Here is a 56,251-nt window from a genome sequence, read left to right as displayed (position 1 = left end):
CAACCGCATCGTCCTCACCCGTCATGCCAGACTGGTACCAGCAGGGGCTCCCGCATATCTGGCTGCCTTACAGCCAGATGAAAACCGCTCCGGCCCCTCTGGCCGCCCGCAGCACCCACAATGCCCGCATTCAGCTTACGGATGGCCGGGAACTGGTGGATGGCGTGGCCGCATGGTGGACAGCCTGCCACGGTTATAATCACCCCCACGTCCGCGCCGCCGTTACGGCACAGCTGGGCACCATGCCGCATGTGATGTTCGGCGGGATGGTGCATGAACCAGCCCTACGGCTGGCAAGCCGCCTGTGCGCCCTGCTGCCGGGGGATCTGGACCGGGTCTTTTTTACAGATTCCGGTTCTGTCGCGGTGGAAGTTGCGATGAAAATGGCCATTCAGTACCGCCTGAACACCGGGGAGCCGAAACGCACCAAAATGCTGGCCTTCAAAGGCGGATATCATGGTGACACACTTGCCACCATGTCCGTCTGTGACCCGGAAGAAGGCATGCACCACCTGTATGGCGATGTGCTGGCTCATCATATCATCGCCCCACTGCCACAGGACGAGGCCAGCACCGCTGCTTTTTTCCAGCTTCTGGACGAGCACGCGCATGAGCTGACTGCCATCATCACCGAGCCACTGGTGCAGGGTGCGGGCGGCATGCTGTTCCATTCCCCCACTGTGCTGCGCACGCTGCGCGAGGCCGCAGACCGTTACGGCCTCCTGCTCATTCTGGATGAAATTTTTACCGGCTTTGGCCGCACCGGCACGATGTTTGCCTGTGAACAGGCCGACATTGTGCCGGATATCATCACCCTTTCTAAAGCCCTGACAGGCGGCACCATGGCGCTGGCTGCCACCGTCGCCCGCCCGCATGTGTTTGAGGCCTTTCTGTCCGACAGCCCGGACCACGCTCTGATGCACGGCCCGACCTTTATGGCCAATGCCCTGGCCTGCGCCTGCGCCAATGCCTCGCTGGACTTATTTGAAACCGAACCCCGGCTGGCACAGGTAGCCACCATTCAGGCGCATCTGACAAAAGCGCTTGAACGGTGCCGCACGCTGCCGGGCGTTAAGGATGTCCGTGTTCTGGGGGCGATTGGCGTTGTGGAACTGGAAAAAATTGCCAATCCGGACGCTCTGCGGCAACGCTTTATTGCGGAAAATGTGTGGATCCGCCCGTTCCGCTCAATCGTCTACCTTACCCCGGCCTTCACCATCCCACCGGAAGATCTGCGCACGCTGACCGATGCCATCTATCGCGTTCTGTCTACGGAAAACTGAAAACCGCAACACCGGAGCAACAGCAGATTGTCTGGCTGTGGCTGTGGCTGTGGCTGTGGCTGTGGCTGTGGCTGTGGCTGTGGCTGTGGCCTGACAGAACTTTCAGATTCACAACCAAAAAAAAACAACAGATTTCATTAAAAAACAAATCTTTATGAGACGTTATTCATCCCACAACGCAGATGCTTGATCGTCCGCTTCCCGCGCATCCACCCAGACACAGCGCCCATCATGATAGCGCTCACACTTCCAGAATGGTGCTCCGGTTTTAAGGCGATCAATAAGGAAATTGGTGCCCGCCAGCGCTTCCGCCCGATGCGCGGAAGACGTCCCGACAAACACAATGGGAGCACCCACAGGCAGCGTGCCAACACGATGGATCAGTGTACAGCCCGTCAGGCTGAAACGTCGCACCGCTTCATCCGCCAGCGCCGTCAGCACTTTTTCCGTCATGCCGGGATAATGTTCCAGTGTCAGGCTTTCCAGCCCATCCGGCCCGTCCCGCACCTGCCCCATAAAAACGCTGATACCGCCAATAGAACGGGACCCGGCTGAAAGGCGGTCCATTTCCGCCCCCATATCAAAAAGCTCAGGCTGAACAAGAACGCGCAGCACGCCCTTAGCCCCCGGTCATGGGAGGGAAAAATGCCAGTTCATCACCGGGCTTTACAGTATCCTGAAACGTCGCAAGCGTCTGGTTAATAGCAACACGGATACGCGGTGCGGCAGCAAAAACCGTATCCAGCGTGGTATCCTTCTGGCGCAGTTCGGTAAGAAATGCCTCTACCGTGACAGACGGCTCTGGCAGACGGACAGTCTCCCTCTCCCGCCCCATCTGCTCACGCAAGGCAGCGAAATAGAAAATTGTGACGTCCTGCGCCATAGCGATGTCCTTGCTTTTTCTCGTATCAGGCAGCCTGTGCCGCGCCCCGGCGCCGTCAGGAGCGCGGGGTGGCTGGAGCCTGCGTCTTTTTTGCCTGCGTGGTCGTCACAGACCCGTCCGGGTGGATCAGCGTCACAGTGCCGTCACCATTCGGAATTTCAATGGTGGAGGCAGATCCGCGCTGCACACCGTATTTAGAGGCCGCATCCGGCTCGGCATCCGGCAGTTTTCCTGTCACGGACTGAGACGTATCAGGCTGACCATCCGGCTCTCCCACGCTCATTTCTCCACCATCAGGCAACTGGGAGCCACCACCATTGGACGCACCGCCTAGAATGGTGCCAATACGGTCCTTCTCAACGTCTTCCAGAGTAGGCAGTGGTGCCGGCGGCCCGGGCCAGATATTCCCGCCTGCGGGCAGGAGTGGTGTTTCCGCGGTGGAATATCCACGCACCCGACGCATGTTGAGGTTTTCACCGCCCGGCGCATTCGGGTTCGCGCCTGGCAGGGTTGCGGTATCGGTCACAAATTTCCCGAACCCGGAACAGCCGCTCAAAACCAGACATATTCCAACAAGAGCGGATTTCCGCATCACCTGACTCCGCTAACCATGACACCATGCAGGCAAAACAGAGATACCTGCTGCGGCAAAACTATGCCGCCTAAAGCTTAAATACCGGTTTGCGGAAGGGATACAAGCCGAGGAACGCCATTTGAGACTTATGAGACACACCGTGCGAGGGTTTCAAACGCCTCTTCACGAGAGATTAACGTGCCGCAGCCCGGTTGTCAGATAATCCCAGCCTGTGATCAGCGTAAGAGCCGCAGCAATCCACAGCAGAACCGCGCCAATCAGAGCCACGGGCAGCCAGGGCATCCCCAGCAGAACACCCGTGCCGTCCCCTGCCAGCAGAAACCCGATTGCTGTCATCTGGAAGCCGGTTTTCCATTTTGCGAGGCGCGTCACCGGCAGGCTGGCCCGGCGTTCCGCCAGATATTCCCGCATGCCGGACACCAGAATTTCCCGGCACAGAATAATGATGGCAGGCCACAGGCTGAAATAGGCCATGCGGCCCAGCCCGGCCAGCACCATCAGGCAGGCCCCCACCAGCAATTTATCCGCAATGGAATCAAACATCCGGCCGAAGTCAGACAACTGATGGCGAGAACGGGCCAGCTTGCCGTCAAAATAATCCGTCACCCCGGCAAGAATGAACAGGAAGCAGGCCAGCGCATCCGTTTGCGGAGCCCCCCATGCGGCAAAAAGCACCACAATCGGGATCGCCACGATACGCGAGATGGTCAGAACATTCGGCAGATCTGTCAGCATTGGCGGGATGCTAGCCTATTTCCCGCGGAGCTGAAATGGTTTCTGGCGTCTGCTTTTCACCACTCACCCAGAAGTTTAGTGCAGGGCTGAAAACCGGGGTCAACCCGGCGTCCAGTCCGGGTGAAAATGCCCGTAAACCGCCCTGGCAGTCTCGCGGTTAATCCCCGGTGCCGATTCGAGTTCCGGCAACCCGGCCTGCTTTACCCCACGGGCCGAACCAAATGTATTGAGCAGCATCTTTTTCCGCGCAGGCCCAACACCCGGAATATCATCCAGCTCGGACGTCACCAGCGTTTTGGAACGCCCGGCCCGGTGCGTGGTAATGGCAAAACGATGCGCCTCATCGCGCAGGCGTTGCAGGTAGTAGAGAACCGGGTCCCGTGGCTCGAGCTGGAACGGCGGTGCGTCGCCTGTGTGGAACCACTCCCGGCCCGCATCCCGGTCCGGACCCTTGGCAATGCCCACCAGTTTGACACCCGTTACACCAAGATCATCCAGCACGCCGCGCACGGCGGAATATTGCCCTGCCCCGCCGTCAATCAGCAAAACATCGGGCCAGTTGGACAGATCGCCTTCCGCAGCTTCCTTCAACGCCCGCCCGAAGCGACGCTCCAGCACTTCCCGCATCATGCCAAAGTCATCTCCGGGTGTGACGGGGCCTTTGATCAGGAACTTACGGTACGCCCTGCGGTCAAACCCCTCTGGCCCGCCGACAATCATCACGCCATAGGCATGGGACCCCATGATGTGGCTGTTATCATAGACTTCAATCCGCTCAGGTGGGACATCCAGCCCCAGCACGCGCGCCACGCCCTCCAGAAGTTTCGCCTGCCCGGCACTTTCCGCCAGTTTGCGGTGCAGCGCATCCCGCGCATTGGCGACGGCATGGTCCAGCACCTGCTTTTTCTCACCCCGCATAGGGTGCAGAATTTCTACCTTCCGCTCACGCCGCAGCGTCAGGGCTTCAGCCAGCAGGGCTTCTTCCGGCAATTCATGATTAACCAGAACCTGTGCCGGGCATGGCTTATCGTCATAAAACTGCGCGATGAAGGCGGCGAGAATATCACCCGGTTCCTGATCCTGCGTATGCGCTGGGAAGAAGGACCTGTTGCCGTTATTGCGGCCGCCCCGGATAAAAAACACCTGAATGCAGGCCTGCCCGGCCTCCTGCCAGATACCAAACACGTCCGCATTTTGCAGAGAGGCCGGGTTGATCACGCTCGAATCCTGCATCTGCGCCAGCGCGCGGATCCGGTCCCGCATGGTGGCCGCGCGCTCAAAATCCAGCGCCTCGGCCGCCCGGTGCATCTCGGCACTCATCTCTTCCCGCAGCACGTGATCCTTGCCGGACAGAAAGTCCCGCGCCTGCTCAACCAGCTTTGCGTAATCGGCCTGATCAATCCGGTCCACACACGGGCCGGAGCAGCGTTTGATTTGATACAGCAGGCAGGGGCGAGAGCGGCTGTTAAACACGGAATCGGCGCAGGAGCGCAGCAGAAAAACCCGCTGGAGCAGGTTAAGCGTCTGGTTCACCGCCCATGCGGACGCAAACGGCCCCCACAGGCTGGCCCCTTTCACCGGCTTGCCGCGGTGTTTGGCAATCTGCGGAAATGCGTGCGCATCCGTGAGCGTCAGCCAGGGGTAACTTTTATCATCCCGCAGAAGGATGTTGTAGCGGGGCTTCATGCGCTTGATGTAGTTGGCCTCAAGCAGCAGCGCCTCGGCCTCGGTATGCGTCGTGACAATCTCCATGGAGGCAGTCTCGGACACCATGCGCCGCAGGCGTTCAGGCAGGCGGTTGACCTGCGTGTAGGACGTCACCCGTTTTTTAAGCGCCAGCGCCTTGCCGACGTAGAGAACATCCTCCTTCTCGCCCAGCATGCGATACACACCGGGGGACAGCGGCATGGTTTTGAGCGCCTCCCGGATAACCTCCACCCCCTTGAGCGGGGTGGCAGGCCTGTTTTCTCCGGCGTCCGGCGTAGTCGCGTTTGGGGAATTTTCAGATGTCATCAGGCGCTCTTTCGAGAAAATAATTTCATCCACTGATTTTGTGGATAAGTCTGTGGATCAGCCGGGCTTGACACCCCGAAATCCGCAGATTTCCCGTGGTCCTGACGTATTGCATATTTTTTAGCCAAACAAAGCAACCTATTGATTTAAAACAACTTTATATCGCATGTTGCGTGACCACTCCGCCACACCCGCAGACTTTATGGAAAATAAAGTCTGTCAAGGGTGGAAGTGGACAAATGCCCTAAAAATCCGGCTGTGGTTTTCAGCCAATTGTCCCGGTTTGTTCTGCCACAGCCTCGGCCTGCCCCAGCAGACGCATGAAGTTTCCGCCCCAGAACGCGGCAATCTCACTTCTGTCATATCCACGGCGCAGGAGTTCCGCCGTCAGGTTCACCCCCTGCGTGGCGTTCTGCCAGTCGGCCAGCGCACCGCCGCCATCAAAGTCTGATGAAATCCCGACATGCTCCACGCCAATGCGGCGCACCACATAGTCAATGTGGTCCACAAAATCGGCCACACCGGCAGAACGGGGTGCCTCGCCGTCGCGCGGTTTCAGGAACGCAGGCATGGCGGTAATCTGGATTACGCCGCCACTGGCCTTTAACGCATCCAGTTGTTCATCATCCAGATTGCGCGGGTGGTCACACAAAGTCCGCACACAGGAATGGCTGGCCACAACCGGCACAGCGGAGGCCGCGACGGCCTGCAACATGGTCTTTTTAGACGCGTGCGAGACATCAATCAGCAGGCCAAGGCGGTTCATGTGCCGCACAGCCTCACGCCCCAGAGCAGACAGTCCGCCGTGGTTTTCCGGCTTATCGCCCAGACTGGGGCGATGCACCGCCGCATCCGCCAGCGCATTATGTCCGTTATGGGTCAGCGTGACATACCGAGCACCTCTGGCCCGGAACTGCGCCAGAACAGCCGGGTCATCCCCCATGGCGTAACCATTTTCCACGGCCGGAATAACGGCCAGAACGCCTGCTTTATACGCGGCCTCAATTTCCGTCACTGTGGAGCACACGCGTGCCGTAACGCCGTTCTGGCTGCCCTGCATCCCGTTGATCACATCCAGCATGGCCAGACACTGCGCCTGTGCCTGCGCATGCCCTTCGGCATCTACCTTTGCCTGCGCGATATAGGCCACAAAGCACCCGGCGGACATGCCACCCTTCTGCATTTTGGGCAGATCAACCCGGCGGGCCTCCGTATCCTCAAACGCGTCTCCCCGGTCCGGCCAGGGGATATCAATATGGCTATCCAGCGTGAACAGCGCGCGATGCAGCGCCTCAGCTTCGGCGGAAGGAGCAGGAGTCTGGCCCGTATGAGCCTGTGAGGAAGACGTCATGAGAGAAAAATGGTCCTGTCAGTCAAGATTACAAGGCGCACGCCCCGCCGCGCCTTTGCTTTATATGTGGCTGTTTTTTCTTGCTCCGCAAACCCGGATGCGCAATGGCTCATGCCCATGCGACTTGTGACATGGAACATCAATTCCCTCCGCCTGCGCCTGCCCCGGCTTGCTGATCTGGTGGCCGCACTGGCCCCCGATCTCATCTGCCTGCAGGAAACCAAGGTACCAGACCCGCTCTTTCCGGAAGAGGCCGTACGGGCTCTGGGCTTTGAGCATCTGCATTATAAGGGGATGAAGAGCTACAACGGCGTGGCCATTCTCTCCCGCCATCCCATCACCCCGGTGGAGAATCTGCCGGGCTGGTATGGCAAGGAAGATTGCCGCCATGTGGGGGCTGTCATCAGCACACCATCAGGCCCGGTGGAACTGCATGATTTTTATGTGCCTGCGGGCGGTGACATTCCGGACCCGGACACCAACCCAAAATTTGCGCACAAACTGGCCTTTGTTGAGGAAGTGACTGAGTGGTTTGCTGGCCGCAAGCCCGAACGCGCCATTCTGGTAGGGGATCTGAACATCGCCCCGCTGGAACATGACGTCTGGAGCCACAAGCAACTGCTCAAAATCGTCAGCCATACGCCCCCGGAGACCGAGCGGTTAAACCGCTGGCTGGAAACCGGCTTTGTGGACGCCATGCGGCATTTTGTTCCGCCGCAGGAAAAACTTTATACATGGTGGTCCTACCGCAACCGGGACTGGCAGAAATCCAACAGGGGCCGCCGACTGGACCATGTGTGGGTCACCCCCGATCTGGTGCCGAACCTCAGCGGCATGACCGTCGTGCGGGAAGCGCGTGACTGGGTCAGCCCTTCCGACCATGTGCCCGTGGTGGTCGATTTCCAGTTTTAAGGCTGCTTTGTTACTCTTGAAGAGAGCCGTTCCCAGCCTCTCTTCAAGGGTCCCTCTACCGCGTCCACACACCCGCCTCAGTAACGATACTGCCAGAGCAGGCCGACGCTGCTGCCGGGGTCATTTTCCGGGGTGGTAAAGCCCGTCACGTTGCCGCCCGTGCCGACTGTGGTGTTCAGCTTAAGGTGTTTGGTCAGGTCCACCTGCACCTGCGCCTGTGTGCCCGAGCCAGAGGTTGCCTGCTTGGCCCCCACATACACGCCGCGCATCACATATTTCCCGGCTTCCACCGTGGTACCGCCATTCCCCACGCCAGACCCGCCGCCAACCGCCAGACGGTCCAGATGCAGGGTTTTGCGCAGGGTGCCCATCGGGTCAAACGTCGTCACACCCGTCAGGGTCGCCAGTGCCGTGCCAAGTTCCACCATCTGGGTGGAGGAGAGAGAGTGCGCATCCGTGCCAAACAGCAGCATGGCCAGAACCTGATCCTGCGGCAGAGACGGAATGGATTCAAAGCTGATTTTTGGCGCGCTGGCATAGCCGCCCACCTTCAGCATCGCCGTTTCCCCGTTCACGGCGCGGTCTGCTTCAAAGTCCAGCGTGGGGTCCAGCTTGTGGTCCACGCTGCTGCCGTTAAAGGCCACGCGCCCCTTGGTGAAGTTGAGGGAAATCCCCGCCAGATCAAAATTCCCGCGCTTGAGGTCAAACCCACCGCTGACGAGAGGAGCCGTACTGATGCCTTTTACCTTCAGTCTGCCAGCCATTTCCGCATCCAGACCATGCCCGCGCACAAAGAATTTGCCCGGCGATGTCAGTGTCAGATCCAGCCCGATCACGCTGGCCGTCGCGCTGGTGGTTGCGGCTTTCTCGGCCTCTGTTTTGTCACCCGGACGCACGACATCCAGCCGCGCGACAGACGATGGCAGGGAGTTGGGGATGTTGATTTCCACTTTCCGCAGATCAACATTCCCGACCACATCCATCCGGCCCGCCGCCTGACCTTTAATGGTCATGTCCGAATTCATGATGGCTGTAATCAGATCACTGGAGACCGGCCGCGCATCCCGCGCCACAAAATGAATATCGACCGGCAGACCGGGCGCCAGAACCCCAACTGAGCCCGTCACACCCATCGTGCCGTCGCCCGCTTTGGCGATCAGGTTCTGGATAACAATGCTGTTGCCCTGCCCGACAATACGCCCGTTGATGGCGGACAGATGCACGCCCTGTGCAAAATCCTGAAACTCTGCGTTTTGCAGGTCTACGGCGCCCGCAATCCGGGGAGCCGCCAGCGTGCCCTCCGCCTGCAAGGCCAGTTGTACCTGTCCCAGAGCCTGCCGCGCCTGCGCGCCCAGATAGCCATTGGCAATGGCCAGATCCAGATGCCCGCTGGTCCGCAGACTGATCGGCCCTGTGCTGGTCAGCGGCGCTGTGCCATTTACACCCAGCGCCAGCTTTGCCCCGGCATCCGCCTGCATTCTGACTTTGGCGGATGTCCCGGCCAGATCAGCCGTTGCATCCAGATGCAGCGGTGTCAGAGACGCTGCGGCAGAGGCGCCCTGCATCCGCAAACCATTCCCCGACAGATGCACCTGCCCCTGCGGGCGCTCCATCGTGCCGCTTACCTTGGCCTGCATCGCCAGCGTTCCCTGTGCATGCAGGTCAGGCATAAAGGGGTGCGCCAGTGCGGGTGTCAGATTCCGCACATCCACCGTGGCCGCCAGTGTGGGCTTGATACGGCCTGCAATATCCGCCGTTGCCGGTTCCGCCCCCTGCGTCCCCAGCGTCACCCGCAGACGGTCTACCCCCATTGTCTCCCCAAAGGAGAGAAGGGCCGGAGCCAGAAGCCGCAGATTTTCCTGCTTTGCCGTCGCCGCGAGCTTTTGCAGGCGCACCTGTTTGGCAGGCAGGTTCAGCAGAGCCGCCGTATCGAGAGAAAGCGGGCTGCCAGACCATGTGGCAGGGCCGATCTGGGCCGTCAGCGCCATCGCATTGTCCGGCCCTCTGGCCGTTACCCGCGCCTGCCCGGTCATTCCTGCCGCAGCAAGGCCGCCGAGCTTCAGGGTAAGGTCCGCGTCCGGGTGGGCCGCCGGGTCTTTTACCGTCCCGGCCAGAGAGAGCGTGCCAATTCTGGCCTGCGGCATAGCCACATTGCCATCCAGCTTTAACGCAACCAGCGGCTTCTGATTAACCTGTGTGGTTTTAACGGATGCCGCCAGCGCGCCGGAAATCGGCTGGCCGATGACGTCTTTCAGGTCTGCCAGACGCCCTATTTTCACATCCAGCGTGCCCAGCGGAACAACCTCACCCGCAGCCAGAGACAGTGCGCCCTGCCCCTGCACGCTGTTCCATGAGAGTTTTTTCAGATCAATCTGGCGTGCACCCGTCTCATCCTGCGCCAGCGCAACATTCAGCAGCAGCGGCGCACGATTGACGGACCCATGCGCTTCAACCGTTCCCGCAGGAGCGGACGGCAGATGCGCCACATCCGCATCCAGCACCACCGGGCCACGGGGCATGGTTGCCGTGCCGGGGTCCCCTTCCAGATGGAGCTTCGCAGCAAAATCCTGCATCAGCCCTTTGGCCGAGAGCGCAAGCGTGACCCCGCCCCGCAGGGAGGGCAGCGCCCGGGCCAGATCCGGCAACGCCAGAGTGGATGTCACATCCAGATCCTGCCCGGTATTCACCCGACCCTGCGCCTTGAGGTGCAAGGCCTGCCCGTCGACAGTCAGGGAGGCCAGATCAATCTGCTGCCCGGCAGCCTGCGCGGCAGGTTTATCCGCCTTTTTTGCCCCCTCGGTCTGCTTTACCTCCGCACCGGAACCCGCAACACCTGACGTAGCAGGCTGTGCCGCACCCGGCTGTCTTGGCGTGGCGGCCGGATTGTGCTGAGATGCTGAGGCATCCGGGGCCGGGGCCGGAGCGGGGGCCGAAGAAACTGAAGCGGCAGCCCCCGGTGCCGTATGGGGCCGCAGAGTGGCTGCCAGCGCAAACGTGCCTTTGGGGCCAATGAGCCCCACGGCCTGCGGCTGGCCGCCGGTAATGGCCAGCGTGCCATCAGCTTTCAGGTGCGTATCACCCTCTGCCTGCGCAGGCAGGTCAAACTGCGCGGTCATTCCGGCATTGCCCTGAAGCGGCGTGCCCGCCACCTGCCCGATAGGGCGCAGGTCCGGCAGGCTCAGCGTCAGAGTGCCACGCTGGGGGGATGCTGTCAGAACGGACCCTGTCAGATGCAGAAGCGGATGCGAGATATCCAGTTGCAGTGGTTTGCCCGCCGGTTGCGGGGAGAGTTTTGCATCAAGCTGCACCGGAGCAGAGGCCAGCAGATTTGGCGCACTTCCCGGTATCCGCACGCCATCCGCCGTCATCACCAGATGCAGCAGATCCTCAACACCCGCCTGCCCGCTCTGGCCGGTAAAGTTTGCCTTCAGGGTGCCCACAGCAGCCCCGGCGGCAGCCAGCCTGTCAACCTGAAGCGTCGCGGTGCCATTGGGCGCGGTCATTTTGCCTTTAAGCTGCGCGGCAAGGTGAATGGCATCCCAGCCGATATCCGGCGTCAGAGCCAGTTGTGGCGACTCAAACTGCGCGGACAGGCGCGCCATATCCCCGGCCAGAAGGTTCAGTTCCCCTTCTGCTTTCGCCTTCACCGGCCCGGCAGATGCCGAAAACCCCAGTGCCGCAGCGTTTGTCGGGCCTTTGATATCCAGCGCGAGAGACAGCGGCGTAAGCTGTGGCATTTTCAGTCTGGCGGCTGCAAACCCATCCGTGCCTTCCTGCGCGTCCAGATGCAGACCCAGCTTGCCGCCGCCGGTCTGTGTCGCCAGATCAATCTGCCCGGATGCATCGAGCCGCTTAACATGCAGAGCAATGTCAGACTTCGGCAATGTGGGCAGCGTCAGCCCGTCAATCACCGGGTCAATGGAAGAAAGGCTGCCATGCCCGGCCAGCGAGAAACTGGCAGGCACGCCCGCCAGCGCCGCGCCCACGGTAATGCGCTGCACGGCCAGCGTGCGGATATCAACACTCAGCCCCAGTCTGGATTTCGCGCCAGAAGACGGGGCCGCAGGCTGTGCCGTCGGGTCTGAAACCGGCAGACGCGGAATATTCAGCTCATCCGCTTTCAGGGCGTAAATCCGCGCGGTGCGCCAGACCATGCTGAGCGGAGACCAGTTGAGATCAATATTCCGCAGGGAAAGCCAGACGCCGTCTTTGTCCTTCAGGGCGATGGAGTCCAGATGGAAATTATCCGGGAAACGGCCGGACATCCCGGCAATGTTGACCATGCCGCCCGTCAGCGCTGTCGTCTGCTTCATCAGCAGCCTGCGCCCCGGCCCGGTATTGGCCCCGACCAGAATAACCCCTACCGCCAGAACGGTCACACCCGTCAGCACACCAGCGGAAAGACCCAGCACGCGGCCTGCGCGCCGCAGCGCGGAACGGCGCGGTGCGGGAGCGGTCTCGTTGTATTCAGTCATCAGAATGTTTCCCCAAGACCGATATACAGATCCCACTTGTCACCACGATAAGCGCGGTTCAGCGGCACAGCGACGTCAACACGCACCGGCCCGATGGGGGTGTAGTAGCGCACGCCACCACCCGCACCGACGCGCAGGGTGCCGGTAAACGGCATACTGCTGCTGCCCACCTGACCGGCATCCACAAACCCGGCCATCCCAAAACTTTTGAACAGCCTCTGCCGGTATTCAATGGTCCCGGCATCCAGCGATGTCCCGCCAATTGCGTAGCGCGTGCGGCCATATTGCGGCCCCACGCCCTGCCAGCGATACCCGCGCACCGTGGCGCTGCCACCCGCATACATGCGCTGGTCGGGCGGGATATCGTAAGTCGATGCGCCCTGAATACTGCCGATCATGGCGCGCAGCGCGATGATGCTGCGTCCGGGTTTGCTGATCCCCAGATGTTTGAGGTCAAAATAGGTGGAGGCAGAGGCATTCAGGATCGCGAAGAAGGACGTGCCGCTCCCCTTGTTGCCCAGAGAAACAGACGGCGTGGCGTTAATGCTGGCCCGTACGCCATGCAGGGCTGGCTCAATGGGGTTCCCAACGCCAGTATTATCAAACGTCGCGCCCAGCGGTGCTGAGACAATGGTGTAATCGCGGCTCACGTTAAACTGCTCGATATTTTCCTGCTCAGCCGCCAGCCCGAAATTGACATTCCAGTGTTTATCAATCCGGCGGGTGATCCCGGCATTCACCAGAAACGCCGTCTGGCGATAGGACCAGAACAACTGCCGCAGAGCTTCAATCCGCACGCTCAGATTCTGGTTCCGGCTGTAAAAATCCGGCTTCATGAAATCGGCATACACATCATAGCCCAGCCCCTGCTGGGCAGAGCCACCAAGGCCGGTGATCAGCGCCGTCAGTTTCAGCCGCTCGGCATTGCCGAGAATATTATAGTGGGTCCACGTCGCACCCACGCGTGCCCCGAGGTCTGTTGAATACCCGGCTTCTGCCCCTACGGAGCGGCGTTTGGCTTCCTTGAAGGTAAAGTCCAGCGGCATGGTGCCGTTCACCGGCTTTGTGGAGCCATCCTTTACGCCCACGTTGGAAAACACACCCAGTGAGCTGAGATCCTGCCGGGCCGCCTCAATTTTGGAGGGCTGGTAAAGTTCGCCTTCCTGCACGGTCAGTCTGCGGCGCACAAATTTTTCATGCACCCGCTTCAGCCCGTCCACATCAATCGTGCCGATATTCAGCACCGGCCCGGCGGAGGCCGGATAGACAATGTCCAGCGTATGCGTCTGCGGCTGGAGATATGCCCTCGGCTTATCCACCCGCGCCAGCGCATGCCCTTCTTCCCGCCAGACATCCAGCAGGTTGCCACCACTGCCCAGCACATCCTGCGCCACAGCGTCCTGCCCGGTTTTCAGGCCGAACGCCTGTTGCTGCACCTGCGTGAGAGCCACTGGCATATTGGTTTTGGGGTCAATGACCTTCACGGACCCAAGATGATAAAGTGGGCCCTTCTGCACTTTGATCTCGGCAGTCACTTTCTCCCCTGCCGGGACGCTGTTCAGCCAGTCGGACAGCGCAGGAGACATCCCGTCTACCGTGACGGAGTCTTTCTCTTTGGCGCGATGCAGGGAAATCTGCACCGTGCCATCATAATAGCCGTAACTTTCCAGAGCAGAGCGCAGGCGGTCGTAGTCGTTGCGCACACGTCCGGCCAGAGCAAATGGCCCGACAGCATGGGTGGCCTGAAGGTTCAGCAGCTCAGAAGAAGACTTGAGCGCTGCATCCAGGTCCGCCTGTCCGCTGCCCGCAAGCTGGGTCACGTAAGGCTGCGGGTCCGCGGCCCATGCGCAGCCTGCGGCAGCCCCCCACAGCGTAACACCTGTCATGACACGATTCGCGGTCAGCACGAGGCCATCCAGAACGCCTTTACTGCTCACCTGCACGCACCTCTGCTCTCACGGCCTGTTCTTCTCCCCTGCCCCTGCGGGCGTGCATTCCGCCATTTCACGATCCCGGCGAGCGTCATGCCGTATCACCATGACAAAAATGAGATCATTTTCAGGCTTTATGGATTTCTCCGCCCCATAATCCCTTCTGCCATCTTGAACGCATCTTGCGAAGCACGATTGTCCGCAGGCATCAGTTCGCGTTATGAGGGCCTATGATTTGCCATTCCTGCAGCAAACCCGGTTCCTGCCCGTGCAAGGCAGCCTCAGGATCATGACGCGTAATTCCACCGCTCAGACGCGGTTTTCCGGAACCTCCGCGCCCCCGGAGCGTGATACAGTCTCCCCACTGCCCGCATGGGTGGAAAAGTGCTGCACGCTCAGGGCGCAGGTGCGTGGCGGGTTGCGGCTGGGAGCCATTACCCTGTGGGTCCCGCTCTCTGTCGGGTTTGAAGCCTGCCTGCTGCTGGTGCCCGGCACCCCAAAAATCCGCTGGACGCGGGTCATCTGGGGTGTGCTGTGCAAACTGCTCGGCCTGCGCATCCGCGTGATTGGCAAACGGGCTGGCACCGTGGGCGGGGCACGCGCCCGTGCACGGGGGGAACGCCCTGTTATTTATATTTCCAACCACTCCTCCTGGCTGGATGTGCTGGTTCTGGGCACGTTGCTGCCGTCTGTTTTTGTGGCTAAGGGCGATATCGAGAAATGGCCCGTCATGGGGCTGGTCTCCAAAATTGGCCGGACCATTTTTGTCAGCCGCCAGCGCAGCACCACCGGGCGTGAGCGGGACCAGATGATCAGCCGCATGGTGGACGGTGATAATCTGGTGCTCTTCCCGGAAGGCACATCCTCTGACGGCTCGCGCGTGCTGCCGTTCATGTCCGCCTTTTTCGCCATCGCCAGACTCCCCCGGTTGCGGAATGGCGAGAAAAGTCAGCTCCCCATTGTTTATGCGCCCGGCATGTCCCCCATCATCCAGCCTATTTCCGTGGTGTATGATGAACTGGAGGGCCTGCCTGTTGCCCGGCTGCGCCGCCCGGTTTTTGCGTGGTATGGGGATATGGATCTCGGCCCGCATCTCTGGCAGCTCGTGCAGTGGCATAATTCCCGGGCCACCGTTGTTCTGCATGAACCGCTGGACCCGGAACTCTTCCCCAGCCGCAAGGCTCTGGCGCAGGCGGCATGGAACGCTGTGGCGCAGGGGGCTGCGGACCTGCGGCAGAACCATGCAGCGCAACCGCAGCCCGGCCGGTGTGAGCCTGCGGAAATTCCGAGCAATAAACCACGCGTCACAAAACGTCTGCTTGACAGAGTGGCCCTGCATTTTGCTTCATACAGGAAGACACGGTAAGGACCCCTTCTATGGTGCATTGCCCCTCCGTTTGCGGAAAAGAGTCTTGACCTCTGGCCTGACTGGCCTGATTTCCTCCCCCTGCCGTATGGAATGGGCCTGCGGTGTGCCGGAGCCGCTGCTGTCATGACTGGACTTCCCCCTTCCTCCCCCGCCCCGCGTGGCCTGCATGTCATTACATGGGGCTGCCAGATGAACGTGTATGACAGCGCACGGATGAGCGACGTGCTGCGCCCGCTGGGATACCAGCCGGTGGAAACACCCGCCTCGGCTGACATGATCATCCTCAACACCTGCCACATCCGTGACCGCGCGGCGGAAAAAGTCTTTTCCGAACTGGGCCGCCTGAGAAAAATCAAGGAAGAGCGGGAAACAACCGGCCAGCAGACCATTATTGCCGTGGCAGGCTGTGTGGCGCAGGCGGAAGGGCAGGAAATTCTGGCCCGTGCGCCCTATGTGGATATCGTCCTCGGCCCGCAGACCTACCATCGCCTGCCGGAAATGGTCGCCCGCGCCGCCCGCGCTGGCGGCGCGGTGATTGAGACCGATTTCCCCGCAGAGCAGAAGTTTGACTTCCTGCCGGATGCCGCCGCCCCGCAGACGCCGGGCAACCTCACCGCGTTCCTCACCATTCAGGAAGGGTGTGACAAATTCTGCTCCTTCTGTGTGGTGCCTTACACGCGGGGTGCGGAAGTCAGCCGGTCCGTCACCTCTGTTCTGGCGGAAGCCCGCCGTATGGTGGAAAGCGGCGTGCAGGAAATCAGCCTGCTGGGCCAGAATGTAAACGCCTATCACGGCACCGGGCCGGATGGAGACGTCTGGGGTCTGGCAAAGCTGGCCTATGCTCTGGCCGCCATCCCCGGCCTGAACCGCATCCGCTACGCCACATCCCACCCGCGCGATATGGATGATGCCCTGATTGCCGCCCACCGCGATCTGCCGGAACTCATGCCCTACCTGCACCTGCCGGTGCAGTCCGGGTCCGACAAGATCCTGCGCGCCATGAACCGTGGCCACACAGCGGATGATTACCGGGAGATTGTCCGCAAGCTGCATGCCGTGCGCCCGGACCTTGCTTTGTCTTCAGACTTTATTGTCGGGCATCCGGGGGAAACGGATGAGGACTTTGAGGCCACCATGCAACTGGTGCGGGATGTTACCTTCGCACAGGCCTATTCCTTCAAATATTCTCAGCGCCCCGGCACACCGGCCGCCGGTGCCCCCCTGCAGGTGCCCGAGGATGTGAAGGATGCACGTCTTCAGGCTTTGCAGGCCCTGCTGCGTGAGCAGCAGGATGCCTTCAATCAGTCTCTTGTCGGGCAGACAGTCTCTGTTCTGTTCACATCAGAGGGCCGTAAGCCCGGCCAGATTGCGGGCCGCACGCCATGGCTCCAGCCGGTGCATGTTGCCGGAACACCGGACCTGATTGGCCGTGAAGTGCCTGTCCGGATTACCGAACGTCTGACAAACTCCCTGAACGGCATTCTGGAAGAGGAGACCGTTTACGCTTGAGCACGACTGACCAGCCCCTGACCTCCGCACCGGAAAAACCGGTTACCCTCTTATTTGAAGATAACGCGCTGCTGGCCCGGCTCGTGGGGGACCATGACCGCAATCTGCGCCATATGGAGGAAGGGCTGGACATACAGGTTGCCCATCGCGGCAACCGGATTTCCATCCGCGGCACACCGGCGGATGTCGCCATCGCCCGCACAACGCTGAGCACCCTTTATCAGAAACTGGCCGCCGGGGGCATGGTCGATGTCAGCACGCTTGAAGCTGTCATCCGCATGACCCAACTGCGTGAAAGCACAAGGCACACCGATATGCAGCGTTCAGCCCCCGCTCACCAGACCACGCACGCCACCTCCCACACCGACTCTGCAGGGACGTTCCCGGCCCTGAAAATGCGCCACGGCGTGATTGAACCCCGCTCCCCCGGTCAGGCCGCCTACATGCAGGCCCTGGCCAAAAAGGAGATGGTGTTCGGCATCGGGCCTGCGGGGACCGGCAAAACCTATCTGGCCGTGGCGCAGGCCGTCGCCATGTTGCAGGCTGGCTCCGTGGACCGCATCATCCTCTCCCGCCCTGCGGTGGAAGCCGGGGAACGGCTGGGCTTTCTGCCCGGTGACATGAAGGACAAGATCGACCCGTACCTCCGCCCGCTTTACGACGCCCTGCACGATATGCTGCCGGGGGATCAGGTCATGCGGCGCATGGCCGCAGGGGATATCGAGGTCGCTCCGCTGGCCTTCATGCGCGGGCGGACGCTCTCCCACGCGTTTGTCATTCTGGATGAAGCCCAGAACACCACCATCGCGCAGATGAAGATGTTTCTGACGCGTCTCGGGCCGGGCTCCCGCATGGTCATTACCGGGGACCTTACCCAGATCGATCTGCCCACGGGCACCACATCCGGGCTGAAAGATGCTCTGGAAACGCTGAAAAATGTCAGCGGCATCAGCATCACACAATTTGACGCAGCAGATGTGGTGCGGCACAGACTGGTCGCGCGCATTGTAGAAGCGTATGATGCAAGGACGACGGCTCTCAGGGGATCGCCCCGCAATAACGGCCGTCAGGAGAACAATGGAACCGCCAAGTAGCACAAGCCACGTTCACGCAAGGAACGTGGCTGGCCCGGAAAATCCTGCCTCAGCAGGCTTTTTCCCATCCTGCGCGTTTGAAGAAACGCCCGAAATTCTGATAGAAGACCGGCGCTGGCACTGTTACGTGCCCCGGCCGGAGCAGGTCATACGCCGCGCACTGGCCGCCTGTGAGGGCTATGGCCGCCAGCCCGGCAGCGTTGTGCTCTCAACAGACCGCGTGGTGCGCGTTCTTAACGGGCAGCATCGCGGCAAGCACCGCCCCACCAATGTTCTGACCTTTGACCCACCCCCCGGTATTCCGGGCGGCGATATTATTCTGGCGCTGGAAACCGTGCTGCGGGAAGCCCGGCAGGCAGGCAGGCCGGTCAGTGACCATCTGGCGCATCTGATCGTGCATGGCAGCCTGCATCTGGCTGGCTATGACCATCATCAGGCGGGGGAAGCCCGCGAAATGGAAATGCTGGAGGCGCGCCTGCTCTCCCGTCTGCATGTTCCTAACCCATGGAAACCACGGGCATGAGCGATTACGACTCTTCACGGTCTGAGGGGCAGGATACACCGTCCCGCGGCCTGTTCTCCTTTTTAAGCCGCAAGAAGCAGGCCCCCGGCCTGCGCAGTTCCATCGCCGCCCTCGTGCAGCAGGCCGCCAACGAATCGGAAACACCGGAAGGTGAAAAACCGGAGCTGGACCGGCAGGAGCGCGTGCTGATTGCCAACATCCTGCGGCTGAGAAACATCTCGGCGTATGATGTGATGATCCCGCGCCCCGATATTATCGCCATGCCGGTCTCCATTAGTCTGGATGATGCTCTTGCCATGATGCGGCGGGAAAACCACTCGCGCATGCCGGTCTACCGCAACCAGCTCGATGATATTGTCGGCATGATCCATGTGAAGGATCTGATCGCCTATGTCGGCACCAGTGAAGCGTTTGACATCGAGCTTCTGCTCCGCCAGCCGCTGATGATTGCCCCGCAGATTCCCGTAATGGACCTAATGCTGCAAATGCGCCTGCGGCAGACACATCTGGCGCTGGTGATTGATGAATATGGCGGTGTGGACGGTCTGGTCACCATTGAGGATCTGATTGAAACCATCGTCGGTGATATTGCCGACGAGCATGATGAACCCGCCGCCACCATGATCACGGAGCGGCCGGACGGCACCTATGACGTGGATGCCCGCTGCCCGGTGCAGGAATTTGAGCACCAGATTGGCGCGATTCTCACCGCCTCCGAAAAGGAAGCGGAAATCGAGACTATTGGTGGCCTCGTGTTCCGCATGGCTGGCCACGTGCCAACCCGTGGAGAAGTACTGACGCACGAAAACGGGTATGTCTTCCGGGTGCTTGATGCGGATGCCCGGCACATCCGCCGGGTGCGGGTGCGTAAACTGCCAAACGCGGCAGACCCCACCGGCAACACGGGCGAGAGTAACGCCGAGACAACGCGTACGGGTTGACGGACAGGCTATTCTGCCGTCATCCCTAAGTCTGTACTCTGTTCAACCAGTCATGAAACCGGGATTGCCCATGTCCTTTTCACGCCGCTCTCTTCTTGTCACCGCTGGTACAGCTCTGGCCGCCACGGCAACGCATGGCCTGGCCTTCGCCGATACGGCAACCGGGGCAGACCCGCGTATGACAACGCGCCAGCTTGGTGACCCGAACGCAAAGGTGGTGGTGGAAGAATGGTTCTCCCTCACCTGCATTCATTGCGCCCACTTCTCTGAAAATACCTTCCCGCTGGTCAAGAAAAACCTGATCGACACCGGGAAAATCCGTTACGTCTTCCATGATTTCCCGACAGATCAGCTTGCAACCGTTGCAGCCATGGTCGCCCGGACCCTGCCGCCGGAACGCTATGAGCCCTTTACGGCGTCTCTGCTCGCCAGTCTGGACCGCTGGGCCTACATCAAGGATAGCAGCCCGCTGGACGCCCTGAAGAAAATGGCGGCCTTCGCCGGGATGCCGGGCGATGTGTTTGATAAAACTGTCGCGGACCAGCAACTGATGCAGTTCATCCTGTCTCAGCAGACGGAAGCGCAGGACAAATATCATTTCGATTCCACGCCGACCTTCCGCTTCAACAACAAAATTCAGCTCTCGAATGACATGACATACGAGGCCTTCACCAAGAATCTGGCTGACGCCAGCTGACGCGCCTCTTCTCCGTCACCCGGCCTTAAGTCCCGCCCTGCATGACCGTCCGTTTCGTCCGTTTGCGGATTGTCGGGTTCAAAAGCTTTGCTGAACCCGTCACTGTAGAAATTCTCCCTGGCCTGACAGGCATTGTCGGGCCTAACGGCTGCGGCAAATCCAACGTGGTGGAAGCGCTGCGCTGGGTCATGGGGGAATCCTCCGCCCGCTCGCTGCGCGGCGGAGAAATGGATGATCTGATTTTTGCCGGCACAGCCGGGCGGCCCGCCCGGTCTCTGGCGGAAGTGACAGTCACGCTGGAAGGCACGCAGGGTCACGGTCCTGCCGCCTTTGCGGATCAGGATGAACTCCAGATTACCCGCCGGGCCGAACGCGGCTCCGGCAGCGAATACCGCATTAACGGCAAACCCGCCCGCGCGCGGGATGTGCAGACCCTGTTTGCCGACCTGGCCTCCGGGGCGCGCTCCTCCGCCATGGTCAGTCAGGGGCGCGTGGCCATGCTGGTGGGAGCCCGGCCGGAAGAACGCCGCTCCATTCTGGAAGAAGCCGCAGGCATTACCGGCCTGCATGCCCGCAGGCATGAGGCGGAACTCAAGCTCCGGGCAACCGAGAACAATCTGACCCGCGCGGAAGATCTGCGCCAGCAACTGGAAACCCGGCTGGGCGGCCTTGCCGAACAGTCCCGCGAGGCCAGCCGCTACCGCGAACTTTCCTCCGCCCTGCGCGATGCTGAAACCGAATTGCTGGCCGTACTGCATGCCCGCGCCCGGCAGGCGGTTGAACGCGCCATTGAGACCGCAGCCCGCGCCCGCCATGCCCTGACAGAGCATGAGGAAGCCGCAGAAGGCGCCGTCATAACGGAATTTGAGGCCAACCAGAAACTCCCTGTCCTTCGTGCCCGCGCGGATGAGGCCCGGACCGTTCTGGAGCGCTGCCGCGTGACAGCGGAAGGTGTCACGCGGGAAGAAGAACGCGCCGCCGCACAGGCCAGAAGTGCGACAGAACGCCTCCGGCAGCATGAGGCCGATACGGCCGCCGCCCAGACCCGCGTGGAGGATGCCACCAGCACGCTGGAACGCCTGAACACGGAAAAAGCCGAAGCAGATGCCGCCGAAACCTCGCTCCCGCAAAGAACCGCCGAGGCAGAAACGCGCCAAACAGATCTGACGCAGGCTCTGGCCGGAAGTGAACAGACCCTCGCCCGGCAAACCGAAACACTGGCCGCCGCCCGCGCCCGCAAACATCGCGCCACGGAAGAACTGGAAACCGCCACCGCCCAGCTTACCCGTGCTTCCGACGCGGTTTCTGCTCTCCAGACCGAACTCTCCGCCCTGCAGGACCGCCTGCCGTCAGATGACAGCATGGCGGTCGCAGCAACAGCCGTGCAGGCGGCCCGCGCTGCCCAGACCGCTGCCCGCACAGCGTTTGAGGACGCTGATCGCGCCCGCTCCGAAGCCAGTGTGGCGCTGTCCATCGCCCGTAACGATGCAGAAAATGCCCGCCAGACGCAGGCTGAAACCCGCAAGGCGCTGGAACGCAGCCGCGCAAAACTCACCACCTTGCGGTCGGATCTGGCCCAGCTTGAAAAACGCCATGCGGAAACACAGGGCGCCCTGCTGGAAGACGCAGCGCTTCAGGCCCTGAAAGACAAGGCAACGCAGGCCGCCACTGCGCATCAGGCCGCCACGGTCACGCTGGATACGGCGGACGCGACCCGGCGCGAAACCTCCGCTGCCCTCACACAGGCCAGCCGCACGTTTCAGGAGCACGAAAGTCACCGCAAAACGGTGGACGCCACCTGCGCCGCTGCGCGGACGGCTCTGAACCGCGCCCATCAGGAAGAAGAAACCCTAACAAGAGGGCTGCAACAGGCACAGGCCGATGCCCTGCCGGAGGACACCCTCAAAGCGGCCCAGACCGCCCGCGCCACACAGGAAGACAAACTCCGCACCGTAACCGAAGCTCTGACGCAGGCAGACTTCAGTCTGGCAGAGCTGAAAACCGCCCATAACGATGCGCTCACCCGCCAGAACGCGCTGCATACGGAACTCACGCGCCTTCAGGCGCAGGCCGACGGACTGGCTCAGGCGTTGGGAACGGATGCCGCCACCGCGGAAGAGCCTGTCTCCGCCCGTATGGAGATTCCGGAAGGGTATGAGGCCGCTCTGGCTGCGGCTCTTTCAGAAGGGCTGGATGCTCCGGTTGCGGACACGGCTGCGCGCGGCTGGCATCTCCTGCCCCCTCCGGCTGCTCCGCCACCCCTGCCCGGTAATGCCACGCCCCTCAAAGCACATGTTCAGGCCCCGGATGCGCTGGACCGCGTGCTGTCCTGCATTGGTCTGCTACCGGACGGCGTGGATGGTCTCTCACTTCAGGCCGACCTTAAACCGGGGCAAAGCCTTGTCTCACGTGCCGGGGACCTGTGGCGATGGGATGGGTTTTATACCCGCGCAGGGGAGCCGGACGCCGCAACCCGCCGCCTTGGCCAGCGCCGGATTCTGAAAGAAACCGAACAGCGGATTGAAACGCTCCGGCAGGATGCGCCGGACGTTGAGCAGACTGTCACGAAAACCAGCGCTGCCTTGCAGGAGATGGAGCGGCAGGCCGCTGAGCATCGAGCACAGCGCGCAACGCTGGAACGCGCCTTACAGCAGGCCCGCACGCAGGAAGCCGACCTTGAGCGTCGGCACGCAGCCTCCCGCGCCCGGCTGGATGGCCTGCGTCCGCAGCAGGAACGCGCCGTTGCCGCAAAACAGGATGCCGAAGCCGCACTGACCGCCGCCATAGCGGCACAGGACGCGCTCCCGCAGACGGAAGCCCTGAAAACGGCTCTGGATCAGGCCCGCCAGAAAGATTTGGCCGCCCAGCAGGCTGAGCAGCAGGCCAGAACCGCCCTGAAACTGGCGGAACAGCAGCTTCGCTCAGCACAGGACACCCTGACCCGTGCGGAAAACCAGCAGGCTACGGCCAGTTCCCGGCTGGAGACGCTTCTGCCGGAACGGGAGCGCCTGCGGCAGGATGTGGCGGCGGAAGAAACGACCTTACAGGATCTGGAAACCCGTCTGGCCGCCGGGCAGGCTGACAAGCAGATAGAAGAAGCCCTGCACGCGGCCCAGACGCGGCAAACCGAGGCCGAAGCCGCCTGCCGCACGGCAGAACAGGCCGCCAGCACCGCAGAAACCGCAGTGCAGCAGGCCGCACAGCAGCACCAGACGCTTCAGGAACTCTCGCTTGAACTCCGCTCCCGTCTGGCGGCCCTCACCCCGCGTCTGGAAACACTTCAGACAGAACAGACAGAAGCCGAAGAGCGGAAAGACCGCGCCACCGCAGCACTGGAAGAAGCCGCAGCCGCGCTCCCTGAACGTGGGGAGGAAGCCCTGGACGCCCTGCGCGCACAACGGGCCGCCCTCTCTGCGGAACTGGAACAGGTGCGGGAACTCCGGGCGGCTTTGCAGGCGGAAAAAGCCACGCTTGCCAGCAAGCAGGCGTCTCTGACCGCCGCCATACAGGACTGGACAACCCGCGCGGAGAGCGCGCACACGGACCTCACCCACGCGCAGGCCCGTCTAGAGGCCGCCCGCACAGAGCACGAAACCGTCTCGGAACTGCCCGCCGAGGCTGAGCGGCTGAAAAAAACCACCCTTCAGGCTCTGACCGAAGCCGAGACAACCTATGCCGAGGCCGACAAGGCCCGCGCGGAAGCGGAAGCAGCGCTGACGGATGCCAGTGAACAGCGCCGCAAAACCGAAGCCCAGCTCACGACAGCACGGGAAACCCTTCTGAAAGCAGAAGCGCGAAGCGAGCAGGCTCAGGCCATTCTTGAGCAGCTTCTGGCTGAAACCCCGGAACCGCCCCGGCCGCCCACCGGAGATCTGACAGAAGCGGCGGAGAGTGCCCTGCGCCGCAAGATCTCGCGCCTGACGCGGGAGCGTGAGGAGATGGGCCCGGTCAACCTGCGGGCGGAAATTGAGGCGGAAGAAGCCTCGGGACAGGCCCGCACCCTTGCCGCGGAAATTGCTGACCTTGAAGCCGCCATTGCCCGCCTGCGTGGCTCCATTGGCTCACTCAACAAGGAAGGGCGTGAGCGCCTGATGGCGGTGTTTACGCAGGTGGACCAGCATTTCCAGTCGCTCTTCTCCCGCATGTTTGGTGGCGGACGGGCGCATCTGGGCCTTGTGGGCAGTGATGATCCGCTGGAAGCCGGGCTTGAAATCTATGCCCAGCCACCCGGCAAAAAGCTGGCAACTCTCTCCCTGCTTTCGGGAGGTGAACAGGCTTTAACAGCTCTTTCATTGATTTTTGCAGTCTTTCGCTGTAATCCTGCCCCCGTTTGTGTGCTCGACGAGGTTGACGCACCGCTTGACGATGCCAATGTCGGACGTTTCAGTTCCCTGTTAGGGGACATGGTTACAGAAGCAGGAACCCGTTTTCTGGTTGTTACTCACCATCAGCTGACCATGGCGCATATGGACCACCTCTTTGGTGTGACCATGCAGGAACGCGGCGTAAGCCGTGTGCTGTCAGTTGACCTTGCCCGCGCCGCCGCCATGGCCGGGCAACAGGACTAGGGATTAAAGACAGATGCCGCATCTTGATACGACATCAGACGAACCCCGAAAATCCACCGGGACCCCCCTCAAACGCTGCCTTGGCAAAGGGGCGCTGGCTGTTGGCGTGTGCATGCTGGCCTGTGCCGGGCTGGTGCTGCATCAGTCCAAGGCCTATGGGCTTCTGGCGCGTATTCATCACGGGCTGATCATCTGCACACCCGGCACGGGGCTGAGCATGACAGCAGCCTCTGCTGGCCTGCCGCACCAGAACAACCCCGGCATGCTACGGCTTGAACTGGCGTCTCAGGATGATGGGCGTGTGATTGTTGTTCCGGGCTCAAACCCGCTGAACGAGGTTCTGGCATCTTCCCGCCGCGCGCATACGCTGCTGATGCTGGATCTGAACGATACTAACCCGACCGATGTCGCGCTGCTGGTCCGCAAAGCCAGAATGCGGGATCGTGTGGTGCTGGTTCCCTCCAGCAAGGAAACGACGGAAGTCGCCCTGCAGGCAGACCCGTCCATACTGGTCGCTATCCCCGTACATTCCACGCGGGAGGCCTATGCCGCGCACCGCATGGCGGGGCATCACCCCTATGCAGCGTACCTCTCGCCCAACGCAGCGCCAGACCTGTTCACGCTGGTGCACCGCGATGCGGAAGCTGTGATTACGGAAAACCCGATTGCCACAAACTTCCAGCCAGATGAGTTTCTGGCTGAACGTCCGGTAGATATTGTGGTGACACCGCAGACCAGTCAGGTGCCCCGGACTCTCGCCCGGGACAGCTAAACTCAGGCGTCCGGCTAAACGCCGGCGCCCCCTCTGGCCTCACCGGCCTTTTCAGGCCGGTATCATGCTCCCCGTTTCCACAAACCGCTGGTGCCAGGACAGCGCTTCCTGCAACAGGTGCGGCGTATGTTTGCCGAAGGACTCTTTGCGGGCGCGGTCAAAATAATCCTGCAACATCGGCTGGTAATCCGGATGCGCGCAGTTCGTGATGATTTTCTGCGCACGCTGCACGGGTGAAAGCCCACGCAGGTCGGCCAGACCACGTTCCGTCACAAAAATCTGGGTGTCCTGCATAATGTGGTCCACATGCGCCGCCATCGGCACAATGGCGGAAATCTTTCCACCCTTGGCTGTGGAGGGGGACAGGAAGATGGACAGGTAAGAGCTGCGGGCAAAATCGCCGGAGCCGCCAATCCCGTTCATCATTTTGGAACCCATGACGCGGGTGGAGTTCACGTTACCGTAAATGTCGGCCTCAATCATGCCGTTCATGGCGATACAGCCCAGACGACGGATCACACCGGGGCTGTTGCTCACATCCTGCTGGCGCAGAATGATCTTGGTGCGGAAGAAATCCATACGGTTGTTGATTTCTTCTGCCGCATCCGGGCTGAGCGAGAAGGATGTGGCAGAAGCCACCCTCATCCGGCCGGAATCCAGCATGGCGAGCATGCCGTCCTGAATCACTTCACTATAGCCGACCAGATTTTCAAACGGCCCTTCATTCAGCCCTTCCAGCACGGCGTTCGCCACGTTGCCCACGCCGGACTGCAACGGCAGCAGAGACGGCGGCAGACGATTCTGCTTCACTTCATGGCTGAAGAAATCAAGCAGATGCCCGGCAATGGCCCGTGCGTTTTCATCCGGTGCTGCAAACGGGGCATTCCGGTCCCTGTCATGCGCTTTTACCACCGCGACAATCTTGTCCGGGTTTACGCGCAGGGCTGAGCCGCCAATCCGTTCATCCGCTTTACGGAGCGGGATAATGTCACGCGGGGGAATACCGCTGACATTGCCGTCCCAGATGTCATGAATGCCTTCCAGACCCGGATTCTGCCAGTCATTGACCTCGATAATCACCTTCTCGGCGATATCCAGAAAAGTCTGGGAATTGCCGACTGAGGATGTCGGAACAATGCCGCCATCTTCGGTAATGGCCACAGCTTCAACCAGAGCAATATCAAACTTGCCGTAATTGCCCTGCACCGCACGCCCGGCAACCTGGCCGAGATGGTTATCAAAATATTCCGTCTCGCTGTTATTAATCCGGTCGCGCATGGCGGCATCGGTATTAAAGGGCGAACGGAAAGAAACACCGTTTGCCTTGGCCAGCACGCCATCAAGCTGCGGGCCGGTAGAGGCGCCGGTAATCAGGCTGATGCGGTAGTCTTCACCCCGTGAATGGGCCTGCTCCATAAGCCCGGCCAGCGCTTCCGGCACAGCTTTGGGGTACCCTGCCCCCGTAAAACCACTGGCGCCAACCACGGCACCGGGACGGATCAGTTCGGCTGCGGCTTCTGCCGAACAGACTTTGCTACGCAGGGCGACATTACGAATGCGCTCTTTCATGAGAGGCCTTCCTGTTCTTTATTATTCCAGTTCCGACGCGAAGCGGACCAAACGGGCATGAAGCGCTCTATATCCCATCGTGCCGCTCCTTCCCACCGGCACACCTGCGGGGCCGGATGATGCGCGTAGCGTATGCAGAAAATTGCAGGCGTGGCGCGTCACATGCTTGTGCACAAAACACGCGCCCGTAAAAAATTACCGTTCCTCCCTTCCCTGTGTCCGCCTGTGGCGCCTACATGGGAAGGAGAAAGGTGGATAATAGCAGATGCACACAGGCCTCTTCCCTGACGAAAACGTGAAAGCGGCAATGCGGAAAGGACTCCGCATTGTGGGAGACGTGCATGGAGACCTTCAGGCCTTTCGTCACGCTGTTGCCACCGACCGTTTTATTATCCAGCTTGGAGACCTTGTAGATTACGGCCCGGACAGCGCCGGTGTGCTGCGCCTGATGCACAGCGTGATGCAGGAAGGACGCGGACTGTTTCTGATCGGCAATCATGACCGCAAGCTGGGCCGTGCCCTGCTGGGTAAAAAACTCCGGCCAGACCCACCGCTGGAAGCCACCATGGCCCAACTCCACCGGCCCGAAAACGCGGACGTGCTGGAGTTTGCTCTGGACATGCTGGAAGCCGCCCCCGCATGGCTGGTGCTGGGCCGGATGCTCTTTGTCCATGGGGCGTTTGATGTCCGGATGCTGATGGAACCGCCCCCGCCCGCTCTGGGCCGCGTGACGTTCCTGCTCTCCCGCGCGCTGTTCGGGGAAACGACCAGCCGTGTCCAGAAAGATGGCTTCCCCGAACGCTGCCTGAACTGGGTCAATCATATTCCCACCGGCTATACGGTCTATTGCGGGCATGATCAGCGGTCTACCAACGGCTGCCCGCTCACCATCCCCGGCCGGGCCGGAGGGCAGGCAATCTTTACAGATACCGGTGCGGGCAAAGGCGGCCATCTGGCGTGGCTGGACGTGCTCGCTAACTTTTTGGAAGAATCAGCTCCCGCCATGTAAGAGTGTTTCGTGCAATAGCCTTGCAAGAGACACTTCATTACAGTGCCAGACAGAAACAGAAACAAAGAACCGTGCAAACCGTGACCGACCAGCCCTCCCCGACTGATGCCCTGCTGGACCTCCGTCGCAGCATCGACAATATCGACGCAGCCCTTGTTGCCATGCTGGCGGAACGCTTCCGCTGCACCAAAGCCGTAGGGGCGCTCAAAGCCCGTTACGATATGCCCCCGGCTGACCCGGCCAGAGAGGCCCGCCAGATTGCCCGCCTGCGCACACTGGCGGAAGACGCACATCTGGACCCGGATTTTGCCGAGAAGTTTCTGAACTTCATTATCCATGAAGTCATCCGGCACCATGAAGCGATTGCAAAACAGTCCTCCGAATCGGCTGTAAAGTGACCCGCCGCCTCCTTCTGCTGCGGCACGCTGAAGCCGCCAGCCCTCCGGGGGGTGATTTTAGCGAGGAGGCCGATCTGGCCCGTGCGCTGACAGCAGAAGGACGGCTGGCCGCGAGCCGCTGCGGCGCTTGGCTCCGGGCACGCGCACTGGCTCCTGACCTTGTTTTATGCAGTCCGGCCCGCCGCACGCGGGAGACGCTGGCAGCACTGGCCCCTTTCCAGCCGCCTCCGGCGCTCCCTATCCGGTTTTGCCCTGAAATTTATGAGGCGCCGCCTGCCGCCCTGCTGGCCTGCATCCGGCAAGCCCCCGCAGGCGCCCGCACAGTTCTGCTTGTAGGGCATAATCCCGGCATTTCCGCGCTGGCCCGCTGGCTGGACCCGCAGGCCGAAGCACTGGAACAGGGATTCGCAACAGCCTCCCTCGCAGTCTTCCGGATGTGGGGGTCTGAAAGTGCGGAAGACGCACCGGACTGGGCGGGGTGCGATGCCACAAGCCTGACCCTAGACACATTCGCGCGACCCTGAGGGCAGGAAAGCGCAGTTTTCCAAGCATGACCCGTTTTGATAACGCGCGGTTTATCACCCACCAGCTTCCTGTTTCTTTCTGGATCGGTGAGAAGAGTCACACAGCAGGCCGCACGTCAGTCAGCCAGTCAGGCAGCGGCTCTCTAATGCAGAAGGAAACATCATGAGCGCATCGCAGAATGAAGGTCAGCGGTCTGACGCAACCCTGTCACTCGGTGGGCGGACGGCGAGTTTGCCGGTCCTTTCCGGCACACTCGGGCCAGATGTTGTCGATATTCGCAAACTGCCGGCCGATATGGGCGTGTTCACCTATGACCCCGGCTACGGCGAAACAGCATCCTGCTCCAGCAAAATCACGTTCATTGACGGCGATAAGGGCGTTCTTCTCCATCGCGGCTATCCCATTGCCCAGCTTGCAGAACATGCATCCTATGAAGAAGTGATCTACCTGCTTCTGAACGGTGAACTGCCGAACAAAGCCGACTACGAGAAATTCTCCAACACCCTGACCAATCACACGCTGCTGCATGAGCAGATCCGGAACTTCTTCAATGGTTTCCGGCGTGATGCCCACCCGATGGCCATTCTCTGCGGCACCGTCGGTGCCCTCTCCGCATTCTATCCGGACGCCAGTGACATCGCGATCAAATCCAACCGCGAACTGGCAGCCATGCGGCTGATTGCCAAAATCCCGACCATTGCGGCATGGGCCTACAAATATACGCAGGGCGAAGCCTTTATCTATCCGCGCAATGACCTGAACTACGCGGAAAACCTGCTCTCCATGATGTTTGCAAGGGTGTCCGAACCCTACAAGATCAACCCTGTTCTGGCCCGCGCCATGAACCGGATTCTGATCCTGCATGCCGACCATGAGCAGAACGCCTCCACCTCCACCGTCCGCATGGCGGGTTCCACCGGTGCCAACCCGTTTGCCTGTATTTCCGCAGGGATCGCAGCCCTCTGGGGGCCCGCACATGGCGGCGCGAACGAGGCAGTCCTGAAAATGCTGGCCAGCATTGGCAGCAAGGAAAATATCCCTGACTTCATCGCCAAGGTGAAAGACAAATCCAGCGGCGTGAAGCTTATGGGCTTCGGCCATCGCGTTTATAAAAACTTCGACCCCCGCGCCAAAATCATGCAGCAGACCTGCCATGAAGTGCTGGGCGAACTCGGCATTAAAGATGATCCGCTGCTGGATCTGGCCATTGAGCTTGAGAAAATCGCGATCAACGATGAGTATTTCGTGCAGCGGAAACTCTACCCGAACGTCGATTTCTATTCAGGCATCATCCTGAAAGCCATGGGTATTCCTACCAGCATGTTCACCGTGCTGTTTGCTGTAGCCCGCACCACCGGCTGGGTCAGCCAGTGGAAGGAAATGATTGAGGAACCGGGCCAGCGTATCTGCCGCCCCCGCCAGCTCTATACTGGCTCCCCGCAGAGAGATTTTACAGGGTTTGACAAACGCTGAGGCTCTTCTGAACCTCCTCGTTTCAAAACATCCGACAGATTTTACGCCCGCACTGCAACAGCATGCGGGCGCAAAATATTTCTACGCCGGGCTCTGCGTCACCGTACCGCACGATTTCACCGCATACGACTGAGAGCTGAGAGCTGAGAGCTGAGAGCTGAGAGCTGAGAGCTGAGAGCTGAGAGCTGAGAGCATCATACGTCAGCAGACCTGTACAGAGGCAATGGCCCGACTGACAGATTTTGAAGCGCGGCCTTCTACCTTGCCCCAAATAACAAAAAAGCCAGACCGGGCTTCCCGATCTGACCTCTTTCAGACACCCACATGCAGCCTTTCCGGCCGAGGGATTTAGTCGCAGTCACATCCTTTTGTCGGCGCTTTTGATTCACGCACAACATGATGGTCAATCCATTCTGACACCAGACGGCGCGCTTCATTCAAAGACGCTTCAGGATGATGAATGCGATACAGGGTTGTGCAGGCATGGAACGCAGTCACATCCTCAGTGCCAACGTCCCGTAGCTCCTGATACGCCGTGACGACAGCTCGCTCGCATTTACGCGCGATCCGACTTAGTTCAACAGCCACAGCATTATCCTCAACTAATAATCACTCTCAACAACGAAGATTAAACGCCAATTCTTACTGATATGCAAGGTTGAATCCGTCTTTAGCGCCGTTCTTCTGATCACAAGTTTTTACATACCCGGCCAAGGTGGTTTTTACGTCCCTACAAGGCCCAGCGGCTTTTCAAAATGCCCGCCACACGCCCGGCCTCGTCCAGCACCTCACGCGGCCAGGGCGAAAGTGTGTCGGTCAGAACGCGCACATGCCCGTCCTGTATCAGCCTCCTCGCCAGACGCCCGCGCACGCCCCGCAAATCCTGTTCCCGCTCCATCAGAAAAACCGGCAGATCGGCCACACAGGCCTCCACCAGCATGGCGCTTTCTCCCCCGCCAACCACCACACAATCCGAGCAGGCCATAAAACCCAGTAGCGGTTCTTCGTCCGGCTCTCCCTGCCGCCAGACCAGCAGAAACGTCTCGGAAAGCCCCATCATAAAGGCCTCTGTCAGGTCCGGCTTGCTGTCATCCCGCACCACGAGCAGTGCTGAGCCGCCCTGCCGGTTGATCATCCCGGCCAGTTTTTTCCCCTGCAATAATGCCTCTTCCTGCGTGCGGAAGGCGTTTTCTCCCACCAGCACAGTCACTCGCGGAAAAGGCAGATGCTCCAGCCGCTCCTGCCACGCCCTGCGCGCCCGGGCCAGCAAGGCGGGAGAGACAATGGTCATCGGCCCGAGTGTGGGACAGAATCTGGCCGTGGGGTCTGCCGGAGAAGGAGCCACCACAAGGTCAAACGGCATGGAGCGCAGCATCGGGGCCGAGCGTCCTTCATGCCGCACGCACCACACAACCGGACACCCTGCCCTGCGGCCTGCCTTGAGTGCGGCATAACCAGACCGCCAGCCGGACGCGAGAATCAGACCCGGCTCCCGCCGCTCTTCCAGAAACGAATCGAGCGCGAGCATTTCCATCCGCACCCGCCGGAACAGGCACCCAAGGCGGGATGCCAGCACGTAGGCAGGTCCGGGGTCTGGCCCCAAGGCGCTCTCCACCACCCAGACAGGCGCCAACTTTGTTACAGAGAAGGTCATTTTCTCATTCCGGCACGCAAGACTGAGATGAAGCATAGATTTTCACGCCGCCGGGGGCTATGCCAAAGCAAATTCCAACCGCCATAGCTAAGGAAGCGCTTCATGACGTCACCCGCCAACCTGGTCGCCCCCCACTCTGGCGAGACCAGCGACTGGGACCGCGATGCGGCCCTGTGCACGGCACGTCTGCTGCTGGAAATCAAAGCCATCAATTTTCGTCCGGAAGAGCCTTATACGCTGACCTCCGGCTGGAAATCCCCGGTCTATATCGATTGCCGCCGCATCATCTTCTTCCCCCGCGCCCGCGCCAAAATCATGGAACTGGGCGTGGAGAAAATCGGCCGTCATGTGGGTTATGAAAGCATTGATGCCGTTGTCGGCGGAGAAACAGCAGGTATCCCCTTCGCCGCATGGATGGCGGATCGCATGATGCTGCCCATGGCGTATGTCCGCAAAAAGCCCAAAGGCTTTGGCCGCAACGCCCAGATTGAAGGCGATGTGCCGGAAAACATGCGCACCCTGCTGGTGGAAGATCTCACCACGGATGGAGCCTCCAAGGTCGCTTTTGCCAATGCTTTGCGCAATGCCGGTGCGCTGATCAATCATGCCTTTGTCATTTTCTATTACGGCGTCTTTCCGGGGGCGCACCAGTCTCTGACAAACATGAACATCTCCCTGCACGCGCTGTGCACATGGTGGGATGTGCTGGAAGCCTGCTCAACGCGTCCTTACTTCTCGGAAGAAGCTGCGGCAGAAGTGCGGCGTTTTCTTGAAAATCCGGCTGCATGGTCCGCCCGCCACGGCGGCGTCGGCAGTCTGGAAGAAGCCGCTGCGTTCAAAGCGAACAAAGACAAGCCTGCCTGAGTTTAAGCGTGTCATGACCCGTCCTGCCTTCTCCTCGCCCCGTCATATTCTGGCATTTGATTCCGGAATTGGGGGGCTGGGAATTGTCAGGGCGATTCGAACACTCTGCCCCGCCGTTTCTGTCAGCTATCTGGCGGATACGGCGGTTTTTCCTTACGGCGAGCAGGATGATGCCTTCCTGACAGACAGGATTGTCTCCCTGCTTTCCGCCGCTATTCGCAGGTTGCGTCCGCAGGCTGTGGTGGTCGCGTGTAATACCGCCAGCACGCTGGCGCTGGATGCCTTGCGCGCTTCCTGCCCGGATATGCCGTTTATCGGCTGCGTCCCCCCCATCCGCTGGGCCGCCCGCACCACCAGAACCCATGTCATCGGCCTGCTGGCCACCCGCGCCACCAGCACACGTCCTTATCTGAGCAGGCTACAGGCGCTGTATGCACCTGACTGCACGCTGATCGCCCATGCGGCGCCGGGCCTTGCCGCCTGTGCTGAGCAGGTGTTCCGGGGGCACCCCGTACCGGATGAAGTAATCCGCGCCGAAATCGACGGCTTGTTTACCCGAGACTGTTCCGCACAGCTTGATACGGTGGGGCTGGGCTGCACGCACTATACCTTCCTGCTGGACCAGCTCCGGGCAGTCTCCCCCCCCGGCATCACATGGCTGGACCCGGCTGAGGCCGTCGCCCGCCATACGGCGACCGTTCTTGAAAGCCTGCCGGACAACGTTCCGGCTCCTGAACCGGCCCGTGCATGGTTTACGGCAGAGCCCCCAGAGAGTTCTGCTCTGGTCAGAGCTTTGCCTGCCTATGGCTTTGATACTATTGCTTTATGGGACGCAGAAAACGCCACACATCCTGCCTGAAACCCGTCTGAAAAACAGACGACAATATTTCAGGGAAAGGATCAGAAGGCTTTTGGCCCGGCTTGTCCTATCGGACGGCGCATGACCACAAAAAAGGCGGCCCGTAAGCCGCCTTTTTTACACAAACCGCTTAAATCGCTCTCAGCGTTCGCGGCTTGCCGAATAACTGGCTGTCTCAATCAGCAGAGACCGAATTTCACACTCCGGGAACAGCGCCAGTGCTTCCCGCGCTTTGGCAGCATATTCTTCCGCCTTGCGCAGCGTGACACCAATGGCATCTGTCCGGGCAATCCGGTCCAGAGCAGCCTCCAGATCTTCCGGCTGCTGCTCAGAGTCTTCAATCACACGACGCCAGAAAACGCGGTCTTCCTCGCTTCCGGCTTCATAAGCCGCCAGAACCGGCAGGGTGACTTTCCCTTCCCGGAAGTCATCTCCCACTTCCTTGCCCAGCACAGCCTGATCGGCCGCGTAATCCAGCGCATCATCCACAAGCTGGAACGCCATGCCCAGATTAGCGCCATAGACCCGCAGAGCCTCACGCCATTCCGGTGAGGACTCACCAATCACGGCCCCGGCTTCACACGCGGCCGCAAACAGTGCCGCGGTTTTGCCATAGATCACCTGCAAATACTGATCGACCGAAGTGGAAAGATCATTCTGCGTGGTCATCTGCATGACCTCACCTTCCGCCAGCGTGGCAGACGCGGCAGACAGAATCGCCATCACATCAAGCGAGGCATCAGCCGTGAGAATCTGGAACGCGCGGGCAAACAGGAAATCACCCACCAGCACGGACGCCTTATTGCCAAAAATGGCATTGGCACTAGCAAGCCCACGACGGAGCTGGCTTTCATCCACCACATCATCATGCAGCAATGTCGCGGTATGGATGAACTCAACACAGGCGGCAATTTCAACATGCCGCTGCTTGCCGTCCTGATTATCATATCCGCAGAGCCGCGCCGCAGCCAGCGTCAGCAACGGCCGCAGGCGCTTGCCCCCGGCGGCAACAAGATGCGCGGCCAGTTGCGGGATAAGCGCAACCGGGCTCTGCATCCGTGCAACAATCACCTGATTACAGACGCGCATATCCTGCGCGAGGTAATCGGCCAGGGCTTTTAAGCCCGCTTCTCCTGGCTTACTCACAGAAACACTAGATCCATCCTGGCTTGTGGCCCTACCAGATTCTGGCAGGCTAACTGCAACACCCAAACGCTATATCCCCCAGCCATGGGATGAGTTGACGCCCAACCATATGCGGGGCACCAGAAAAACGGTCAAGCTTGAACCGCTTCAAGACTGCCAGACACTTTTTGTTAAGACGCGTTTATGGCCCATTCTTCAGACTTTTCTCATGACACTTTGCTGGGGGGACGCATTGCCTATTCCCAGTTCCGCATTGGGTACAGAACCGGCCTGGAACCTGTGCTTATGGCCGCGGCCATCCCTGCCCGCGCCCCGCAGCGCGTGGCGGAAATCGGCTGCGGCGCGGGGGCAGGCCTCCTCTGCCTGAGCCAGCGCATAGCAGGCCTGAACGGTACCGGCGTGGAGCAGAACCACGAGACAGCCGACCTTGCGCGCCAGAACCTGAGCGCCAACGCACGAGACGGTTTTACCATTCTCAACGCCCGCTTTCCGGATACCCTGCCGGACGGGCTGTTTGACCATTGTTTTGCGAATCCGCCCTGGCACGCGCCAGATGGTACCGCCTCCCCCACGGAGCGGCGGGATCTCGCCCGCCGGGCGGAACCTGATACCCTGAAATTGTGGATACGCGGCGCGACACGCCTGCTCCGCCACAAAGGCAGCCTGACGCTGGCGCTCCCCGTCAGCCTGATGGCTGCGGCCATTGCACAGTTGACAGAGAGCGGCTTTGGCGGCGTGACGACTTATCCCTTCTGGCCGAAAGCCGGACGGGAGGTGCGTATTCTGCTGCTTCAGGCCCGCTACGGCGTACGCAGCCCTGCGCGCCTGCTGCCCGGCATGATTTTACATGAAGAAGATGGGGGCTTTACCCCACAGGCACGCACCGTGCTGGAAAGCGGAGCCGCCCTGCCGGGACTGTAAGAGCTATTTGCGCACAGGAGATTTCCGCACAGGCGCAATGCCTCCACAACGGCTTCCCTGCTGGCCCTGCGGCTTCCTGCTTCTCTGTGCAGGCATAACGCCTCTCGCACACTTATACAGGCTGTAATCAGCTTTCAGGAGCCGAGACTTCACAGCCCCGACTCCTGCCAGATGGCTTACTCGAAAACAGACGCCTCAAAGGCTTCTTCCCACGTCCCTGTGGTGGACGCGCGGCTGTATTCCGTAGCCCGGTTTTCAAAGAAGTTGGTGTGTTCCACCGCGTTCAGCATGTCGTCCAGCCAGGGCAGCGGATTGGTTGTGGTGTTGTAGAGCGGGTCCAGACCCAACTGGATCAGACGACGGTCCGCAATGAAGTGGATGTAGGTTTTCACCTGCTCCGCATTCAGCCCTTCAACCGCCCCCATTTCAAACGCGAGGTCAATAAAGGCCTCTTCATGCTCAACAATGGTCGCACAGATTTCACGCAGTTCCTGCTGGAACGCATCCGTCCAGATTTCCGGGTTCTCATGCACAAACTCACGGAACAGACGGATAACGGACAGGCAGTGCAGGGTTTCATCCCGCACGGACCACGAGACAATCTGCCCCATCCCCTTCAGCTTGTTGAAGCGCGGAAAGTTCAGCAGGATGGCGAAGGACGCAAAAAGCTGAAGCCCTTCGGTAAACGCGCCGAAGGCTGCGAGCGTCTTGGCGATTTCATGCTTGCTGTCCACAGAGAACGCCTGCATGTAATCGTATTTATCCTTCATTTCCTTATACTTAAGGAATGCAGAATATTCCGTCTCCGGCATACCCAGCGTATCCAGCAGATAGCTGTAGGCCGCGATATGGATGGTCTCGATGTTGGAGAACGCTGAGAGCATCATCAGCACTTCAGTCGGTTTGAACACCCGGCTGTAATGCTTCATGTAGCAGTTGTTCACCTCAACGTCAGACTGGGTGAAAAACCGGAAAATCTGCGTCACAAGGTTCCGCTCACTGTCATTCAGCACGCGGTGCCAGTCTTTCACGTCATCAGCCAGCGGCACTTCTTCCGGCAGCCAGTGCACGCGCTGCTGCGTCAGCCAGGCATCATAAGCCCAAGGGTAGCGAAAGGGCTTATACACGGGATTAGCGGTCAGCAGGTCAAAGTGCTGTTCCTGTTCGCCCGGTACGGCGGGTGTTTCGCTCATGAGACCATCCTTACAACGGAAAGTTTTAAAATCATCGGGTTACGAGAGGTTATGCCACCTTACTGGCAGGCCAGACACTCATCATAATTGCTCCCGTTTGTCGCCGGTTCCTCGGCCGTCACCCCGGCCCGCTGCGCGGCTTCGGCGGCCAGCACCCCTTCCTTCGTCAGCACATTACTCACCGTATCCGCACGCTGGATGGACAGGGAGCGGCAATAATAGAGTGACTTCAGCCCCTTCTTCCATGCCATGTGGTGGATCTGGTGCAGGTCGCGCTTATGCACGTTGGCCGGAAGGAACAGGTTGACCGACTGCGCCTGACACACATACGGTTGGCGGTCCGCCGCATGTTCCACAATCCAGCGCTGGTCCAGTTCAAACGCTGTCTTGAAGACATCCTTTTCCTGCTGCGTCAGGAAGTCGAGGTCCTGCACGCTGCCTTTGTTCAGAGTGATGAAGGACCAGATTTCTTCCGTATCCTTCCCCTTCTCCCTCAGCAAAGTCTGGAGATGCCGGTTACGCACCGTGAAGGAACCGGAAAGCGTTTTCTGCAGGAACACGTTCGCCGCAATGGGCTCAATCCCGGGGCTGGCATTGCCTGCAATAATGGAAATGGACGCCGTGGGCGCAATCGCCATTTTGTTGGAAAAGCGTTCCTGAATGCCGTATTCGGCCGCATCGGGGCAGGCTCCACGCACCTCTGCCAGCTTGCGGGAGGCCGCATCGGCCTGCTCACGAATATGCTTGAACACCTTGCGGTTCCAGACTTTGGCCACAACGCCCTCAAACGGCACATTTCTAGCCTGCAGGAAGGAGTGAAAGCCCATGACGCCTAGCCCAACTGAACGCTCGCGGGAAGCCGCATAGGCCGCCTTCTTCATTTCTGGCGGTGCGCGGTCAATAAAGTCCTGCAACACGTTGTCCAGAAAGAGCATCACGTCTTCAATAAACTGCGGCTTGTCGTGCCACTGGTCCCACGTCTCAAGATTGAGGGAGGACAGGCAGCACACAGCCGTCCTCTGCTTACCGTGATGGTCAATTCCGGTCGGTAGCGTAATTTCCGAGCAGAGGTTTGAGGTCTTCACCTCAAGCCCGGCCAGCTTATGGTGCTCCGGCCGCGCATTGTTCACATGGTCGGAATAGACAATGTACGGCTCACCCTGCTCCATCCGGGCCGTAAGGATACGAATCCACAGCGCACGGGCAGAGACTTTGCGGACAACGGAATTGTCACGCGGGGAAAGCAGTCCCCATTCTTCATCCGCTTCCACAGCGCGCATAAACGCATCGGACACCAGCACCCCGTGATGCAGGTTGAGCGCCTTACGGTTAGGGTCCCCCCCGGTCGGGCGGCGGATTTCCACAAACTCTTCAATTTCCGGATGCCAGACAGGCAGATACACCGCAGCGGACCCACGGCGCAGCGACCCCTGACTGATTGCCAGCGTCAGGCTGTCCATCACGCGGATAAAGGGGATGACGCCGGACGTCTTACCGTTGCGGCCCACATTTTCACCAATGGAACGCAGATTGCCCCAGTAGGACCCAATGCCGCCGCCTTTGCTGGCCAGCCAGACATTTTCGTTCCAGAGGCCGACAATGCCTTCCAGACTGTCATTCGCTTCATTCAGGAAGCAGGAAATCGGCAGGCCGCGTGTTGTGCCGCCATTGGAGAGGACCGGCGTTGCGGGCATGAACCAGTGCTGGCTCATATAATCATAAATCCGCTGCGCATGCCCCGCATCCGCCCCGTAATAGGACGCCACGCGGCCAAAGAGATCCTGATAGCTCTCATCAGGCAGCAGATAGCGGTTATCCAGCGTCGCCTTACCAAACGGAGTCAGCAGGGCATCCCGCGTGCGGTCCACACGCACCTGATGGTGGCCCGGCAACTGCACCATGTCTTCCAGCTTGCCGGGTTCAAACAGGTCGGCTTCTTCCCCGGAGCCGGACATGGAACGACGGTTTTCATTTTCCTCAACGTCGATCAGACTCATGTGGCGTGCTCCGGTTTTTTGCATTTACGTGATCTGGGTCTGGAGACACAGCAGAGACGCAGGGCTTTGATCCGCGCTCTTGTGCCTCACCATATGTCGCGTTCATGCGACATATGCGCCCCTATATCTAGTGATTTTTTTGCACTCAAACCGTCAAAAAAGTCTTGTGTTTGAAAAGATAGAGTTTTTGGCTGATCATAAATTGTTTCAGCCCTCAAAAGTTTTTTGGCCCGCTCGAATCAGGCCGGACATCTCCATCCGGCGGCGTGACTCCTCAATCCCGTCCGCCACCGCCAGAGCGGCCGCCAGCGCCCGCCGTCCGGCGCGCGCATCGACCTTGACGGCGGCTCCGTCCAGACAGGAGGCCACAAAGGCCTCATGCTCCGCAAACAGAGAATCATGATCTTTCCATGAAATGGCTTCCCGGCGGAATCCGCCTGTGCCGGGCAGCGGCAGACCTTTCTCCCGGCCAATCATGGTCAGTTCCCGCTTGCCGAAGTCGGCTGACAGATAACCTTCTTCAGAAAACAGGCGCATCCGCCGCTCTGTCTTCAGAGAAATACGGCTGGCCGTGATGGTCGCCACACAACCGTTCTCAAAGCGGACACGGGCATTGGCAATATCTTCATACTCCGAGCTGACAGCCGCCCCCAGCGCATCCACCTGCGCAATAGGGCTGTCCACAATGGCCAGCACCAGATCCAGATCATGAATCATCAGATCGAGAATCACGGACACATCCGTCCCACGCGGTTTGAAAGGCGCGATACGGGTGGCCTCAATATAAAGTGGCCGGGTGATTCGTTTTGTAATGGCCTCATGCTCTGCGGAGTAACGCAGCAGATGCCCGACCTGACACACCAGCCCGCTCTGCTCCGCCAGAGTAATCAGAAGGTCTGCCTGCTCCAGCGTTGCGGCAACCGGCTTTTCCACCAGCACATGCTTTCCGGCCCGGAGCGCTTCTGTCGCCAGCTCAAAGTGATACTCGGCAGGTGCAGCCACCACCACGGCATCACACGCCGCCAGCAGTTCCTCTACTGACTCCATAACGGGGCAACCGGCCTCTTTCGCGACCTCAGCCGCCCGCTTTGTGTCGGGGTCAAACAGGCCGATCAGTGTCTCGCGCCGGACGTCCTTAATTTTCAGAGCATGATAGCGCCCGAAATGCCCGGCCCCGATCACCCCAACCCGCAAAGTTTTGTCCATCTTTTCTGACCTTCCCGACCCTGTGCCACACAGCTTTCCGGCCAGCGGTAGCAGCCTCCTGCCAAAACCCCAAAACCATGAGGGCCCGGCAGAAAACAGACCTCCCGCCTGTTCTTGTTACGTTCTTTTTACAAATCGCTCTGAGCCAGCGCTGGCACACATCCCCGGCGCAAAATGAACCATGCCTCCGTAATGAGGGCGGCCTGACGCCCGCAAAAAACCATAAATTTTTTCTTGCGCGCCGACTCCGCCCGTCCTGCACAGAACAGCGTCCAGCCGCGCCGCCAGCCGCAGTTCCGGCCTGTTTCTCCGTGCGGAATGTGATGCAACCCCGCCACTCCCCCCTGCCGAATCCCCTATGCAGGGCCAGCAAATGTCTGTGGAGTGTTGCATCACACGCAAGGGAGCGGCATGTTCCGGGCGACAAAAATCGATTGATCAGGTGAGAATGTATTACAGCCGCCTCAAACTGGCCTCGGTAATGGGTGTGTGCCTTTTAGGGCTGCTGCTCTGCCTGCCCAATGGTCTGCGCAACCCCTTTCCCTCCATGCCCTGGCGCCAGATTCATCTGGGGCTGGATCTGCGCGGCGGGTCTTACCTGCTGATGCAGGTGGACCTGAAAAGCCTGACGCATGACAGGTTGCAGACCCTTGCGGACAGCACGCGTGACACGCTGCTGAAGTCCCAGCTTGGCTACCGCAACATCACCACCAATGCGGATACCAGCACGGTCTCCTTCATGCCGCGTGATGCGTCTGAAACAGAAGCTGACCTCGCGGCTCTCAGCAAGCTGCCCCGCGTGGTGCCGAACGAATTTACAGTCGCAAAGCAGGATAATGGCAGCATTGTCCTCACCCTCTCGCCGGAAGCCCTGAAGGCCCGCGCGCGTGAGGCTGTGACGCAGTCCATCGAGATTGTTCGCCGCCGCATTGACGCCACCGGTGCGGTTGACCCGGAAATCACCCGTCAGGGTGATGACCGTATTGTGGTCGAACTGCCCGGCGTGAGTGACCCCGAACGCATCAAGACCCTGCTGGGCACCACGGCAAAAATGACGTTCCGTCTGGTAGACCCCAACCCCATGCACGCAACGGCAGCGCCTCCCGGCGTCAGCCTGCTGCCGATGGCAACCGCAGGGGACGGCCCGCCGCTGCCGGTGTATGACCATGTGGATGTGGACGGCACGGACCTGACCAACGCAGGTGCCGTCATTGATTCCCAGAGCGGCGAATGGGCGGTGACATTCACCTTCGATTCCGTCGGCACCCATGCGTTCTCAACCGTCACGCAGGCCAATGTCGGTCGTCGCTTTGCGATCGTGCTGGATAACAAGGTGATTGAAGCCCCGGTTATCCGTTCCCCCATTACGGGCGGCAACGGTCAGATTACCGGCGGGTTTGATGCCCAGAAAGCGACAGACCTCGCGCTGATGCTGCGCGCTGGCGCCCTCCCGGCCCCGCTGAGCGTGATGGAACAGCGCACCATTGGCCCGTCTCTCGGGGCCGATTCCATCCGGGCTGGTATGCTCAGTCTGGCCGCAGGTTTTGTATTTGTTATCCTGTTCATGGCGCTGTTTTATGGCCGCTTTGGCTGGTATGCGAACGTCGCCCTGCTGGCCAACCTTGTGCTGATGGTCGCCATTCTGTCCCTGTTTGAAGCAACCCTGACCCTGCCGGGTATGGCCGGGATGCTGCTTACGCTGGGCATGGCGGTGGACGCCAACATCCTGATCAATGAACGCATCCGGGAAGAAGTGGCTCGCGGGCGCACGCCTCTGGCCGCCATGCAGGCCGGGTTTGAACGCGCCACCTCCACCATTGTGGACAGTAACGCAACAGCCCTGCTGGCCCACGTCATGCTGTTTGTGTTCGGCACCGGGCCTGTGCGTGGCTTTGCGCTCACCATCACCATCGGGATCGTGACCACCCTGTTCACGACCCTCCTGCTTTCCCGACTGCTTATGGTCCGCTGGTATGCGCTCACGCGCCCGACCAGCCTGCCGGTCTGAGACGAGGCGCTTATGTTTGGACGTCCTCTCCTGCGTTTTGTGCGCAAGGATACCCACATCAACTTCATGCGCGGGCGCTATGCGGGGCTGATTGTCTCGGCTGCGCTGTCTCTGCTTTCCGTCGTGCTGTTCCTGCATCCGGGCCTGACACTGGGGCTGGACTTCCGGGGCGGCATTGTGGTGGAGGCCAAAACCTCCGGCCCGGCTGACTTCACCAAACTGCGGAATGCTCTGGCCGCCCACAATGTGACCCACGCCTCCATTCAGGCCTTTGGCGCACCGGATGATGTGCTGATCCGCCTTGATGCCGGGGATGAGCAGCAGACCAACGCGATTGTGGACACCGTGCGTCATGCCGTTGCGGAAGCACAGCCGGGCACCACCGTCCTGCGGGCGGATGCTGTCGGGGCTTCGGTTTCTTCCGAACTGTTCCGCAACGGGATGCTGGCCCTCGGGCTGAGCCTAGCGATGATTCTGGGCTATATCTGGTTCCGGTTTGAGTGGGAGTTCGCCCTCAGCGCCGTTATCACGCTGGTGCTGGATCTGACCAAAACCATGGGTTTTCTGGTTATCACTGGCTTTGAGTTCGATCTGGTGATGGTTGCCGCCATTCTCACTATCCTCGGCTACTCCACGAACGATAAGGTAGTGGTGTATGACCGCGTGCGTGAAAACCTGCGCAAATACCGCACTATGCCGCTACGGGAACTGATTGACCTGTCAATCAACGAGACCCTGAACCGGACACTGGGCACCTCCTGCACGGTCTTTCTGGCATCCCTGCCGCTGGCCCTGTTTGGCGGGTCCACCCTGTCCGGCTTTGCATGGACCATGCTGTTCGGGATTGTAGTGGGCACATCGTCTTCCATCTTCATCGCCGCCCCCCTCCTGCTCTTTATGGGCGAGGGTCGCCTGAAGCGGGATGCCAAACCCCCGGCCTCACACAAGAGCGCCTAAACGCAAAAAAGCGTTCCACACCGCAGGGTGGGAACGCTTTTTTTATAGGGGCTGTGTGAAACAAACCGCCGCAGGGTTTATCCCCGCGCCATGCCTCAGCGGCTCCTCTACTGACAGCACAGCAAGCAACCCGATACCTCCTTCTGCCCCGCTGCGTTGCCCTGCGCGTTTTTAACGGCGGACGACAGAAGGCGGCGTGGGATCTGTCGGCTCAATCACCGCCAGAAAATTCTCCATTGCCTGCCCGGCATTTTTCAACTCGGTTCCGGAGGGATTATATTCCGCATTAAGAATGGCGGTCAGGGCGGCGCGATCCGCATTGACAATCTGGACAAGACGCTCACGCGAGACCTGACCGGACATGACCTGCCCGCGCGCCATGCCGCTGGCAATCACATAGCTGTAAATCAATGTGCGGGGGGTTGGTGTTATCTTCACCATGCCGGCCGAAGACTGGCAGCCAGCCAGCACCGTAAGGCCAGCCACCCCGGCCAGCAGGCGAAAAAAAACCGGAAATCCAGAAATGGAGCGCGTCATGCGACGAGCCTACTCCATATCTGTCTTTCCGGTAAATCTCATCAGCGCCCCGCAGGGCGCTTCAGATCAGGCTGAAAAAGCCCTCAGACCTTGCGGGCTGCCAGTTCATCACGGATCTGCTCAAGCAGAACTTCCGTTTTGGTCGGAGCCGGGGGCTCAGCCGGTGCAGCAGCTTCCTGCCCGTGCAGGCGGGTCAGCACTTTAACAAACCAGAAAATGACCAGAGCCATAATCAGGAACTGGATCACGGCATTGGCAAACAGGCCGATATTCAGGGTGACCGCACCGGCTTTCTGGGCTTCGGCCAGCGTTGCAAGATGCGGGCCTTTCAGCGTGATGAAGAGGTTGGAGAAATCAATCCCGCCAATCACCAGACCCAGCAGCGGGTTGAAAATGTCTTTCACAAGGCTGTTCACAATCGCTGTGAACGCGGCACCGATGATGACACCAACGGCCAGATCAACAACATTGCCACGCATGATAAATGCGCGGAATTCGCCCACCCAGCCGGGGGTGTGCAGATGGGATTTCACATCAGCCATAAATTTCTTTGTCCTTAAAGAGCGTACTATACTGATGTCTGTATCCAGCATGACACCTTTTTAACAAGCCTAAACCGCTTCGATTCGCTGACTTTTCTTGTCAGACGTGGCTTTTACAGCAACACCGCGCTGTTTTCCGGCGCACAGCCCGCAAAAACCGGACAATAAGCGCGCATGAGTTGTTGATCCCACCTGCACAGACGGCTATACGCACTCGCACGCATAGCCCGGTCGGTATCGGGACAGCCTTTTGAACGGAAAGACGCAACACATGAAACCCGGCATTCACCCTGACTACCACGAAATCACCGTCATCATGACCGATGGCACCGAATACAAAACCCGCTCCTGCGCAGGCAAGGCTGGTGACACGCTCCGTCTGGACGTGGACACAAAGTCCCATCCGGCATGGACCGGCGTGCAGCGCATGATGGACACCGGGGGCCAGGTTGCGAAGTTCAACAAGCGCTTTGCTGGTATCGGTACGCGCTCCAAATCCTGATCTGCGCCTTACTTACGCAGACTGGTTGAAAAATCGGAAACCCCGCCTCTTGAATCAGGAGGCGGGGTTTTCCACGTTTAGCCCTGAGGACAATGCCCGAAAACGGGGTTCTCCTCTTGTTATCCCTGCCGCATTACGCCCGCCAGACAGGGGGCTGTCCTGCCGCAAGACCTTGCTGAACGAGGAGGTTTTTTAACCATGAGTTACGATTTTGCACCGCTTTTCCGCACTGCTATCGGGTTTGACCGCCTGGCACAGGTGATGGACACCGCAGCCCGTAGCGCTGCAACCCCCAGCTACCCGCCTTATGACATTGCCAAAACCGGGAATGACAGTTACGCGCTGACCATGGCCATTGCTGGGTTTGGCCCGGATGATATTGAGCTGGTTGTGCAGGACAACACCCTGATTGTCTCCGGTCGCGTGAGCGACCCGCAGAATGAAGGGGAAATTCTGCATCGCGGCATTGCCCGCCGCGCCTTTGAACGCCGCTTTGCACTGGCAGACCATGTGGAAGTCACCGGAGCAGACATGAATAATGGCCTGCTGCGTATTTCCGTGCGCCAGATTGTGCCGGAAGCCCTCAAGCCACGCCGTATTCCCGTGCAGTCCGGCGCGGCATCTGAACTCACGCCAAAAGCTGAGACATCCGCACCGGAGCAGCCCGGCCTGCACAGGCCGGTCACTGCGCCTCCGGCGGCTGCCGCAGCATAATCACACCCGGTCAACACCGTAAAAAAGGGGGAACGCAGGTTCCTCCTTTTTTATAAGAGCGCATTTGTCGCTTGACCTGTGAGGGACGCTCCCCCCATATCGTCGCCACAGATGCGCGCCGGCAGGCACGCGGGCCTTCGGAATGGTTTCCGGACCGTCAGTTTCTCCGGTGCCTGCGCAAGCGCCGCCCGACGACAGGATGGAAGCAATGACGACCTTACCGCTGATGCCCAAGGCCACCGCCGTGTGGCTGATTGAAAAAACCGCCCTGAGCTTTACTCAGATTGCTGAGTTCTGCGGGATGCACCCGCTTGAAGTGCAGGCTATTGCCGATGGTGAGGTTGCTCAGGGGATTGTCGGGTATGACCCCGTTGCCAACCACCAGCTTAAGCAGGAAGAAATCAGCCGCTGCGAGGCTGACCCTGACGCCCGTCTGAAAATTCTGCCCACCAATAATCCGGTCAAGCGCCGCTCAAAAGGCGCACGCTATACGCCCGTCGCCAAACGCCATGACCGTCCGGACGGGATTGCCTTCCTGCTGCGTAACTTCCCGCAGCTGAACGACCTACAGATTGTTAAACTGCTGGGCACCACGAAGGACACCATTGCCAAAGTGCGTGACAAGCAGCACTGGAACACGCCCAACATCAAGCCGCGTGACCCTGTGACCATCGGCCTGTGCAGCCAGATGGATCTGAACGCTGCTGTGAACGCCGCCACCACGCGCCTTGAGCGCGAAGGGCTGGAAATTCCGCAGCCGCCACCGATGGATGTGATGGAACACGAGAAGAGCGGAGAGTAATCTCTCCGCGGCACTGGCGCACGCTGTGTCCGCCAGTGCCTTATTTTTTGCCAGTTTCTGGCAGGTTTCAGTCAGTCTCTCTGATTAAAAAGAGACGCTTTAGTCCCGGCTGCCCGCACATAGGGCCGGGAGACAGGGGGACTATGCTCTGTCAGGCAGACAGGCGCTCAATTTCTTCCTTGAGCCGCAACTTCTGCAATTTGAGACACATCAAAACACGTTCATCCGGTCTGGGCCGCCCGCCTTCTGAGGAGATCTGTTTATCGATCCGTGAGTGGCGGGATTTAAGACTCTCAATCCTGGACTGGTAGGTCATTGACTGCCTCCATTCGGTTGATGACACCTCACGGTAACGCACTCTCCGCGTGTTTTTTCATGTTTTTTTCACACTTCAGGCATTTTCGGTATGCGATAATCGCATATCTAAATTTTCTTCTTTTGCCGCTGGTCTCCGCCTCGCGCATGCGCAAAACTAGACTTAGAAAACTCTGGCAGACTCTGAAAAACCCCGTTCACACAGAGTCCTCATGCCACGCAGGAGAGGGACTAAAATGCTGAAAGACCGCGATTCACTCCTCGGCCAGCTCCATGAACTCCGCAGTGAACATCGTGATCTTGATACCATCATCACCCGGCTGACCGACGGCACGATCCTGACAGACCAGTTGCATCTCCAGAGGCTGAAAAAACGCAAATTACTGCTCCGTGACCGGATAACATGGCTTGAAAGCGAACTGATCCCCGACGATATTGCGTGACCATTTTTTCCACAGACCGGATCGTGCATCATCGTGAGCGAAACTGCCCCCCTGCCAACCGCCCCATCTCAGGACGCCAGCCTTACCCCTAAGGTTGGCATTATCATGGGCAGTCAGTCGGACTGGGAGACCATGCGCCATGCGGATGCCATCCTGACAGAGATGGGTATCCCCCATGAAACTCTGATTGTCTCCGCCCACCGCACGCCGGACCGTCTGTCGGATTATGCCAAAACCGCCGCAGACCGTGGCCTGTCCGTTATTATTGCCGGTGCGGGGGGGGCTGCCCATCTGCCGGGCATGTGCGCCGCATGGACCCGCCTGCCCGTGCTGGGCGTGCCCGTAGAATCCCGTGCCCTGAAAGGCATGGACAGCCTGCTCTCCATTGTACAGATGCCCGGCGGCGTACCCGTTGGCACACTGGCTATCGGCGCGTCCGGCGCCAAAAATGCAGCACTTCTCGCCACCTCCATCCTCGCCCTGCAGGACCCGGAACTGGCTGCAAAACTGGATACATGGCGCGCTCTGCAAACCGCGTCCGTTGCCAATACCCCGATTTCTGAAAACGACTGATGCCTGCTTCTTCTTCCCGTTCGCCTTCCGCCGCCCCTCTTGCGCCCAACGCCGTGATCGGCATTGTTGGCGGGGGGCAACTGGGCCGCATGTCGGCTGTTGCTGCCGCCAAACTTGGCTTCCGCGCACATATTCTCACGCAGGACCCGCATGGCCCGGCAGCGCAGGTTGCGCATCAGGTCACACTCGGCGCGTATGATGATCACAAGGCGCTGGACGCCTTCGCCCGCGCGGTCGATGTGATCACGTTCGAGTTTGAAAATATCAGTGCCGATGCGCTGGACTGCCTCGCACAGCACTGCCCGGTTCGCCCCTCCGGTGCCATTCTGCGCACCAGTCAGGACCGTCTGGCAGAAAAAACCTTTTTGTCAGACGCGGATATCCCGCTAGCCCCGTGGATGGCTGTCACGGACCACGCCTCTCTGCATGCCGCAGCGGAAACGCTTGGCTTCCCGTTCATCCTGAAAACCACCCGCAACGGGTATGACGGGAAAGGGCAGGCCCGCGTGTATGAGGCCTCCCAGCTGGAAGCGGCCTTTGCTTCCCTCACCCCGCATCCGCTGGTGGCGGAAGGTATGGTGGATTTCGCGTGTGAAATCAGCGTGATGGTTGTGCGCGGCACGGACGGCACAACACGCTGCTTTGCACCGGGCCTCAATTACCACCGGGACGGTATTCTGGACCTCACACTGGCCCCGGCCCCCGTGCAGGAAGAAACCGCGCAGCGTGCTCAGGCCCTTGCCACCGCTATTGCCGAAAAGCTGGACCTGATCGGTATTCTCGGCGTTGAGATGTTTATTGACCGGACAGGCACTCTGCTGGTGAATGAAATTGCCCCGCGCCCGCATAATTCCGGCCACTGGACCATGGATGCCTGCCCGGCGGACCAGTTTGACATGCATATCCGCGCCGTGGCTGGCCTGCCGCTGCCTCCGGCCCTGCGCCATTCTGACGCCGTGATGAAAAATCTTGTCGGCCCGGATGATATGGCGCTCTGGCCGGATATTCTCGCGACCCCCGGCCATATTCCGCACCTTTACGGCAAGGCGGAAGCCCGCGCGGGCCGCAAGATGGGGCATGTGAATATCCTGTTCCCCTATGGCAGCCTGCCCGGCGCTCTCGGAGTTCAGGACGCCCTTGGCCCTCTGGCAGACAAGCCGGAAACGGAAGACAACGACCAGTAAGGCATAAAGCCGCCGCCTCAAAACGGCGGCTTTAGAAAAATCCGTCTTCTTTCAGGCTGCACAGGCGACCACTGCCGATAATAATATGGTCCCACACCGTCACGCCCAGAAGGCTGGCCGCCTGCGTAATCCGCTGCGTCATGAGGATATCATCCTGCGAGGGTGAAGGGTCCCCGCTGGGATGGTTATGGACCAGCACCAGAAGACGCGCTTCAAGTTCCAGCGCCCGCCGCATGACTTCTCTTGGGTAAATGGGGGTATGGTCTACCGTGCCGCGCCCCAGCATTTCATCCGCCAGCAGGCGGTGCGCAGCATCGAGAAATAACACCCGCACCTGCTCAACCCGCTCATGCGCCAGCACCGCACTCAGATATGCTCTGAGCTGCGCCCTGTCTGCCAGCACTCCGGCACGGCTAAGGCGCGCTTTGTGCAACCGCACGGCGGCTTCCTGCACAAGACGCAGCGTAACCCGGAGCGCCGGGGTCTGCCCAACGGCTGCAAGCATCGCCTGATCCGACGCGGACAGGAGCGCCGCCAGAGACCCGAACTGACGCAGCAGAGACGTCGCCCACATATCCGCAGACGGGTGTTTTGGCGCAGTCAGCGTAATAAGCTGCGTCAGAACTGTGTGATCATCCGGCAGAGCAGCCGAAGCCCGTGCGTCCGCCAGACCCGGGGAAAACGGCAGATCGGGCAAGGGGGGCCGCTCCGGCACCATCTCGGCCTGAAGCCTGAATCCCGCAATATCCGCCAGTTCCGACCGGGACTGCCGCCCTTTGCTTTTAGGAAGCCGACTCACCATGCCTGCTGTTCCAGATGCCGGAAACTGCGCCACCGGCGGCCTTTCAGCACCACATGGTCATGCATGGTGACAGCCAGCAAAGGCGCTGCCTGCAACAAAGCCTGCACAAGGGCCCCATCATGCAAAAGCTGGCGGTCCGGCTGCACGTCGGCCCCGGCCAGCCTGACAGTAATCAGGGAACAGGCATGCAACGCCAGCGCGCGCTGCATAATGGCTGAGACAACCTGCGGTACCGGGAAGGTCTCACCCCCTTCCCCACGCATCGCCGGGCTCTCAGTCGGCAGTACTTCGTCGGCCAGCAAATGGTTCCGGCTATCCAGAAACAGAAGATGCAGAGACCCTGCCTCAGCCGTTGCCAGATGCGCGGCACAATAGGCCAGAAGCTTATCCCAGCTTCCAAGGTCAGAGCGCACCGGCTCCTCTGGCGCGCCAAGCCTGTCTGCCGCCAGCGGCACCAGCCCCAGCAGAGCAGCATTGTTGCGCGTTGCCCCGGCGGCTTTCAGAGCCTCGGCCGGGGCTTCCAGCACCGCCGCCAGAGACCCAAACTGATTGATCAGCGCCTTGGCCAAAGGTTTGGTATCCCGCCGGGGCACCCCCGGAAACAGAAGCATTTCCAGCAGTTCATAATCAGCCAGAGAGGCCGCACCGGCACTCAGCACCCGTACGCGCATCCGCTGCCGGTGCCCCGCAGGCCCGGTGGAGGAAAAAGGGACACCCCCTTCCCTGCTTTCAAAACTGCTCGGTTTTTCTCCTCTTTCAGAGGATACCATGCCACTGCTCCGATTGGCCTCAGGCTTTCAAGACGATATAAGGGCAAAGTGAATATGTCCGAAAACCCTTCCTCCGCGCTTTTTTCATCATCCTCAGGCCAAGGCGAGTCCTATCTCGCGCGTCTGAACCCCGAACAACGCGCGGCGATTGAGACCACTGACGGCCCCCTGCTGGTTCTGGCCGGTGCGGGCACAGGCAAAACACGGGTGCTGACAACACGTTTTGCCCATATCCTACTGACAGACCGGGCCAAACCCTGGCAGATTCTGGCCGTCACCTTCACCAACAAGGCCGCCAAGGAGATGCGGGAACGTGTCTCTCTCCTGCTCGGCAGCCCGGCGGAAGGGTTATGGCTGGGTACCTTCCATGCTCTGTGCGCACGAATGCTGCGCCGCCATGCGGATTATGTGGGGCTGACAAGCAGCTTCACCATTCTGGATACGGATGATCAGCTTCGCCTGCTCAAGCAGCTTATCGCGCCCTTCCAGATTGATACTAAACGCTGGCCCGCCCCGGGTATTCTGGGGGTTATCCAGCGCTGGAAGGACCGGGGACTGACGCCCGAGCGCGTGACCGATTCAGAAGATTCTGATTTTGCGGACGGCCACTGCCGCGCCATTTATAAAGCGTATCAGGAGCGGCTGATCCAGCTGAACGCCTGTGACTTTGGGGACCTCATGCTCCATGTCACGGAAATCCTGCGCACGCGGCCTGATGTGCAGGCGCAATACCAGCGGCTGTTCCGCTATATTCTGGTGGATGAATATCAGGACACCAACACCGTCCAGTATCTGTGGCTGCGCCTGCTGGCCCTGCGCCCCGGAGAGCCCGCCAATATCTGCTGCGTGGGGGATGATGATCAGTCCATCTATTCCTGGCGCGGAGCGCAGGTCGGCAACATTCTGCGATTTGAAAAGGATTTCCCCGGCGCAGAGATTGTCCGGCTGGAACGCAATTACCGCTCTACCCGCCATATTCTGGGCGCAGCCGCCGGGCTGATTGCGCATAATGATGAACGGCTGGGCAAAACCCTGCGCTCAGGCCGGGAGGATTCTGACGGCGAAAAAGTCCTCGTCGTCGGGGTCGGCGATTCTGACCATGAAGCGCGGGATGTCTGCGCCATGGCCGAGAAAATGCAGCGTGACGGCCACTCTCTGGCGGAAATGGCCATTCTGGTCCGCGCCGGGTTCCAGACCCGCGCGTTTGAAGAAAAGCTGGTGCAGAGTGGCGTGCCCTACCGCATTGTAGGCGGTGTGCGCTTTTATGAACGCGCCGAAATCCGCGATGCACTGGCCTATATGCGCGTGCTGAACCAGCCTGCGGATGATCTGGCGTTTGAACGCATTCTCAACACTCCCAAACGCGGCATGGGGCCTGCCGGGGTGCAGAAGCTGCATGCCGCAGCCCGCAGCCGTCAGGTTCCTCTGACGGAAGCAACCAAAATCCTGCTGGCGGAAAAAGTGCTGAAGGGGAAAGTGGGCGATCAAGTTCAGGCCCTGATGACCGCACTGGACACCACGCGCGATATTCTGGCGCGGGAAGGCCATGTGGTGGCCATTGAGCACCTGCTGGAAGAAAGCGGTTATCTGGCCATGTGGCAGGCCGATACCTCGCCCGAAGCCCCCGGACGGCTGGAAAACCTGAAGGAACTGGTCCGCGCTCTTGCCGATTTCGGCACGCTGGGCGAGTTTCTGGAACATGTGGCGCTGGTCATGGAGCATGATGAAAACGCCGGAGATGCCCGCATCTCGCTCATGACCCTGCACGGCGCCAAAGGGCTGGAGTTTGATGTCGTTTTCCTGCCGGGCTGGGAAGAAGGGGTTTTCCCCTCCCAGCGCACGCTGGATGAAGGCGGCAATTCCGGGCTGGAGGAAGAACGGCGGCTTGCTTATGTGGGCATTACCCGCGCGCGCAAACACGCCATGATTTTCCACGCGGCCCGGCGACGCATTTACGCCAACTGGCAGGATTCCATGCCCAGCCGCTTTCTGGATGAACTGCCGGACGAGCATATTATCCGGCAGGAAGAGCGCGATGCCTCCCTGCGCGGGCTGCGGGCCACGGAGTCCGTCTTTGCAGGCGGCGCCCCTCTGGTGGCCCGCAGACGCCGGGATCCGCTGGCCGGAAACACCCCCACGTTCCAGCTTGGTGAGCATGTGCGCCATCCCCGCTTTGGGGAGGGCATTATTGTCTCAGCCGATCACCATCATGTTGATGTCGCGTTTGAAGGCGTCGGTATCAAACACCTCCTCTCCTCCTTTTTAGAGAAACTTTAATGGCCGTTGCTCCCCGTCGTCACGCCACCGCTCTGGAAACGGTTGCGGTCACCGTTCCGGAACCTGCCGTAGAAGCGTTTGAAAACGCGATTGGCAGTGTCTGCACCACGGTTGGTATTTTTGAAGCCAACCCGGAAGGCACGCTGTGGCGTGTGGAAGGTGTGAAAGACGCCGGGCACCGTGAGGATGAACTGGCCGCCGCCCTCGTGCTGGCGCAACTGACCACCGGCGTGAACGCTGCGCTGGAGCGTGATGCGACAGAGGCCGAAGGCTGGCTGGCCCGCACCTATGAATCCTTCCCCGAGCAGGATGTCGGGCAGCGGTTTGTTATCCGCGGCACCCACCTGCCGGATGTTAAACACCCCACCCGCATCGCCCTGACGCTGGATGCCGGTGTCGCTTTTGGCTCTGGGGAACATGGGTCCACCCGTGGCTGCCTGCGCGCGCTGGAACGGATTGCCTACCGCAAACCCCGTAACATTCTGGATCTCGGCTGTGGCTCCGGCATTCTGGCCATGGCCGCCGCAGCCCTGCTGCACAAAAAGGTTCTGGCGGTTGATATTGAACCGTGGTCCGTACGCGTGGCCGCGCAGAATGCGGAGCGCAACGGGCTGGGGCGTGCGCTCACCTGCCGTCTGGGCAATGGCTGGAAAACCCCGGAAATCCGGCACAATGCTCCGTATGATCTGGTCTTTGCCAATATTCTGGCCCGCCCGCTCTGCCTGATGGCCAAAGATCTGGCCCACAATCTGGCTCCCGGCGGCACGGTCATTCTGGCAGGGCTGCTCCGCACCCAAATCCGGATGGTTCTGGCCGGACACCGCAGGCTCGGGCTGATACTGGAACACACCTTTACAGAGGGTGACTGGGCCACACTGGTCCTGCGTCGCCCTTACGCCCCCAAGCCCTGAAAACCCGGCCTGCATGGCTCCACCATGCAGGCTTTTTTAGTCCGCATATTGTTTCCAAGATCGTCTTTAAAGGTCCGCCATGCCGTCCGCTTCCGCCTCCCGCCTCGCCGCTCTGCGCACCCTCCTGCAACAGCACGGGCTGGATGGGCTGATTATTCCCCATAGTGATGAATTTCTGGGAGAATATACCCCACCCTGCGCTGAACGTCTGGAATGGCTGACGGGCTTTAGCGGCAGCGCAGGCATGGCCGTCGTTCTGGCGGACTCCGCAGCCGTATTCTCGGATGGCCGCTACATCACCCAGATGGATCAGCAGGTGGATGGCTCCTGCTGGGAACGCCAGCATATCTACCAGACACCGCCCAGCGCGTGGCTTGCCAGCAAGGCCCCGAAAGCCGCCCGCATCGGCTATGATGCGCGGATTATGAGCAGCGCGGAACTGCGGCCTTTCACGACGCTGGATAGCATCACCCTGGTCCCTACCGACAGCAATCTGACAGATATCCTCTGGACAGATCGCCCCGCCTTCCCGGCAGCCCCCGCCACCATTCACCCACTGGTTTATGCGGGCGAATCCTCACAGGACAAACGGACCCGTCTGGGGCAGACTCTGGCTGCCTCCGGGCTGGCCGCCGCTGTGCTGAGCGATTCGGCCTCTGTCGCATGGCTGCTGAACATCCGAGGCACGGACATCCCCTGCACACCCGTTGTTCTGGCATTCGCCGTGCTGCATGCCGATGCCTCTGTGGACCTGTTCCTTCAGGCCAGTAAACTTCCGGCAGACGTAAAGGACTGGCTGGGGCCGGACGTACGCGTGCATGAACCCGAGACGCTGGATAGCGTGCTGGCGACCCTCAGCGGCAAGACCGTTGGCGTGGACCCGGCAAGCAATGCCGTCTGGTTCAGCCAGACCCTGACCCGCCACGGCGCCACGGTGCAGGACAGCTCGGACCCGTGTCTGCTGCCCAAAGCCCGCAAAAACGCCACCGAACAGGCAGGCACCCGCAAGGCGCACCTGAAAGACGGCATTGCCCTGTGCCGCTTCCTGCACTGGCTGGATACGGAAGAGGCCCGCGGCACGACCGAGCTTCAGGCCGCCAACCGGCTGGATTCCTTCCGGGCAGAAGGCGCTGACTATCGCGGCGAATCCTTCCCTGCCATTTCCGGCGCGGGGCCGAATGGCGCGGTGATCCATTATCGCGTTACCCCGGAGAGTGACCGGGTTCTGAACGCCAATGAAGTCTATCTGATTGATAGCGGCGGCCAGTATCCGGAAGGCACGACGGATGTAACCCGCACCGTCTGGACCGGCCCGGATGCCGCCCCTGCCCGCCTGAAGGAAACCTTTACCCGCGTCCTGCGCGGCAATCTGCGCCTTGGCCGCGCCCGCTTCCCCGCTGGCACCACGGGCCACGCTCTGGACGCACTGGCCCGGTATGACCTGTGGCAGGCCGGTCTGGATTATGACCACGGGACAGGCCACGGCGTAGGCAGCTTTCTCTCGGTACATGAAGGCCCAGCGCGGATTTCCAAAAACCCGTCCGCCATCACGCTGCAAGACGGCATGATTCTGTCCAATGAGCCCGGCTATTATGAACCCGGCGCTTACGGCATCCGGCTGGAAACACTCGTGCTGGTGCATAAAAAGGACGGTGAGAACCGCCCCGGTTATGCGTTTGAGACGCTGACTCTGGCCCCGTTTGACCGCAGGCTGATCGATACGGCGGTTCTGGGCGAGGAAGACTGCCAGATTCTGGATGCCTACCATGCGCAAATCATGGAGCAGATCGGCCCTCACCTGCCGGAAGAGGCCAGAAACTGGCTAAAAACCGCCTGCGCGCCCCTCAAGAGGGCGTGAGAGGCGGGTTTTTTCGCAACTGGTCACGCAATTGGGAATCGCCTGCTGGGCGGAAGAAGAGCAGAAAAGTTGCGAAGTGAAGGGAGCTTCCAGAATGACGACAGACAGCAAAACCATCCCCACTACTCTTATCGCCGGTGATGGGATCGGCCCTGAGATTGTTGACTCGGTTACCGAAATTCTTGATGCCGTTGGCGCCCCGTTCGAATGGGACCGCCAGCTTGCCGGCATGGCCGGTGTCGATGCGGTGAATGACCCGCTGCCCAAACAGACCATTGAGAGCATCCGCCGCACCGGCCTTGCTCTGAAAGGCCCGCTGACCACACCGGTTGGTGGCGGCTTCAAATCCATCAACGTCACCCTGCGTCAGGAATTCGGGCTGTTTGCCAACCTGCGCCCCACCAAGACGATTGTCCCCGGTGGCAAGTTCGACAAGATTGATCTGGTCCTGTTCCGTGAAAATCTTGAAGGCTACTACGCCGCCATGGAACACTACATTCCGGTTGGTGATGACCCGAAGGGCATCGCCCTGAGCAGCGGCTTCAACTCCCGCACGGAATGCCGCCGCATTGTAAAGTTTGCTTTTGAGTA

49 protein-coding genes (1 of these 49 running past the window's edge) are annotated in these 56,251 nt (G+C 60.2%); 29 read left to right on the top strand and 20 right to left on the bottom strand.

Features of this window, described 5'->3' with window-relative positions:
* Positions 1–1,283: adenosylmethionine--8-amino-7-oxononanoate transaminase (locus KP699_RS05100; protein WP_374196884.1), on the top strand; the 1,283-nt coding region annotated here is incomplete at its 5' end.
* Between the two features lie 162 nt (positions 1,284–1,445).
* On the opposite strand, the gene KP699_RS05095 is transcribed toward KP699_RS05100, so the two are convergent.
* The 6 genes from KP699_RS05095 to KP699_RS05070 form a co-directional block, all read right to left on the bottom strand.
* Positions 1,446–1,898 carry a molybdenum cofactor biosynthesis protein MoaE gene (locus KP699_RS05095; RefSeq protein WP_370684576.1) on the bottom strand — a complete coding sequence of 151 codons (453 nt, stop codon included), beginning with the start codon at positions 1,896–1,898 and terminating at the stop codon, positions 1,446–1,448.
* A 4-nt stretch (positions 1,899–1,902) separates the two neighbouring features.
* Positions 1,903–2,166, bottom strand: a complete 264-nt coding sequence (gene moaD, locus KP699_RS05090; protein ID WP_215761828.1) for a molybdopterin converting factor subunit 1 — start codon at positions 2,164–2,166, stop codon at positions 1,903–1,905.
* Positions 2,167–2,221: 55 nt separating this feature from the next.
* Positions 2,222–2,692: a hypothetical protein gene (locus KP699_RS05085; RefSeq protein ID WP_374196883.1), complete on the bottom strand. Its 471-nt coding sequence runs from the start codon at positions 2,690–2,692 to the stop codon at positions 2,222–2,224.
* Positions 2,693–2,923: 231 nt separating this feature from the next.
* The gene (gene pgsA, locus KP699_RS05080; protein WP_215761826.1) at positions 2,924–3,496 is read right to left on the bottom strand and encodes a CDP-diacylglycerol--glycerol-3-phosphate 3-phosphatidyltransferase; all 573 of its coding nucleotides are present in this window, start codon (positions 3,494–3,496) and stop codon (positions 2,924–2,926) included.
* 99 nt (positions 3,497–3,595) lie between these two features.
* Entirely contained in the window at positions 3,596–5,509 is a 1,914-nt protein-coding gene (gene uvrC, locus KP699_RS05075; protein WP_374196882.1) for an excinuclease ABC subunit UvrC, read from the bottom strand.
* Positions 5,510–5,774: 265 nt separating this feature from the next.
* The gene (locus KP699_RS05070) at positions 5,775–6,860 is read right to left on the bottom strand and encodes a dipeptidase (RefSeq protein WP_215761825.1); all 1,086 of its coding nucleotides are present in this window, start codon (positions 6,858–6,860) and stop codon (positions 5,775–5,777) included.
* A gap of 117 nt (positions 6,861–6,977) precedes the next feature.
* Here KP699_RS05070 and KP699_RS05065 point away from each other — a divergent pair, with 117 nt between their 5' ends.
* Positions 6,978–7,772, top strand: a complete 795-nt coding sequence (locus KP699_RS05065) for an exodeoxyribonuclease III (protein ID WP_374196881.1) — start codon at positions 6,978–6,980, stop codon at positions 7,770–7,772.
* Between the two features lie 77 nt (positions 7,773–7,849).
* On the opposite strand, the gene KP699_RS05060 is transcribed toward KP699_RS05065, so the two are convergent.
* Together KP699_RS05060 and KP699_RS05055 are read right to left on the bottom strand one after the other, a co-directional pair.
* The gene (locus KP699_RS05060; RefSeq protein WP_215761823.1) at positions 7,850–12,247 is read right to left on the bottom strand and encodes a translocation/assembly module TamB domain-containing protein; all 4,398 of its coding nucleotides are present in this window, start codon (positions 12,245–12,247) and stop codon (positions 7,850–7,852) included.
* Positions 12,247–14,133, bottom strand: a complete 1,887-nt coding sequence (locus KP699_RS05055; protein WP_215761842.1) for an autotransporter assembly complex family protein — start codon at positions 14,131–14,133, stop codon at positions 12,247–12,249. Before KP699_RS05055 ends, KP699_RS05060 begins: the two co-directional genes overlap by 1 nt.
* 334 nt (positions 14,134–14,467) lie before the next feature.
* On the opposite strand from KP699_RS05055, the gene KP699_RS05050 reads away from it, so the two are divergent.
* From KP699_RS05050 to KP699_RS05015, 8 genes are all read left to right on the top strand, one after another.
* Entirely contained in the window at positions 14,468–15,544 is a 1,077-nt protein-coding gene (locus KP699_RS05050) for a 1-acyl-sn-glycerol-3-phosphate acyltransferase (protein ID WP_215761822.1), read from the top strand.
* A gap of 93 nt (positions 15,545–15,637) precedes the next feature.
* Positions 15,638–17,056, top strand: coding sequence for a tRNA (N6-isopentenyl adenosine(37)-C2)-methylthiotransferase MiaB (gene miaB, locus KP699_RS05045; protein ID WP_212353653.1), 1,419 nt, complete (start codon positions 15,638–15,640; stop codon positions 17,054–17,056).
* Complete coding sequence (locus KP699_RS05040; protein ID WP_179194548.1) at positions 17,053–18,150, top strand: PhoH family protein; 1,098 nt, start codon at positions 17,053–17,055, stop codon at positions 18,148–18,150. Before miaB ends, KP699_RS05040 begins: the two co-directional genes overlap by 4 nt.
* Positions 18,134–18,673 (top strand): rRNA maturation RNase YbeY, encoded by a 540-nt coding sequence (gene ybeY / locus KP699_RS05035; RefSeq protein WP_086655301.1) that lies wholly within the window; start codon positions 18,134–18,136, stop codon positions 18,671–18,673. The genes KP699_RS05040 and ybeY overlap by 17 nt, the downstream gene beginning before the upstream one ends.
* The gene (locus KP699_RS05030) at positions 18,670–19,614 is read left to right on the top strand and encodes a hemolysin family protein (protein ID WP_215761821.1); all 945 of its coding nucleotides are present in this window, start codon (positions 18,670–18,672) and stop codon (positions 19,612–19,614) included. The genes ybeY and KP699_RS05030 overlap by 4 nt, the downstream gene beginning before the upstream one ends.
* A 70-nt stretch (positions 19,615–19,684) precedes the next feature.
* Complete coding sequence (locus KP699_RS05025; protein ID WP_025827810.1) at positions 19,685–20,311, top strand: thioredoxin domain-containing protein; 627 nt, start codon at positions 19,685–19,687, stop codon at positions 20,309–20,311.
* 41 nt (positions 20,312–20,352) lie between these two features.
* Entirely contained in the window at positions 20,353–24,879 is a 4,527-nt protein-coding gene (locus tag KP699_RS05020) for an AAA family ATPase (RefSeq protein ID WP_215761820.1), read from the top strand.
* A 13-nt stretch (positions 24,880–24,892) separates the two neighbouring features.
* On the top strand, positions 24,893–25,651 hold the full coding sequence (locus tag KP699_RS05015; RefSeq protein ID WP_237388708.1) for a hypothetical protein: 759 nt from the start codon (positions 24,893–24,895) through the stop codon (positions 25,649–25,651).
* Between the two features lie 51 nt (positions 25,652–25,702).
* On the opposite strand, the gene KP699_RS05010 is transcribed toward KP699_RS05015, so the two are convergent.
* Positions 25,703–27,220, bottom strand: a complete 1,518-nt coding sequence (locus KP699_RS05010; RefSeq protein WP_212374241.1) for a succinate CoA transferase — start codon at positions 27,218–27,220, stop codon at positions 25,703–25,705.
* A 265-nt stretch (positions 27,221–27,485) separates the two neighbouring features.
* On the opposite strand from KP699_RS05010, the gene KP699_RS05005 reads away from it, so the two are divergent.
* From KP699_RS05005 to gltA, 4 genes are all read left to right on the top strand, one after another.
* On the top strand, positions 27,486–28,229 hold the full coding sequence (locus KP699_RS05005; RefSeq protein WP_215761819.1) for a metallophosphoesterase: 744 nt from the start codon (positions 27,486–27,488) through the stop codon (positions 28,227–28,229).
* 80 nt (positions 28,230–28,309) lie between these two features.
* Complete coding sequence (locus tag KP699_RS05000; RefSeq protein WP_179194549.1) at positions 28,310–28,627, top strand: chorismate mutase; 318 nt, start codon at positions 28,310–28,312, stop codon at positions 28,625–28,627.
* Positions 28,624–29,151, top strand: a complete 528-nt coding sequence (locus KP699_RS04995) for a histidine phosphatase family protein (protein ID WP_215761818.1) — start codon at positions 28,624–28,626, stop codon at positions 29,149–29,151. The genes KP699_RS05000 and KP699_RS04995 overlap by 4 nt, the downstream gene beginning before the upstream one ends.
* Positions 29,152–29,314: 163 nt before the next feature.
* Entirely contained in the window at positions 29,315–30,625 is a 1,311-nt protein-coding gene (gene gltA, locus KP699_RS04990) for a citrate synthase (RefSeq protein WP_025828158.1), read from the top strand.
* 348 nt (positions 30,626–30,973) lie between these two features.
* Here gltA and KP699_RS04985 read toward each other — a convergent pair whose 3' ends face one another.
* Positions 30,974–31,213: a hypothetical protein gene (locus KP699_RS04985; protein ID WP_025828157.1), complete on the bottom strand. Its 240-nt coding sequence runs from the start codon at positions 31,211–31,213 to the stop codon at positions 30,974–30,976.
* Between the two features lie 142 nt (positions 31,214–31,355).
* On the bottom strand, positions 31,356–32,279 hold the full coding sequence (locus KP699_RS04980) for an ELM1/GtrOC1 family putative glycosyltransferase (RefSeq protein WP_215761817.1): 924 nt from the start codon (positions 32,277–32,279) through the stop codon (positions 31,356–31,358).
* A gap of 102 nt (positions 32,280–32,381) precedes the next feature.
* On the opposite strand from KP699_RS04980, the gene KP699_RS04975 reads away from it, so the two are divergent.
* Both KP699_RS04975 and KP699_RS04970 read left to right on the top strand, forming a co-directional pair.
* Positions 32,382–33,143, top strand: a complete 762-nt coding sequence (locus KP699_RS04975) for an orotate phosphoribosyltransferase (protein WP_025828154.1) — start codon at positions 32,382–32,384, stop codon at positions 33,141–33,143.
* 13 nt (positions 33,144–33,156) lie between these two features.
* Positions 33,157–34,002 (top strand): glutamate racemase, encoded by an 846-nt coding sequence (locus KP699_RS04970; RefSeq protein ID WP_215761816.1) that lies wholly within the window; start codon positions 33,157–33,159, stop codon positions 34,000–34,002.
* A 141-nt stretch (positions 34,003–34,143) separates the two neighbouring features.
* On the opposite strand, the gene KP699_RS04965 is transcribed toward KP699_RS04970, so the two are convergent.
* Entirely contained in the window at positions 34,144–35,214 is a 1,071-nt protein-coding gene (locus KP699_RS04965; protein WP_077930038.1) for a polyprenyl synthetase family protein, read from the bottom strand.
* A 117-nt stretch (positions 35,215–35,331) separates the two neighbouring features.
* Here KP699_RS04965 and KP699_RS04960 point away from each other — a divergent pair, with 117 nt between their 5' ends.
* The gene (locus KP699_RS04960) at positions 35,332–36,069 is read left to right on the top strand and encodes a tRNA1(Val) (adenine(37)-N6)-methyltransferase (RefSeq protein WP_215761815.1); all 738 of its coding nucleotides are present in this window, start codon (positions 35,332–35,334) and stop codon (positions 36,067–36,069) included.
* A gap of 176 nt (positions 36,070–36,245) precedes the next feature.
* Here KP699_RS04960 and KP699_RS04955 read toward each other — a convergent pair whose 3' ends face one another.
* From KP699_RS04955 to KP699_RS04945, 3 genes are all read right to left on the bottom strand, one after another.
* Positions 36,246–37,262, bottom strand: coding sequence for a ribonucleotide-diphosphate reductase subunit beta (locus KP699_RS04955; protein ID WP_077930040.1), 1,017 nt, complete (start codon positions 37,260–37,262; stop codon positions 36,246–36,248).
* Between the two features lie 59 nt (positions 37,263–37,321).
* Positions 37,322–39,259, bottom strand: coding sequence for a ribonucleoside-diphosphate reductase subunit alpha (locus tag KP699_RS04950; protein ID WP_025828148.1), 1,938 nt, complete (start codon positions 39,257–39,259; stop codon positions 37,322–37,324).
* A gap of 207 nt (positions 39,260–39,466) precedes the next feature.
* Positions 39,467–40,465: a Gfo/Idh/MocA family protein gene (locus KP699_RS04945; protein WP_086655310.1), complete on the bottom strand. Its 999-nt coding sequence runs from the start codon at positions 40,463–40,465 to the stop codon at positions 39,467–39,469.
* A gap of 442 nt (positions 40,466–40,907) precedes the next feature.
* Here KP699_RS04945 and secD point away from each other — a divergent pair, with 442 nt between their 5' ends.
* Both secD and secF read left to right on the top strand, forming a co-directional pair.
* A complete protein-coding gene (gene secD / locus KP699_RS04940) occupies positions 40,908–42,473 on the top strand; it encodes a protein translocase subunit SecD (protein WP_215761841.1) in 1,566 nt (521 codons plus the stop codon).
* 12 nt (positions 42,474–42,485) lie between these two features.
* Complete coding sequence (gene secF / locus KP699_RS04935; protein WP_025828146.1) at positions 42,486–43,430, top strand: protein translocase subunit SecF; 945 nt, start codon at positions 42,486–42,488, stop codon at positions 43,428–43,430.
* Between the two features lie 171 nt (positions 43,431–43,601).
* On the opposite strand, the gene KP699_RS04930 is transcribed toward secF, so the two are convergent.
* Together KP699_RS04930 and mscL are read right to left on the bottom strand one after the other, a co-directional pair.
* Positions 43,602–43,967: a hypothetical protein gene (locus tag KP699_RS04930; protein ID WP_215761814.1), complete on the bottom strand. Its 366-nt coding sequence runs from the start codon at positions 43,965–43,967 to the stop codon at positions 43,602–43,604.
* Positions 43,968–44,050: 83 nt separating this feature from the next.
* A complete protein-coding gene (gene mscL, locus KP699_RS04925; RefSeq protein ID WP_025828144.1) occupies positions 44,051–44,509 on the bottom strand; it encodes a large conductance mechanosensitive channel protein MscL in 459 nt (152 codons plus the stop codon).
* Between the two features lie 271 nt (positions 44,510–44,780).
* Between mscL and rpmE the strand changes: the two genes are divergently transcribed.
* From rpmE to KP699_RS04910, 3 genes are all read left to right on the top strand, one after another.
* Positions 44,781–45,011: a 50S ribosomal protein L31 gene (rpmE, locus tag KP699_RS04920; protein ID WP_025828142.1), complete on the top strand. Its 231-nt coding sequence runs from the start codon at positions 44,781–44,783 to the stop codon at positions 45,009–45,011.
* A 198-nt stretch (positions 45,012–45,209) separates the two neighbouring features.
* Positions 45,210–45,725: an Hsp20 family protein gene (locus tag KP699_RS04915; protein WP_249210721.1), complete on the top strand. Its 516-nt coding sequence runs from the start codon at positions 45,210–45,212 to the stop codon at positions 45,723–45,725.
* A gap of 208 nt (positions 45,726–45,933) precedes the next feature.
* The gene (locus KP699_RS04910; protein ID WP_025828139.1) at positions 45,934–46,527 is read left to right on the top strand and encodes a DUF1013 domain-containing protein; all 594 of its coding nucleotides are present in this window, start codon (positions 45,934–45,936) and stop codon (positions 46,525–46,527) included.
* Positions 46,528–46,678: 151 nt separating this feature from the next.
* Here KP699_RS04910 and KP699_RS04905 read toward each other — a convergent pair whose 3' ends face one another.
* Complete coding sequence (locus tag KP699_RS04905) at positions 46,679–46,843, bottom strand: YdcH family protein (protein WP_077930046.1); 165 nt, start codon at positions 46,841–46,843, stop codon at positions 46,679–46,681.
* Between the two features lie 235 nt (positions 46,844–47,078).
* Here KP699_RS04905 and KP699_RS04900 point away from each other — a divergent pair, with 235 nt between their 5' ends.
* The 3 genes from KP699_RS04900 to KP699_RS04890 are packed head-to-tail and all read left to right on the top strand — an operon-like array spanning position 47,079 to position 49,042.
* Positions 47,079–47,285 (top strand): YdcH family protein, encoded by a 207-nt coding sequence (locus tag KP699_RS04900; RefSeq protein WP_025828137.1) that lies wholly within the window; start codon positions 47,079–47,081, stop codon positions 47,283–47,285.
* 33 nt (positions 47,286–47,318) lie between these two features.
* Positions 47,319–47,858, top strand: a complete 540-nt coding sequence (gene purE / locus KP699_RS04895) for a 5-(carboxyamino)imidazole ribonucleotide mutase (protein ID WP_212374223.1) — start codon at positions 47,319–47,321, stop codon at positions 47,856–47,858.
* Positions 47,858–49,042, top strand: coding sequence for a 5-(carboxyamino)imidazole ribonucleotide synthase (locus KP699_RS04890; RefSeq protein ID WP_215761813.1), 1,185 nt, complete (start codon positions 47,858–47,860; stop codon positions 49,040–49,042). The genes purE and KP699_RS04890 overlap by 1 nt, the downstream gene beginning before the upstream one ends.
* Positions 49,043–49,073: 31 nt before the next feature.
* Here the strand turns inward: KP699_RS04890 and KP699_RS04885 are convergent, their stop codons facing one another.
* Together KP699_RS04885 and KP699_RS04880 are read right to left on the bottom strand one after the other, a co-directional pair.
* Positions 49,074–49,844 (bottom strand): RadC family protein, encoded by a 771-nt coding sequence (locus tag KP699_RS04885; RefSeq protein ID WP_252346801.1) that lies wholly within the window; start codon positions 49,842–49,844, stop codon positions 49,074–49,076.
* Positions 49,838–50,614 (bottom strand): RadC family protein, encoded by a 777-nt coding sequence (locus KP699_RS04880; RefSeq protein WP_215761812.1) that lies wholly within the window; start codon positions 50,612–50,614, stop codon positions 49,838–49,840. The genes KP699_RS04885 and KP699_RS04880 overlap by 7 nt, the downstream gene beginning before the upstream one ends.
* Positions 50,615–50,668: 54 nt before the next feature.
* Here KP699_RS04880 and KP699_RS04875 point away from each other — a divergent pair, with 54 nt between their 5' ends.
* The 4 genes from KP699_RS04875 to KP699_RS04860 all read left to right on the top strand — a co-directional run.
* Positions 50,669–52,891: an ATP-dependent helicase gene (locus KP699_RS04875; protein WP_215761811.1), complete on the top strand. Its 2,223-nt coding sequence runs from the start codon at positions 50,669–50,671 to the stop codon at positions 52,889–52,891.
* Positions 52,891–53,802: a 50S ribosomal protein L11 methyltransferase gene (locus tag KP699_RS04870; RefSeq protein WP_215761810.1), complete on the top strand. Its 912-nt coding sequence runs from the start codon at positions 52,891–52,893 to the stop codon at positions 53,800–53,802. Before KP699_RS04875 ends, KP699_RS04870 begins: the two co-directional genes overlap by 1 nt.
* A gap of 79 nt (positions 53,803–53,881) precedes the next feature.
* A complete protein-coding gene (locus KP699_RS04865) occupies positions 53,882–55,660 on the top strand; it encodes an aminopeptidase P family protein (protein ID WP_215761809.1) in 1,779 nt (592 codons plus the stop codon).
* Between the two features lie 94 nt (positions 55,661–55,754).
* Positions 55,755–56,251, top strand: the 5' portion of a protein-coding gene (locus KP699_RS04860) for an isocitrate/isopropylmalate dehydrogenase family protein (protein ID WP_077930053.1). Its footprint extends 535 nt past the window's final position; only the first 497 of its 1,032 coding nucleotides appear in the window; its start codon is at positions 55,755–55,757; its stop codon lies off the right edge, out of view.

The sequence above is a fragment of the Acetobacter sp. P1H12_c genome (assembly GCF_018811975.1).
In the GTDB taxonomy this organism is placed as follows: domain Bacteria; phylum Pseudomonadota; class Alphaproteobacteria; order Acetobacterales; family Acetobacteraceae; genus Acetobacter; species Acetobacter persici.
This window is presented reverse-complemented; position numbering and strand designations above follow the sequence as displayed.

Excerpts from the sequence above, each read along its gene's own strand:
- moaD (WP_215761828.1), bottom strand. The coding sequence starts at position 2,166 with ATGGCGCAGGACGTCACAATTTTCTATTTCGCTGCCTTGCGTGAGCAG.
- pgsA (WP_215761826.1), bottom strand. The coding sequence starts at position 3,496 with ATGCTGACAGATCTGCCGAATGTTCTGACCATCTCGCGTATCGTGGCG.
- uvrC (WP_374196882.1), bottom strand. The coding sequence starts at position 5,509 with ATGACATCTGAAAATTCCCCAAACGCGACTACGCCGGACGCCGGAGAA.
- KP699_RS05070 (WP_215761825.1), bottom strand. The coding sequence starts at position 6,860 with ATGACGTCTTCCTCACAGGCTCATACGGGCCAGACTCCTGCTCCTTCC.
- KP699_RS05065 (WP_374196881.1), top strand. The coding sequence starts at position 6,978 with ATGCGACTTGTGACATGGAACATCAATTCCCTCCGCCTGCGCCTGCCC.
- KP699_RS05060 (WP_215761823.1), bottom strand. The coding sequence starts at position 12,247 with ATGACTGAATACAACGAGACCGCTCCCGCACCGCGCCGTTCCGCGCTG.
- KP699_RS05055 (WP_215761842.1), bottom strand. The coding sequence starts at position 14,133 with ATGACAGGTGTTACGCTGTGGGGGGCTGCCGCAGGCTGCGCATGGGCC.
- KP699_RS05050 (WP_215761822.1), top strand. The coding sequence starts at position 14,468 with ATGACGCGTAATTCCACCGCTCAGACGCGGTTTTCCGGAACCTCCGCG.
- miaB (WP_212353653.1), top strand. The coding sequence starts at position 15,638 with ATGGGCCTGCGGTGTGCCGGAGCCGCTGCTGTCATGACTGGACTTCCC.
- ybeY (WP_086655301.1), top strand. The coding sequence starts at position 18,134 with ATGGAACCGCCAAGTAGCACAAGCCACGTTCACGCAAGGAACGTGGCT.
- KP699_RS05030 (WP_215761821.1), top strand. The coding sequence starts at position 18,670 with ATGAGCGATTACGACTCTTCACGGTCTGAGGGGCAGGATACACCGTCC.
- KP699_RS05025 (WP_025827810.1), top strand. The coding sequence starts at position 19,685 with ATGTCCTTTTCACGCCGCTCTCTTCTTGTCACCGCTGGTACAGCTCTG.
- KP699_RS05020 (WP_215761820.1), top strand. The coding sequence starts at position 20,353 with ATGACCGTCCGTTTCGTCCGTTTGCGGATTGTCGGGTTCAAAAGCTTT.
- KP699_RS05015 (WP_237388708.1), top strand. The coding sequence starts at position 24,893 with ATGCCGCATCTTGATACGACATCAGACGAACCCCGAAAATCCACCGGG.
- KP699_RS05010 (WP_212374241.1), bottom strand. The coding sequence starts at position 27,220 with ATGAAAGAGCGCATTCGTAATGTCGCCCTGCGTAGCAAAGTCTGTTCG.
- KP699_RS05005 (WP_215761819.1), top strand. The coding sequence starts at position 27,486 with ATGCACACAGGCCTCTTCCCTGACGAAAACGTGAAAGCGGCAATGCGG.
- gltA (WP_025828158.1), top strand. The coding sequence starts at position 29,315 with ATGAGCGCATCGCAGAATGAAGGTCAGCGGTCTGACGCAACCCTGTCA.
- KP699_RS04980 (WP_215761817.1), bottom strand. The coding sequence starts at position 32,279 with ATGACCTTCTCTGTAACAAAGTTGGCGCCTGTCTGGGTGGTGGAGAGC.
- KP699_RS04975 (WP_025828154.1), top strand. The coding sequence starts at position 32,382 with ATGACGTCACCCGCCAACCTGGTCGCCCCCCACTCTGGCGAGACCAGC.
- KP699_RS04970 (WP_215761816.1), top strand. The coding sequence starts at position 33,157 with ATGACCCGTCCTGCCTTCTCCTCGCCCCGTCATATTCTGGCATTTGAT.
- KP699_RS04960 (WP_215761815.1), top strand. The coding sequence starts at position 35,332 with ATGGCCCATTCTTCAGACTTTTCTCATGACACTTTGCTGGGGGGACGC.
- KP699_RS04955 (WP_077930040.1), bottom strand. The coding sequence starts at position 37,262 with ATGAGCGAAACACCCGCCGTACCGGGCGAACAGGAACAGCACTTTGAC.
- KP699_RS04950 (WP_025828148.1), bottom strand. The coding sequence starts at position 39,259 with ATGAGTCTGATCGACGTTGAGGAAAATGAAAACCGTCGTTCCATGTCC.
- KP699_RS04945 (WP_086655310.1), bottom strand. The coding sequence starts at position 40,465 with ATGGACAAAACTTTGCGGGTTGGGGTGATCGGGGCCGGGCATTTCGGG.
- secF (WP_025828146.1), top strand. The coding sequence starts at position 42,486 with ATGTTTGGACGTCCTCTCCTGCGTTTTGTGCGCAAGGATACCCACATC.
- KP699_RS04930 (WP_215761814.1), bottom strand. The coding sequence starts at position 43,967 with ATGACGCGCTCCATTTCTGGATTTCCGGTTTTTTTTCGCCTGCTGGCC.
- mscL (WP_025828144.1), bottom strand. The coding sequence starts at position 44,509 with ATGGCTGATGTGAAATCCCATCTGCACACCCCCGGCTGGGTGGGCGAA.
- rpmE (WP_025828142.1), top strand. The coding sequence starts at position 44,781 with ATGAAACCCGGCATTCACCCTGACTACCACGAAATCACCGTCATCATG.
- KP699_RS04915 (WP_249210721.1), top strand. The coding sequence starts at position 45,210 with ATGAGTTACGATTTTGCACCGCTTTTCCGCACTGCTATCGGGTTTGAC.
- KP699_RS04910 (WP_025828139.1), top strand. The coding sequence starts at position 45,934 with ATGACGACCTTACCGCTGATGCCCAAGGCCACCGCCGTGTGGCTGATT.
- KP699_RS04905 (WP_077930046.1), bottom strand. The coding sequence starts at position 46,843 with ATGACCTACCAGTCCAGGATTGAGAGTCTTAAATCCCGCCACTCACGG.
- KP699_RS04900 (WP_025828137.1), top strand. The coding sequence starts at position 47,079 with ATGCTGAAAGACCGCGATTCACTCCTCGGCCAGCTCCATGAACTCCGC.
- KP699_RS04890 (WP_215761813.1), top strand. The coding sequence starts at position 47,858 with ATGCCTGCTTCTTCTTCCCGTTCGCCTTCCGCCGCCCCTCTTGCGCCC.
- KP699_RS04885 (WP_252346801.1), bottom strand. The coding sequence starts at position 49,844 with ATGGTGAGTCGGCTTCCTAAAAGCAAAGGGCGGCAGTCCCGGTCGGAA.
- KP699_RS04880 (WP_215761812.1), bottom strand. The coding sequence starts at position 50,614 with ATGGTATCCTCTGAAAGAGGAGAAAAACCGAGCAGTTTTGAAAGCAGG.
- KP699_RS04875 (WP_215761811.1), top strand. The coding sequence starts at position 50,669 with ATGTCCGAAAACCCTTCCTCCGCGCTTTTTTCATCATCCTCAGGCCAA.
- KP699_RS04870 (WP_215761810.1), top strand. The coding sequence starts at position 52,891 with ATGGCCGTTGCTCCCCGTCGTCACGCCACCGCTCTGGAAACGGTTGCG.
- KP699_RS04865 (WP_215761809.1), top strand. The coding sequence starts at position 53,882 with ATGCCGTCCGCTTCCGCCTCCCGCCTCGCCGCTCTGCGCACCCTCCTG.